A 54979-nucleotide genomic window follows, 5' to 3' on the forward strand; every position below is an offset into this window, starting at 1 on the left:
AGACGACTTGCGCATTAACGTCGCTTGTCAAGATTGACATATGTTTACCTGGCCGGGGCAAGAAATCCGGCCGGAATCGACACTGGGGGCCGTGCGGTGACGCAGCTGCACGTCATGAAGGCCTGCACGTCATGAAGGATGGACATATGACAATTTCGTCGGGAATAAAGCGGCGCACCCTTTTTGCCGCAGGCCTTGGCCTGCTCGCGGCGCCGGCAATTTTTAGAGAGAAGGCCGAAGCGGCCGCAACTGGAGAAAGCAATCATATGGATGTGACGCCTTTGCCTGAGATCAATCAATTCAAGCTCGGTTCCTATAAGTTCACCGTCGTCCGCGACGGCACCAGCATTGTCGAAAAGCCCTATGAAACCTTCGGCACCAATCAGGACCCCGAAACCGTCAAGTCGTTGCTGACTGCAAACTTCCTGCCGGCCGACAAGTTCATGAATGGCTATACGCCGGCTCTCATCGATACCGGTTCGGATGTCATCCTCGTCGATACCGGCTTCGGCGCCAGCGGCCGCGCACGCGGCGCCGGCCAGCTTGTCGAAGGCCTGAAGGCGGCGGGATATTCGGCCGACGACGTCACGCTGGTGGCGCTGACCCACCTGCACGGCGATCATATTGGTGGTCTGATGGAAGACGGTGCGGCTGCCTTCAAGAATGCCCGCTATGTCGTCGGCCAGGCCGAATATGATTTCTGGTCGGACAAGGTACGAGAGGGCACGCCTGCCGAGGGCGGTCACAAGGCCGTGCTCGCCAACGTCGTGCCGCTCGCCGAAAAGACCACTTTTATTAAGGAAGGTGATAGCGTCGCGCCCGGCGTAACGGCGATGCTGGCGCCCGGCCACTCGCCGGGGCATATGGTGTTCCACGTCGAATCCGAGGGCAAGCGCCTAGTGCTCACAGGCGATACGGCCAACCATTATATCCTGTCTCTGTTGCGGCCGGATTGGGAGGTGCGTTTCGACATGGACAAGACTCAGGCCGCCGCCACCCGCCGCAAGGTCTTCGAGATGATTGCGAGCGAGAAGATCGCCTTCCTTGGCTACCACATGCCGTTCCCGGCGGTCGGCTTCGTCGAAAGGCAGGATGGCGGTTATCGCTTCGTGCCGAAGACCTATCAGTTCGACATCTGATCTGGAGCGGTTCAGCCTTTCACGGAAGCGCTGAACTGCTCTAAGTTTTTGTTTTTGCACAATTCAGAACCGAAAAATGCCTAGCGCTTTTCCCGGAATGCTCCTGGCGCATGGCACCCATGACGAGCCCGGCGGGCAGGCCGGGCTTTTTGCTATTTCCTTCCTGTCATAGACGTGTTACCAGCCCTCGCCAACTTCCAAGCACCCCATGCAGACCGCCGGGGCGGACGATTCGTTTCCGGACAGGGTCGCATTTTTATTAAATGAAGGAATTTGGCCATGGCACGCATCATTGAAACGGCAACCGGCGCAGACGCGCTTACCTTCGACGACGTGCTGCTGCAGCCAGGACATTCCGAGGTCATGCCCGGCCAGACGAATATCTCCACCCGCATCGCCCGGGATTTCGAACTCAACATCCCGATCATTTCATCCGCCATGGATACCGTCACCGAGAGCCGCCTGGCGATCGCTATGGCCCAGGCCGGGGGCCTCGGCGTCATTCATCGCAACCTGACGCCGATCGAGCAGGCCGAGCAGGTCCGGCAAGTGAAGAAGTTTGAAAGCGGCATGGTCGTCAATCCGGTGACGATCGGCCCCGATGCGACGCTTGCCGATGCGCTCGGGCTGATGAAATCCTACAGCATTTCCGGCATCCCTGTGGTCGAGAAGTCCGGCCGCCTCGTCGGCATCCTGACCAACCGCGACGTCCGCTTTGCTTCCGATCAGGACCAGAAGATCCATGAACTGATGACCAAGGACAATCTGGTCACCGTCAAGGAGAGCGTCGATCAGCAGGAGGCCAAGCGCCTGCTGCATTCGCATCGCATCGAGAAGCTCTTGGTCGTGGACACCGAAGGCCGCTGCGTCGGCCTCATCACCGTCAAGGATATCGAGAAGTCACAGCTGAACCCGAACGCCTCCAAGGATGCGCAGGGCAGGCTTCGCGCTGCTGCCGCCATCAGCGTCGGCGATGACGGCTTCGAGCGCGCCGAGCGGCTGATCGAGGCCGGCGTCGACCTTCTGGTCGTCGATACCGCCCATGGCCATTCGCAGCGCGTCCTCGATGCCGTCACCCGCGTCAAGAAGCTTTCCAACTCGGTGCGCATCATGGCCGGCAACGTCGCCACCTATGACGGCACCAGGGCGCTGATCGATGCCGGCGCGGATGCCGTCAAGGTCGGTATCGGTCCGGGTTCGATCTGCACGACGCGCATCGTTGCCGGCGTCGGCGTGCCGCAGCTGGCCGCCATCATGTCGGCGGTGCAGGCCGCGAATGATCAGGACGTGCCCGTCATCGCCGATGGCGGCATCAAGTTCTCCGGCGATCTTGCCAAGGCGATCGCCGCCGGCGCTTCCGCCGTCATGATCGGCTCGCTGCTTGCCGGCACCGATGAGAGCCCGGGCGAGGTCTATCTCTACCAGGGCCGTTCCTTCAAGGCCTATCGCGGCATGGGCTCCGTCGGCGCCATGGCCCGCGGCTCGGCCGACCGTTACTTCCAGGCCGAGGTGCGCGACACGCTGAAGCTCGTGCCTGAGGGCATCGAAGGTCAGGTGCCGTACAAGGGGCCGGTCTCGGGCGTCATCCACCAGCTCGCCGGCGGCCTCAAGGCGGCCATGGGTTATGTCGGCGGCAAGGACCTCAAGGATTTCCAGGAGCGGGCCACTTTCGTGCGCATCTCCGGCGCCGGCCTTCGCGAAAGCCACGCCCATGACGTGACGATCACCCGCGAGAGCCCGAACTATCCGGGCGCCGGCCTCTGACCATGAAGGCGGGCAGCGGGATTCCTCTCTGGATCGTTGCGCTGCTCGCAGCCCTTTGCCTTGCCGTGCTCGCCTGGACGACCTTCGGCTTCGTCGTTCCCTTCAAGCACGAAACCGGCCAGGCGGTGCTCGATACCTATTTCGCCGGTTACGACGAGTCTGCGGTCTTCCACATGCAGAAGCTGCTCGATGAGAACGAAACGGCGACCAGGCTGCTGCGCGCCATGTATTTCGGGCCGGAGCTGATCTTTCCCGCATTGCTGACGGCGCTGCTGTTTCTCGCCTTCCTCAAGCTCGGTCCCGACGGCGCATGGTTCGGCCGATCGGCGCATCCACTCGTCGGCAAGGCGGTCTACCTGCTGCCGTTCATCTACGGCATCGCCGATTACGGCGAGAACATCTCGAGCCTTATGGCCTTCGGCAAGGGTGCGTCTGCAAGTCTTGCAACACAGCTGCTGCCGTGGATGACACGGCTGAAATTCGCAAGCCTCGCCATCTGCTTCATCGTCGCCGCCCGGCTCGCCGTCATGCGCTGGCTCTCTTCGCGGGAGCCCTGAAGCGGCTGTCAGCCCCTCCACCGCCAGGCTGGATTTGAAAGTCTTGCCACCATGAAATCGGAAAGGACCTCGACTTTCGCAGGTCGGCTCCGAGCAGAAGGGGTGACGAAATACAATGCGCCGGCAGGCAGCGTCCAGCCGGAAAGGATTGGCTTCAGCCGGCCGTCGATCAGATGGTCATACGCCAGAAATTCCGGCAGTTCGATGATCCCGAGGCCGCGTAGCGCCATCGGTATCAAGGCTTGCGAATTGGTGGCCCTGAGGGCGCCACTTGGCACTATGACCTCCTCTTTGCCTTCACTGTTACGCAAGCGCCAGACGTCTTGGCGCGGCCTGTAGGCGTATCCGAGGCAATGGTGAGCAGCTAGCTCGCGAGGGTGTTTCGGCGCGCCATGTCGATCGATGTAAGCGGATGCAGCGAGAATGAAGCGATCAACCGGCGTGAGCCTGCGCGCGACCAATGATGAATCCGGCAGTACTGCAATACGAAGCGCCGCATCAAAGCCGTCTCCCACGATATCGACGACAGCATCGCTCATATGCAGGTCGATGGAAATGTCCGGATAGAGCTCGAAAAAATCGGGCAGGATCGGGGCCAGCCAGCGTATGCCGAAGTCCATCGGCGCGGCAAGCCTGATGAGGCCCATCGGCCGGGTAGCAAGCTCCCGGGCTGTGTTTTCTGCCGCCTCGGCCTCAGCATAGATCCGTGCGGCGCTGTCGATCAGTCGCAGGCCAAAATCCGTCAACGCGAGCTGCCGCGAAGTGCGGTTGAAAAGCCTTGCGCCCAGCCTCTGCTCAAGCCGGCTCACGGCACGCGAAACGGTCGGCACGGACACCCCAAGCGTTTGAGCAGCGCGCGCGAAAGAACGTTCTTCGGCGACTTTTGCAAACATCGCCAGGCCTTCGAAATCCGGAAATTTAGTCATGTCATTCCTGAAACGATAGCTTTCAATTCTTTCTATTTCGAAACGGTTCCTCCGTCCATATCTCAGCTCCAGTCGAACAAAGGAGACGACAATGACACAAAGACTGGATGCAAAGATTGCGGTCATCACCGGCGCCACCTCAGGCATTGGTCTTGCAACAGCGAAGCGATTCGTGGCCGAGGGCGCGCGGGTTTTCATTACCGGCCGTCGCAAGGATGTTCTCGATGCAGCCATCGCTGAGATCGGCGGTGGGGTTGTCGGCATTCAGGCTGATTCGGCCAATCTTGCCGACCTCGATCAACTCTATGAGCGGGTGAAGGCAGAGGCCGGGCGAATTGACGTGCTCTTCGTCAACGCGGGCGGAGGCTCCATGCTGCCCCTCGGGGAAATTACCGAAGAGCAGTATGACGATACTTTCGATCGGAACGTGAAGGGGGTTCTCTTTACGGTGCAGAAGGCCCTACCACTGCTTGTCCGAGGATCCTCGATCATATTGACGGGATCGACAGCAGGCTCGACCGGCACGCCCGCCTTCAGTGTTTATGCCGCATCGAAAGCTGCTTTGAGCAGCTTTGCGCGCAACTGGATCCTTGATGTGAAGGATCGCGGCATTCGGATCAACACGCTCAGTCCCGGTCCGACGGAGACGACTGGACTGGTCGAATTGGCGGGTAAGGACCCAGCCCAACAGCAGGGCTTGCTTGATTATCTTGCGGCCCAGGTGCCAATGGGCAGGGTCGGGCGTGCCGAGGAAGTTGCCGCAGCCGCACTCTTCCTGGCCTCGGATGATTCCAGCTTCGTCACCGGTGCCGAACTCTTCGTCGATGGCGGCAGCGCGCAGGTCTGATGAAACCGAGCGGCCCGCCATATTCTAAAGGCGGGCCGCCGACGCTGGTATCCTTTTCTCCTTTCGGCTACTGCTCGCAAAGAATGCGAAGCGGAAAGGAAACAGCCACACATGACCGGCTATCAAATCTTCTGGCCACTGCTTGCCCATGTGGCCCTGGTCTATGGTCTTTACGCGCTTCTTGGGCTTCGGCGCGCAAAAATGGTCCGCGCCGGCAGCATCGCGAAATCGGATTATCGCGAAAATCGCGGCGAGCCGGCCGAAAGCCTTGCCGTCAAGAACTGCCTCGCCAACCAGTTCGAACTGCCTGTGCTCTTCCACGTCTGCTGCATTCTTATTTATATCACGGACGCCGACAATATCGTCACCGTCGGGCTTGCCTGGATCTTCGTCGCCCTGCGCTACGCCCACGCCGCCATCCACGTCACCAGCAACGAATTGCGCTATCGCAGCCCGCTTTTTGCGGCAGGCTATGTCGTACTCGCTGCCATGTGGATCTGGCTCGCCGTTTGGATGGCAATGGGCTGAACCTGCGTCGATCGCAGCCAACAGGACTCCGTGCTCTATGTCCTCGACAACGCGAGGACTGTCTCTCTTCTCTGCAGGAGGATGACACAACCTGTCGAGGTCTTTTCGATGCTCCGTCAATCGCCGCGATATGCTGTGAGGGCTTGATTTCACAGGCTTTTGCCGACCGTTAAAATCCGAACGGTTCCATTTACGGCAGGTGAAGGCTTGCATGTCATACCCGCCCGACGCGCTGTCTGGCATATGCCTCCGCCGCGAACAAAAAGAATGGGAACGACATGGGCGCGGAAAGCATGGATCGGATAGGTCTGCGAAGGAAGCCTAAGCAGGAGCGCAGCATCCAGAGGCTGGACCTCATTCTCGCCGCCGCCGCCAAGATCATCGCGGAAAAGGGCGTCAGCGCTATGCGGATGACGGAACTCGCCGCCGCCGCCAAGGTGCCGATCGGTTCGGTTTACCAGTATTTCCCGGAGAAGGCGGCGATCGTCAAAGCCCTGTTCGACCAGCACGCCTCGGCGATCCAGGCGAAGATGGCGGCGATGTTCACCAACGTAAAGTCACTCGACCAGGCGCTCGACGTCGTCTGCGCCACCATCGACTGGTATTACGATTCCTACCACAACGATCCCGTTTATCTCGGCGTCTGGATGGGAACGGAGACCGATCAGGATCTGTTGCAGCTGAATATCGAGCATAGCGGTCGCGTCGCCGGCATCTTCCATGACGCCGTGCGCCGGCTGGCTCCCGACCTTTGTGACGATGAAATGTATGCGCGCACTTACCTTTTCAGCCACCTGATCGGCGCCGTCATCCGGCTTGCCGCCGTGAGCGAGGAGGCCTTGGCACGGCGTATGCTCGATGAGTGGAAGCACGTCATCCGCGCCTCCCTTTTTAGCGCGACCGTGCCGCGGGCCGCCTGAGAACTCTTACCAGCTCGGGACCATATTGGCCGCCTTCAGTCGTGGATAAAGGCGCGCCTGGGCGGATTTGACGTCCGCCTCGAGGCTGTCGTCGACGACAGTAGGCGTGATATTGTCGAGGCAGGCGGTGATATGCGCCGTGATCGCGTTCATCAGCGAGAGCGAAACGCCCGGTCGCTTCATGATGCCGATCTGCACCGGCGGCAGCGCCGGAAAGCCGTCCGCCTGGCTCAACACTTTCATGCCGGTCCGCAGCGCCGATTCCGGCATCACCGAAACCGCCATGCCGGCAAGCACGGCAGCGGCAACGACGGTGCAGGACCAGCTGGTGAACAGGATCTGGTGCTCGCGTCCCACCGCATCGAGCGCCGAGCAGGCGAGCTGGCGCCACTGGCAGTCGCGCCGGCCGACAGCAAGCGGCACCGGCGCGTCGTCGCGGATCGGATGGTTGGCCGAGCCCACCCAGCAGAGCGGCTCGGTTCTCACCACATCGGACATGCGCTCGCGCGGATTGTGGGTGACGAGCGCGATGTCGAGCTCGCCCTTATGCATGCGTTCGGCAAGATCCACCGAGGGCTCGCAGACGATATAGAGTTCGACATTTGGATGCGTCTTGGCGAAACGGCCGATGATTTCGGGCATGTAGCGGTCGGCATAATCGTCCGGCGTGCCGATCCGCAGCGTCCCCTCCAGCCTGTTGTCGTCGAAGGCGGCGATCGCCTCATTGTTGAGGCGGATGATGCGCCGCGCATAGTTGAGCAGCTTTTCGCCCTCGACCGTCAGCCGGTTTCCCCGCCCGTCCTTGATGAACAGCTGCTTGCCGATGCGTTCCTCCAGACGGCGCATCTGCATGGAGACGGCCGATTGGGTCTTGTAGACCCTGTCGGCGGCCTTGGTGAAGCTGCCGGAATCGACGATGGCGATGAAAGTCTGCAATTGGTCGAGATCAAGAGGCGCGGACATGTTTTCACCCATAAAGATAGCTGATGATAATCATTAGAAACATTCGTTGGACTGATCAATAGGTCTTTGGCATCTTCGGGATGCAAATCAAGCAAAGTGAAGGACAGACACCCTGCCTGTCCGAGCCAATTCAGTCTTGCTCCCTCCCGTGCGACCTCGCGGGAGGGGTGGGTTGTTGTGCGCCTAAAAGAAAATCGAAAGAAAGGAGAGTCCCATGCGGATGACAGACAGAACAATAGAACTCGACTGCGGCAAGCTCACCCCGACGTTTTCCCAGCGTCTGGTAGCAGGCCTCGCACCGTTGACCTCCCTCTTTCGCGGGTTCCGCAATCGCATGGAGATCAACGCGCTGCACGATCTGAACGACACGCAGCTGAGGGATATCGGCCTTAGCAGGGCCGACCTGACCTCCGCGTTCCTGGCGTCAACCTTTTTCGAGGACCCGTCGGAACATCTGACGCGCTCGGCACGCAATCGCTGGCGCCTGTCGCTCTTCCGCTCCTACGAAGAGTAGGAGCGGCGAGTTTCCCCGCAGGGTGATAGCCAATAGCCCTGCCGCTTGACCCGGTGATCGGCTTTCCCAAGCCATCTCCGGGTTTTTTTATGCCCCAGCGCATCAGCCCGAAAAACGGACTCGATTTTCGGAAAGCACGGTGCGAGGATTGAAAGTGTTAGAGCGCCCTTTGTGCGTCCGAAAGGACGCTCCAATACGCCGCTCTCGGGGTTATTCGCTGGTCTCAGAGGAAGGCTTCGGCCGATAGGTTTCGAAGATCGCTTCCAGGTTCCTCTGGTAGTTCTTCTGCACTTCCAGTCCGCTGTCGAACATGGCGTTCAGCATCTCGGTGTAGCTGTCGGCATTGACCTTTGCCTCTTCCTTCGGCGCCTCCGGCGTCTTGGTTTTAGTCTGAGCCGCCGGCTGCTGGCCAAGCCCACCCATCATCTCCTGGAAGGCCTTGGCGAAGGGATTGTCGAGGAAGGGGTTCGGCTGAGATGTTGCTTCCGGCTTCGGGACCGAAAACATCAACTGCATCGCCTGGGTGAAGGGATTGTCGAAGATGCTGGGTTCCGGGGTCGTCTTCTGCTTCGGCGCAAAGCCGGTGCTTTCCAGCCATTTCTGGATGGTCTCGTTCATCGCGGTGTTAACGAAGGGGTTGACCGGCGAGGCCATCTGGCCGGTCGTCTGCTTGAAGAGCCCGCCCATCAGCGTATCGGCCAGCACCGGCAGCATCCGCTTGTAGATATCCTGGCCGATGCCGGTCATCTGTGCGGCCTGGGCGGCGACCGCGCGCGAAACCTCCTTCGAGCCGAAGAGTTGGGCAAGGATATTGTTGCCGTCGGAAATACCCTCCGGCGTGAACGCCCGGTTCATATCCTCGAAATATCGCGCGTAATTGCCGGAGGAGACCGCCTGCATCAGCCCGACGAAATCATAGGGATTGCTGGTGCTGCGCTTCAGCCCGGCGGAAAAGGCCGGCATCAGCGCCGCCATTGCCTTCGTCGCCTGTTCCTGCGCGAGGTTGAACTGTCGGGCGATCGCCTCCATCGCCGCGCCGTTCTGCGCCTGCATCATCATGTCGAAGAGTGGCAGCATGGAAGTCCCTTTCCCCGGGTCGTGACGCGTTGTAACGCCACTATAACCGGAAATGGCAATGAGCAAACTGCTTTTTGCCATAAGAACTTAGGGAGGAATTTAGCGAGAGCCTGCGACCGAGGCTCCAGTGGCGGGTCGGTGGAGCACGAGAGCGCCGTGCGTGCTTTCTGACGCACAAAGGACGCTCCAACTCTTTCGATCCTCGCAGCGCGATGCGCTAGGTCGCCGGCCTTCACTTCCGCTGCTCGGAAACAGGCGAAAACAGCGGCTGTCAGCGCGATTCCGGGAAAAAGGGAACCGGGGTCGGACTCAGTACTGATAGTCCTCGAAGACCGGCTCCACGGAGCCGTTCCAGCGGCCGTGATAGAGCGACAGCAGATCCTCGGCGAGCGTCGCCTTCTTGGCGAGCACCTCGTCGAGCGGCGCCAGGAAGATCGTCTCGTCCTGGCCTTCCCGGTTGAGCTTGCCGCGCGCCTTGAGACCGGCCCTTGATATGCCGACCACCTCGCGCGCCATGTCGAAGAGCGGGTGCCCGCGGAATTGCGCCTTCAACCCTTCGGCGGGAACGGCATTCCGCAGGGCGCTGATCTCGGCAAAATTCCAATCCTTCGTCAACTCGTCGGCAGCATCGAGTGCAGCATCGTCGTAGAGCAGGCCGACCCAGAAGGCCGGCAGCGCACAGATGCGCCGCCACGGGCCGCCGTCGGCGCCGCGCATTTCTAGGAAACGCTTCAGCCGCACGTCGGGGAAAAGTGTCGAAAGATGGTTCGTCCAGTCCCCCATCGTCGGCGCCGGATCGGCGACCTCGCCCTTCAATGCGCCGTTCATGAACTGGCGGAAGGTGACATGGGTACAGTCGTGATAGCGGCCGTCGCGGACGATGAAATACATCGGCGCGTCGAGCGCCCATTCGGCATAGTCGCGGAAGCCGAAGTCGTCGCGGAAGGTGAAGTCGAGCAGTCCGGCGCGCCGGTTGTCGACGTCGCGCCAGATATCGCCGCGCCAGGAGAGCAGCCCGTTCGGCTTGCCCTCGGTGAAGGGCGAGGATGCAAACAGAGCGGTCGCCAGCGACTGCAGCTTCATCGAGACGCGCATTTTCTTGCGCATGTCGGCTTCCGAGGAGAAGTCGAGGTTCACCTGGATCGTGCAGGTGCGGTACATCATGTCGAGACCCTGGGTGCCGACCTTCGGCATATAGCGGGTCATGATCTCGTAGCGTGATTTCGGCATCTGCGGCGTTTCCGCATAGGTCCATTTCGGACTGCCACCGATACCGAGGAAGCGGATGCCCATCGGCTCGGCGATTTCGCGCAGCGTCGCCAGATGCTGGTTCGATTCCTTGCAGGTCTCGTGGATCGTCTCCAGCGGTGCGCCGGAGAGTTCGAACTGGCCGCCGGGCTCGATCGAGATCGCGCCCATGCCGTTCTGCTCTGCAAGCCCGATGATGTTGCCGCCGTCGGTGATCGGTTCCCAGCCGCTTTTTTTCTGCAGGCCGATCAAGAGGGCCGAAATGCTGGCATCGCCGGAATAGGGAACCGGGCTGTTGTCGGCGCGGAAGAAGGCGAATTTCTCGTGTTCGGTGCCGATCCGGAAGCGCTCCCGCGGCTTGTTGCCCGCGGCGATATAATCGGTCAGATCCTGGACCGAAGAGAGCGGTGTCTGGTCGGTAGTGTCGCGGGCCATGCGGGATACCTGTATTCAAAAAGGCGCCCAGGGGGCCGGGCAGTTGGAAGGGTGATTAGGACCCAAGCCACCCATGTTGCAAGTGAAATTCTTTCAACGACGCATCAAAAAAATAACAGCGATTTCCATGTCAACCCGTTTTCGACCTTAGTTCCAGTCGCCGATCGCCGCCTGGACCACCGCCAGGGCCGCAACGGCTGCCGTATCGGCCCGCAGGATGCGTGGCCCGAGCGGAATGGCGGTGACGAAATCGAGGCTTCGAAGTCGCGCCCGCTCTTCTTCCGAAAAGCCGCCTTCCGGCCCGACCAGCAGAGCGAGATGTTTTTCACTGATCGCTGAGAGCACCGGTAGCGGGTTTTGCCCGGCATCGCCCTCGTCGCAATAGATGATGCGGCGCTCGCTTGGCCAGCGGTCGAGCAGGTCGAGAAGTCTGACCGGCTCGGCGACATCGGGAATGCCGAGAATGCCGCATTGCTCCGCCGCTTCGACGACATTGGCGCGCAGCTTGTCGACATTGGTGATCTTGCCCTGAACGTGCTGGGTCATGACCGGCTGCAGCAGGCCGGCTCCCATTTCGACCGCCTTCTGCACGAGATAATCCATGCGGCCGACCTTGAGTGGCGCAAAGAGATAATGCAGGTCGCAAGGTTGCGGCTGCGGCCGCGTCTCTTCAATTGCCGCGAGCTGAATGCGTTTGCGCGTGGGGAAGGTAAGGGTTGCCTTCCACTCGCCGTCGCGGCCGTTGAAGAGCAGGATCTCCCCACCGTCCTCCATCCTCAGCACATTGGCGAGATAGTTGAACTGATCGGCATTCGCCTCGAGGGCGGCACCGCTGGAAAGCGGCGCCTCGACGAAAAGCCGTTGCATACGGAAATTGGCGCGCATTCGAAAAACTCGGGGTTTCAGACGAAGAGCGCGAACATAGCCCAATAAATCAATGCCGCAAGCGCTGCCGAAACCGGCACGGTGACGATCCAGGCGGCGACGATCGTCATGAAATGCGAACGGCGCACAAGATAGCGCCGCCGCGTCTCGTGGATATTCGGCTCCTCCGGCTCGTCGATATCAAAGCTCTCGGCCTTGCGCCTGATATAGGCGATGCGGCGCTTCGAATGGCGGGTGTACCATTCGCGGAAGAATCCGACGCCGAAGACGGCGCCGACGGCGATATGCGTGGTGCTAACCGGCAGGCCGAGCCAGGAGGCGACGATGACGGTGAAGGCGGTCGACAGCGCGACACAATAGGCCCGCATCGGATTGAGCTTGGTGATCTCCTCGCCGACCAGGCGGATGAGGCGCGGCCCGAAGAGCAGCAGGCCGACGGAGATGCCGAAGGCGCCGATCAGCATCACCCAGAGCGGCGGATGCCCGATGCCGTCGTCGCCGCCGATGCCGACCGAATGGACGATCGCCGACAGCGGTCCGACCGCGTTCGAAACGTCGTTGGCGCCATGCGCGAAGGACAGCAGCGCCGCAGAGCCGATGAGGGGCAGCCGAAACAGCGTCCGCAGCGAGCTATTGCGGTTTTCGAGCTCCCGCGCTTGGGCGAGAACGAGCGGCCGGGCGGCAAGCCAGCTCACCAGGCCGATGCCGATCCCGATGAGGAGGACGGTCAGCGGCGGGAACCTGCCCGGGGGCGACAGCTGCAGCACCATATAGGCCATGAAGCCGCCGGCCATCACCGCGACCAGCACCGGCACCCAGCGTTGGGCCGCCGCGACCTTGTCATCGCGATAGATAATGAGCGTCTTGACGAGATAAAGCAGCCCGGCTGCAATCAGCCCGCCGATCAACGGCGAGGTGATCCAGCTCGAGGTGATCTCCAGCATCACCTGCCAGTTCACCGGCTCCGGCCCGACCGCTGAGATGCCGGCCCCGATCACCGCGCCGACGATCGCATGGGTGGTGGAAACCGGCGCGTTCATCCAGGTTGCGAGGTTGATCCAGAGGGCCGCCGCCATCAGCGCCGCCATCATGATCCAGCCAAGCAGCGCTGGCGGTACCTGGACGGCGTCGACGATGTTTGAGGAAATCGTCTTGACGACCTCGCCACCGGCGATCGTGGCGCCCAGAACTTCGAAAATCGCAGCGATGACCAATGCCTGGCCCATCGTCATGGCGCGTGCGCCGACGGCAGCACCAACATTGTTGGTCACGTCATTGGCGCCGATGTTCATCGCCATATAGCCGGCAAGGGCTGCCGCCGCCACGACGAGCATCGCTCCCGGCCGGTCGAACACATAGACGCCAGCAAAGAGCATGGCGAGACCGACGAAAATCAGCCCGAGACCAGGCGCCACCAGCCGCCGCAAAACATGCTTCGCTGCATCCTCGGCATGGGTAATCTTGTCGAGGTCCTTGTCGAGCGTGCGTTTCGTGAGGACTGCGGGACGTGGCGGCATTCTTTTTCCTGAGGATGGCTCTGCTTCTACGCTGCTTTCCTAGCAGCGCAAGATGGCAGGATTCATTCCGCCGGAATTTGCTTTGCCGCTGCGGCCGAAAGCCGGTCGGTCATCGTCCGCTTAAAGGCGAGCAAGAGGTGGCGGAGCTCCGGTTCACGCACGCGCCCGGCCGCCTCGTCGAACGAGACCCATTCGATGCGGCGCTCGCCTTTTTCCTTGAAGTTCTTCGCCATGTCGGTGACCTCGAGCGCATAGACCTGCACTTTGCAGATCACCTGCACCCCGTCGCGCAGCACCTTCGAATAGCTGTAGGCGCCGAGCGTTTCCGTTTCGACTACGCCGCGGACGCCGGCTTCCTCGAAGGCTTCCTGCATCGCGACCTCATGGGCGCATTTGCGCGTCATCGGCCAGCCTTTGGGAATGACCCAGCGGCCGGTGTCGCGGCTCGTCATCAACAGCACCTCGGCCTCGCCGCTCTTCTTCTTTACCCGATAGCAGAGCGCACCATATTGCTGTCGCGGCGGACGCCGGAACATCAGTTGCACATCGGAAGCCAGTCGGGTGAGAAGAGTCAATGGTCGGGTCACCTTCGCAGTCGTCGTTAGGAATCACTCATATAGGTATATCACGGAAAGCTTACGCAATCCAAAATGGCAGGACTATTCGAAACGCGATTTGATCGCCGTTCATAGGGGAAATCGAGGTGGGACAGGTCGGAAAATCCGTCACACCCTGTCTCGAATGCGTCACATTGCACAGCTGTACAATATGGCGTGATCTTGCGTTTCGTTCAATGGCGAGATCTAGTGATCCACTATGATTTTGTGAATGTCGTCCTCATGCGTCTTCCACCGCTCAATGCCATCCGCGCCTTCGAGGCCGTCTGTCGTCACGGCAGCATTCTGAAGGCTGCCGAAGAGCTGAATGTGGTGCGCGGCGCCGTGCGCCAGCAGATCGACACGCTGGAGAATCACTTCGGCCGCAAGCTCTTCCTGCGCGACGGCCGCAGACTGGTCCCGACCTTGCAGGCCAGCGCTTTTGCGGCCGCTGCGAGCGCGGCTTTCGACATTCTGCAGCGCGCCGCTTCGGAACTCGAAGGCGCCGTGCCGCGCCGCATCCGGCTCGGCGTACCCTCCGCCTTCGCGGTCTGGTGGCTGATGCCGCGCGCAGCAGACATGCAGGCGAGCCTCGGCGATACCGTCGACATCGTGCCGATGACCACGGTCGAACCGCTGCAGATGCACCCGGAATTGGACGCTGTGATCATGGGCGGCGAATACCGGCCGGCCGCAGGCATTACCGCCCTGCGTTTCATGGCGGACGAGTTCGGCCCGGTCGCGACGCCTTCGCTTGCTGCGACACTATCGAGCGACCCGGCGGCGATGGGCGCGCTGACGATGCTTATCAGCCGCAGCGTTCCGAAGCTCTGGGACGAATGGTTTGCCGAAAGCGGCACGACGCCGGTCGTCTTTTCCCGCACCCGGGAATTCGAGGATCTGCTGCTGGCGCTGGGGGCCGCCCGTTCCGGCCTTGGCATCGCGCTTGCGCCACGCGCTTCGATCGAGGACGATCTCAAGCGCGGGCATCTGGTCGCGCCCTATGGCTTCATCTCCCGGCCATCGGGCTACAGCCTCTGCTGCCGCACGCCGGATGTGAAACGGCCGGCCTTTGCGGCCTTGTCCGGCTGGTTGCTTCGTTGCGGGACACCGGCCTAAAGGGGCAGATTTTCTGCACCCTCGCCAGAATTACTTCCATATTCGCAGCCCTGTTGCTCCGCTAAAACCGGCACCAACACTCACGTAGGAAAGAGTTTATGGAAAAGAGCGCAACCCGCATCGACTGGATCGGCAACAGCTGCCGGCTGCTCAAGGCGACGGCGGCCGAATTCGAGCGGACGCGTCCCTTTGTGGGCCTGTCGATCGGCACCGGCATTCATCTGGAGCCGAAGACGGTGGCGCTGCTGACGACGCTTCGCGCCGGCGGCGCGCGCCTCGTGTGCACCGGCAATCTCAACAGCACCCAGCCTTCGACGGTCGAATTCCTGCGTTCGGAAGGCATCACGGTCTTCGCCACGCAGACGACCGATCCCGCCGCTCACCATCAGAGCCTCGAAGCGGTGATTGCCGAAAAGCCGGATCTGCTGCTCGACAATGGCGGCGATCTTTTTGCCATCGCGGCGGAAAAACCCTACGCCAATCTCCGCGGCGGCACCGAGGAAACCACCTCGGGCCGCACCCGGCTGCTGCCGCTGCGCGAGCGCCTGAACATGCCGATCCTCGTCATCAACGACAGCCCGATCAAGCAGTTCGCCGAAAACAGGCATGCCGTTGGCCAGAGCCTGTTCGAAAGCTACCTGCGCTTCACCAACCGCTCCACCAACGGCAAGCGCGTGACGGTGTTCGGCTACGGCGCCTGCGGCAAGGGCACGGCCGCTTGTTTCCGCAATGCCTTTTCCACCGTCAGCGTCATCGATATCGATCCGGTGACGACGCTCGAAGCTCATCTCGACGGTTTCACCACACCGCTGCGCGACGCGGCGATCCGCTCGGCCGATATCATCGTCACCGTCACGGGTTTTGCCGGCATCGTGACGGCAGCCGACCTGCCGCTCGTCAAGGACGGCGCGATCCTGATGAATGGCGGCCATTTCCCGCATGAGATCGATGTCGAAGCCTTCCGCCGCCATCCCGATGTCATCGGCATCGACCGCTACGAGGCCGACCAGATCGAGACCTTCCATCTCAGCGACGGCCGCTCTTTCCATGTGCTTGGCGGCGGTCACATGGCCAATCTCGCCGGCCCGCGGCCGCTCGGCAATACGGTCGAGTCGATGGATCTCGGCTTCACCCTTCAGGCCCGCTGCCTGGAACGCATCGCCAAGGGTGAGGCCGGCCCGCAATCCTGCATCGTGCCAGTGCCCGCTGATATCGATGCGATGGTGGCGAACGCCTATCTCGATCTAGCGCGCTGATTCCGCCGACGGATTAAGAGCCGACGGATTGAGATCAGTCGATGTCGACGACGAGCTTTCCGTCCGCCTGCCGGTCTTCGATCAGCCGATGCGCCTCATCTGTATCGGCAAGGCTAAAGCGGCGCGGGTCGAGCTTCGGCATCACCTTGCCGGCTTCGACGAGCTTCGTCATCTCCCGCATGATCTCACCATGATGGGCGCGTCCCTCGCCGGTCAGAAGCGGCAGCAGCGTGAAGACGCCGGAATAGGTGGCCGCCTTGAAGGAGAGCGGCGCCAGCGCATGGCTTCCCCAGCCAAGGCAGCTCACGACATGGCCAAACTGGCTGACGGCTCGGAATGCCGCATCGAGCCCCTTGCCGCCGACCGTATCGTAGACCAGATCGAAACCCTTGCCGCCGGTGTGCCTTGCGACATAGGTTTCAACCGTTTCCGCGTCACGATCGATCGGTGTTGCGCCAAGACCGGCGAGATAGTCCGCTTTCGACGCGCCGTCGACCACATAGACCTCGGCTCCGGCAGCCTCGGCGATCTGCGCGACGATATGGCCGACACCGCCGCCGCCAATCACCAGAACCTTCTGGCCGGCCTCGACCCCGGCGCGGTCGACCAGCCCCTCCCAGGCGGTGATCGAGATCAGCGGCAGGGCGGCTGCCTCGCGCATCGACAGGTTCTGCGGCTTCGGCGCCAGCAGCGCGGCGTCGACAGCTGCAAATTCGGCAAGCGATCCCTGAATGCCGCCGACCCCGCCGGTCATGCCGTAGACCGCGTCGCCGCGCCGAAAACCGCTGACGCCAGTTCCGATCTCTTCGACGATGCCGGCCATATCGATACCGACAATGGCGGGAAGCGGATGGCGGGCATGGGCCGCATTGCCGGCCCGGATTTTGAGGTCGAGCGGATTGACGCCGCTTGCCTTGATGCGCACCAGGACCTGGCCTTCGCCAGGCACCGGTTTTGCAATATCGGCGATGCGCAATGGTGAATTCGGCGCTTCAGCCAGCAGTGCTTTCATCGTTGATTGTACAGACATGGAACTCTCCTTCGTTCGCGGAGCGGCGTCTATAGGAACACCGCAATTGGCGTGGAAGAAAGATGCTTCATTGAAACGCGAATGAAAATGAAAGATAACGACTGAAGTCCATGCATTTTTGTTTGGCGGGTGTAAACGATGGAATGGAGTGACCTCAAGCTGTTTCTGGCGATCGCGCGGTTCGGCACGCTGGGGGCAGCAGCCCGCCGCCTCGGACTGACGCAGCCGACGATGGGCAGGCGGCTGCGTGCCCTTGAAACCTCTCTCGGCCAGACGCTTTTTCAGCGCACGACCGATGGCTTCGTCCTGACCGACGAAGGCGCAGCCGTGTTCGCCGGCGCCGAACGCATCGAGGAGGAGGCGTTCGCCATGGAGCGGAGCCTTGCCGGCGGCAGCCGTCAGCTCGATGGTTTTCTCAGGCTGTCCTCATCCGACTGGTTCGGCGCACATGTGCTTTCGCCGGTGCTGGCGGAATTTTCGCAAGTCCATCCGAAGGTGGTGGTCGAATTGTTGACCGACAGCCGGCTTCTCAGCCTGTCGCGACGCGAAGCCGACCTCGTCTTCCGCATCCAGCCCTTCACGGAAGCGGAGGTTATATCGCGCAAGCTCATCCATATCGAATACGGCCTTTACATCAGCCGCGGCGCACCGCACCCCGAAGCCGGCGACGGCGCGGGCACCCGCCTCGTCACCATGGATGAGGTTTTCGGCGATATGCCCGATGTCGGCTGGCTGCGGCGCCTGTTGCCGCGGGCCGACATCGTCACGCGCAGCAACAGCCGCGACGTGCAGGCGGCGCTCTGCGCCAATGGCGCCGGGCTCGCCGTCCTGCCGCGGCCGCTCGGCGATTCTCTTGCAGCCATCGAACTGGTCGATCTCGGTGAACCGCCGCCCGGCCGCGACACCTGGGTCGGCTATCACCGCGACATGAAGCGCCTGGCGCGGCTGCGCGCCCTGCTGGATCTCGTCATCGAGAGGCTGGCGCGCTGAACCGTCGCTGCCATCAGCGCTCCCAATAGGGGACGGGGCCGTAAAGCTCTGCCAGATAGTCGATGAACAGCCGCACCTTGGCCGGCAGAAACTGCCGGCTGGGATAAACGGCCGACAGCGCGACATTGTGCGAGCCCTCATAGGCCGGCAGCACCTGCACCAGCCGGCCGGCCTTGAGCTCTTCACCGATATCCCAGGTGGAGCGCAGCGCGATCCCGAGCCCGGCGATGACCGCCTCGCGGATCACCTCGCTGGAATTGGTGATCAGCATGCCTTCCGGCCTGAGACTCAGCGCCCCGTCCGGCCCGTTCAGCCGCCAGGTGTCGTTATTGTGGGCCGGCAGGCAGCGGTGGTGTTTCAGCTCGTCGATGTGCTTCGGCTCGCCATGCGCTGCAAGGTAGCCCGGTGAAGCGCAGAGCAGCCGGCGCACCGGCGCCAGCCTTCGGGCAACGAGACTCGAATCGGTGAGTTCGGCAATGCGGATCGCCAGATCGAAACCGCCGCCAACGATGTCGCTGAATTCGTCTGTCAGCACCAGGTTGATCGCAAGATCCGGATGCGCCTCCATGAAATCCTTCAGATGCGGCGCTATATGCATGCGCCCGAAGGAGGTCGGGGCCGAGATCTTCAGCGTGCCGTGCATCTGCGCCGAGCGGCCGGAAATATAGAACTCCGCCTCTTCGAGCCCGGCGAGAATGCCGAGAACGCGGTCGTAGAAGCCCTGTCCGGCCTCCGTCAGCGAGATCTGCCGCGTCGTGCGTTGCAGAAGCCGGGTGCCGAGCCGGTCCTCCAGCCGCTTGATCCGTTTGGAGACAACGGCCGGCGAAAAGCCGAGCGCCCGCCCGGCGAGCGACATGCTGCCTGTCGAAACGACCTTGGCAAAGATTTCGAGATCACCCAGATTGGTCATAAGGTTTTGTGACTTTTTCCCTTTTGGCATAAGTGCTTAGCATTTGCGCCACTTTCGGGAAAGTGCTAAGCCGGTTTATCGGCGGCAGGGAGGTTCGCGGCCGGTTTTCGCTGTCATCTTCCCGCTGTCATTCCCCCTCGTCAGGGCCAGGGAGAACGCCATGTCCGACGCCATTTCGTTTCTCGAGCCGCGCGCCGACGTGCTGGCGCGCCGCGCCCAGATCGTTGCCGATCTCACCGATCTTCTACCGCCGGAATGCCTGGTGCATGAGGCGCGCGAGCTGGTGCCGTTCGAAACCGACGCCTTCGTGTCCTACCGCCGCCTGCCGCTCGCCGTCGCCCTGCCACGCACCACGACCGAGGTTTCGGCCGTCATGCGCTATTGCAATCGCTACGGCATTCCCGTCGTGCCGCGCGGCGCCGGCACCTCGCTCTCCGGCGGCGCCATTCCGCAGGAGGATGCCGTCGTACTTGGCCTGTCGAAGATGAACAGCATTCTCGAAATCGATCTGCCGAACCGGGTAGCCGTGGTCCAGGCCGGCGTCACCAATCTCAATATTTCCGAATCCGTCTCCGCGGACGGCTTTTTCTATGCGCCCGATCCGAGTTCGCAGCTTGCCTGCACCATCGGCGGCAATATCGGCATGAATTCCGGCGGCGCCCACTGCCTGAAATACGGCGTCACCACCAATAATCTGCTCGGCGTCAGGATGGTGCTGGTCGACGGCACGGTGATCGAGCTTGGCGGCAAGGCGCTGGATGCGGCAGGCTACGATCTGCTCGGTCTCGTCTGCGGCCACGAAGGCCAGCTTGGCATCGTCACCGAGGCGACGGTGCGGTTGATCGCCAAGCCGGAAGGCGCGCGCCCGGTGCTCTTCGGCTTCGAAAGCTCGGAGGAGGCCGGCGCCTGCGTCGCCGATGTCATTGCCGCCGGCATCATCCCGGTTGCGATCGAATTCATGGACAAGCCGGCGATCGAGATCTGCGAGGCCTTCGCCCATGCCGGATACCCGCTCGATGTCGGCGCGCTGCTGATCGTCGAGGTCGAGGGATCGGAAGCGGAAATGGACGCCGCGCTGAAGGACATCGTCGAGATCGCCCGCCGGCACGCTGTCAAGACCGTGCGCGAATGCCAGTCGGCGACCGAGGCAGCATTGATCTGGAAGGGCCGCAAATCCGCCTTCGGCGCCACCGGCCGCATCGCCGACTATATCTGCATGGACGGCACCGTGCCGCTCAGCCAGCTTTCCTACGTGTTGAAAAGGACCGCCGAGATCGTCGATCATTACGGCTTGCGCGTCGCCAACGTCTTCCATGCCGGCGACGGCAACATGCATCCGCTGATCCTCTTCAATGCCAACGATCCGGAGGATGCCGCCCGTGCCGAGGCCGCCGGCAACGATATCCTTCGGCTCTGCGTCGATGCCGGCGGCTGCCTCACCGGCGAACATGGCGTCGGCATCGAGAAGCGCGACCTGATGCGGCACCAATATTCCGAGGTCGATCTCACCCAGCAGATGGCGGCGCGTGCCGCCTTCGATCCCGGCTGGCTCCTCAATCCGTCGAAGGTCTTCCCGCTCGAAGGGCGCCCCGCCGCATGATCGACCTGATGCCGACGAGCGAGGAAGAGGCAGCAGTGATCGTCCGCGCCCATGCGGAAAGCGGCCGGCCGCTGGCGATCTGCGGCGGCAATAGCCGCTCCGGCTTCGGCAATACCGTTGCCGCCGAGGGCCGGCTGCGCTCGACCGGACTTTCCGGCATCGTCGCCTATAATCCCGGCGAAATGGTCATGACCGTCCGATCCGGCACGCCGCTTGCCGAGGTCGAGGCGGCACTTCAGGAGAGCGGCCAGATGCTCGCCTTCGAGCCGATGGATCATCGCCCGGTGATGGGCACATCCGGCGAGCCGACCATCGGCGGCGTCTTTGCCGCCAATGTCTCCGGTCCGCGTCGGCTGATCGCGGGTGCCGCCCGCGACAGCCTGCTCGGGGTGCGCTTCGTCAACGGCAAGGGTGAAATCATCAAGGCCGGCGGCCGGGTGATGAAGAATGTCACCGGTCTCGATCTCGTCAAGCTGGTCGCCGGCTCGCATGGCACGCTGGCTTTCCTCACCGAAGTCACCTTCCGTGTGCCGCCGCGCCCGAAGACGGAGCGGACGGTGGTGCTATCGGGCCTCAACGACGCCGAGGCGGCAAACGCCATGGCGGCGGCGATGGCGCTGCCGGTGGAAGTCTCGGGTGCTGCCCATCTGCCCTTGACGGTGACGTGGAAATTCCTCGCCGGCAAATTGCCCGAGGGCGAGGCGACCGCTCTGCGCATCGAAGGCCTGCCGGGCTCGGTCGACGTACGCATCGAGAAGCTTGCCGCGGCAATGTCGGGTTTCGCCACGGTCACGCGGCTGGAACAGCCGGAGAGCCAAAAGTTCTGGCAGGAAATCCGCGACGTGCTGCCCTATGCCGACGGCAGCATGCGGCCGATCTGGCGCGTCTCGGTCGCCCCCGGCACCGGCCCTCAGCTGGTCGCAGCGCTCCGCCTCGAGGCAGGCGTCGACGCCTTCTACGACTGGCAGGGCGGCCTCGTCTGGATGCGCATGGAGGCCGGCCCCGAAGCCGAACTGGTCCGTCGCTACATCAAGGCGCTCGGCGGCGGCCACGCGACGCTGATCCGTGCATCCGGTGAGGCGAGGGCGGTCACCGCTGCCTTTCACCCCGAGCCCGAGGCGGTGGCGATGTTGTCTCGGCGGGTCAAGGAGAAATTCGATCCGGCGGGAATCTTCAATCGGGGGAAGATGGGGTGAGGGATAAGATGGGTTTGCGCTTGGGTTACCCCCCTCTGTCCTGCCGGACATCTCCCCCACAAGGGGGGAGATTGGCTGGGGGCTATGACTTCCCCAAACAATTCGGGCACTGCGACTCCGACACGGCAGATAGGAAGCGATGGTCCAACCTCTTGTCGATCTCCCCCCTTGTGGGGGAGATGTCCGGCAGGACAGAGGGGGGTATTCCAAGCAATATGCCAGAGATTCTCCCCAAGCGGAGATCCCGTTAGATGCAAACCAACTTCACCCTGACCCAGCTCCTCGATCCCGATGTCGCCGAATCCGAGCAGATTCTGCGCAAATGCGTTCACTGCGGTTTCTGCACCGCCACCTGTCCCACCTATGTGACGCTTGGCAACGAGCTCGACAGCCCGCGTGGCCGCATCTACCTGATCAAGGACATGCTGGAAAACGGCCGACCCGCCGATGCCGAGGTCGTCACCCATATCGACCGCTGTCTCTCCTGCCTTGCCTGCGTTACCACCTGTCCCTCCGGCGTCGATTACATGCATCTGGTCGATCACGCCCGCGCCCATATCGAAAAGACCTACAAGCGCCCGTTCATGAACCGGCTGACGCGCGCCATCCTTGCCGCTGTGCTGCCCTATCCCGGTCGCTTTCGCCTGGCGCTCAATCTCGCCCGTCTCGGCCGGCCCTTCGCCGGTCTGATGCGGGGTGGCGCGTTGAAACCCTTCGCCGCCATGCTGGCACTTGCGCCGCGCCGCATCCCCGCTGCTTCGGACTTCGCAAAACCCGGCACGCATCGGCCCGAAACGGAACGGCGCGGCCGGGTGGCGATCCTTTCCGGCTGCGCCCAGCCGGTGCTCGATCCCGGCATCAACGCGGCGGCGATCCGGCTGTTGACGCGGCTCGGCGTCGAGGTCGTGGTGCCGGAAGGCGAGGTCTGCTGCGGCTCGCTGGTGCATCACATGGGTCGCGCCGAACAGGCGCTCGAAAGCGCCCGTGCCAATGTCGATATCTGGACGCGCGAGATCGAGGGGCAGGGCCTCGATGCGATCATCATCACTGCTTCGGGCTGCGGCACGACGATCAAGGATTACGGCCACATGCTGCGCCTCGATCCCGCCTATGCTGCAAAGGCGGCCTGTGTCTCGGCGCTCGCCAAGGACGTCACCGAATATCTCGCAACCCTCGACCTGCCGGCACACATGCCGAAGGGCATCACGGTCGCCTATCATTCCGCCTGTTCCATGCAGCACGGCCAGCGGATCACCCTGGCGCCGAAGCAATTGCTGAAAGCGGCGGGCTTTACGGTGCGCGATCCGGCGGAAGGCCATCTTTGCTGCGGCTCCGCCGGCACCTACAACATCATGCAGCCGGAGATCTCGGCGGCGCTGAAGGCGCGCAAGGTCAAGAACATCGAGGCGACCAAGGCCGATATCATTGCCACCGGCAATATCGGCTGCATCACCCAGATCGCTACCGGCACCGGCATTCCAATCCTGCATACGGTCGAACTGCTCGATTGGGCCTACGGCGGAGCTGTGCCGGAAAAATTAACAGGTTTGCCGTTAGGCTGAAGCTTGCGAAGGCCCGTCGGGTCGGTCTCGGGAGTTTAGACGATGTGGCGGGGAATGATTGTGCTTGCGGGACTGCTCGGTGCGGCAGGCACCGCCCATGCAAATAGCCGTTATTTCTGTTCCGCCGACGACAAGGAAGCGCGCTTCACGCTCGAAAGCGGTTTCGAAAGCGCCGCCGGCCACAAGCTCAACCACTTCCGCGGCGCGCTGATCGTCAAGGATCCGGCCCAAGAGGCCGTGTTCGGAAAGCGTGTTTTCGAATCGCAGCACCTGACCAACCATTGGTCGCGTAACGGCGAACTGCTCATGGAAGTCTTCGACGGTGGCGAAGATGACACTGGCGGCGCAACGCTGGATCTGGTGGTTATCGCCGGCGAGCGCGGCAGGCCGGCGGCAAATTTCAGCGGCAGCTATTCCCTGACCATCGAAGGCGGTGAAAAACCCTATGCCGTCGAGGGTAAGGTCAGCTGCGGCACGAAATAGCGCCACAGCCGAAATTCAACAACTCAATTACCAGTGGAACGATACGCCGACGTTGACGGCATTCGTGAAGATGTTGGTCTTCAGATCCACGCCGCTGTCGATCGGAACGTCGACGCGCGAATAGGTGCCCTTGTATTCGACGAAGGTCGACCAGCGCTCGGTCACCTTGAAGTCGACGCCGGCCTGGGCCTGCAACGTCACGCCGCCGAATTCATAAGCCCAGGTCTTGCCCTCGGGACGAATCACTTCGACATGCGGAATGTTCACGCCGATACCGGCGCCGAGATAGGGGGTCCAGCGGCGGGTCGGATCCTGGAAACGGTAGAGACCGTTCACCGTGAGGAGGTTCAGGCCGTCGGTGAATTCGAAATGCGACCAGCCGGCCTTTGCCAGCGTATCGTCGTCGGCATAGACCTTGTCATGGGTATAATCGAGCGAAATACCCCAGTTCGGCTTGTTGAAGTTCTCGAGCCACCAGGTGACGCGACCGCCGTAATAAGGCGGGCTGCCGAAGGACTTGCCTTCCCAGCCGGCGGTGAAGTGCGTGCCGTCGGAAAGATCGACGCCGCTATGCGGCGCGGTCTGGTAGCCGCCGTAGATAGAGAATTGCAGGTCTTCCGCCGAGGCGGAAACTGCTGAACAGATTGTCAAAAACGCGATGCCCGCAAGCAGGGAAGCGGAAGAACGCAGCGCAGATGTCATTGAATAGCCCCGAAATAAATATGTCGACTCTTAGGCACGTGTGCCAGCTTTTGGCCGCAAAGTCTAAGCAAAACGAAAGGCGCATCAGACTGCGCCTTTCGTTTTTTTGCTAAGTGTTGCTCAGCCGCCGAACATCGTACGCAGCACGTCGATGCCCCTGTCCTCGAATGCCACCTTGCCCTGCCTGTTGCCGGGGCCGATGACGATCACCTTGGTGCCGACGGGCGCGCGATCGTAGAGATGCGACACATCCTCGTTCATCATCCGTATGCAGCCGGAAGACATGTTGAGGCCGATCGTCCAGGGCTGATTGGTGCCGTGGATGCGGAAGATCGTGTCGCGGCCGCCTTGGTAGAGATACATGGCGCGGGCGCCGAGCGGGTTGTCCTCTCCGCCTTCCTGGAAAGCAGGAATGATATGTCCCTTGGCGGCTTCGCGGCGGCGCATCTCGGCCGGCGGCGTCCAGCTCGGCCATTCGGCCTTGCGGCCGATCTTGACGACCCCCGACCAGCCGAAGCCGTCGCGGCCGACGCCAATGCCATAGCGTGTGGCGCGATTGTTGCCTTCGACGAGGTAGAGATATTTGTTGTTGGTATCGATGATGACGGTGCCGGCGGCTTCCGTCGTTACCAGGCGCACTTTCTTGCGCTTGAACTGCGGCTTCACGTATTTCGGCATCTGCGCCACGCGCACGATCTGTGCCGGTGCCCGTGCGTTGTCGGGCGCGGAGCCCGCGGGTGCAGCAAAGGCGGATGTAGACATCAAGGACAGGACAAGTCCGGCAGCAGCCAGACCCGGCATTAGTTTGATCATGATCGATTCCCCTCAAGCAAATCCGCTCGAAGCTACATGAACTTCTGCCCGATTCAAGATCGGTGTGGCCGGATAAAGCATTTTTGGAGAAGGAGAGTCGGATGTTCTTGCGGCTCCCACTGCATAATTTATCCTCAAATCGGACTCGACTTAAGGAAAAATTATGCAGCAATTTAAAGGATTACAGCGCCCTTTGCGGCTCTCGAAAAGACGCGTGGCGCTGTAAGTATTGCGCCGCCTTTACATTACGATGACGCGGGTTCCGACATTGACGCGGTCGTAGAGGTCGACGACGTCTTCGTTGCGCAGGCGGATGCAGCCGGAGGAGACGGCGCTGCCGATCGACCAGGGGGCGTTGGTGCCGTGGATGCGGTAAAGCGTCGAGCCGAGATACATGGCGCGGGCGCCAAGCGGGTTTTCCGCCCCGCCGTCCATGCGCGCCGGCAGGTAATGGCCCTTGGCGGCTTCGCGGCTGATCATCTCGGAAGGCGGCGTCCAATCCGGCCATTCGGTCTTGCGGGTGATCTTGTGGGCGCCCGCCCATTCGAAGCCCGGCTTGCCGACGCCGACGCCGTAGCGCCGCGCCTTGCCGCCTTGCATCACCAGATAGAGGAAGCGGTTGTTGGTATCGATGACGATCGTGCCGGGCTTTTCCGTGGTGTCGTAATCGACCATCTGCGGCAGGTATTGCGGTTCGATCGGACGACGGATCGACGGGATGCCGGGATTGATCGCCGAAACGGTCTGAGGTGACACCTGCGGCGCCCGGCGGATGATACGGCGCTGGAAAAGGCCGCGCTGCTGCGGCTGGACGACCGGCCGCTGATAGACGACGGGACGAACCGTGCCGCCGCCCAGCTGGTTGATCCAGGGGGCGGTCAGATCGGGGCTGAGCACGACCGGCGGGCGGGTGGCGTAGCGGTCGTCTGCAATGGCGGCCGCGGAGAAAATGCCGAAGAGGGCTGCGGCAAGAACAAGCTGTTTCATCATCGGACGAACTCTCTACAAATGACCGAAAATGCGCTGGCGGGACATGTCCGCCCGGGCGGAGATGTTCCGCCCGGCAAAGACGCTGCCACCCAATCCGCCAGCGAATGGTAAAGATCGATTCATGAAAAGCCGACCGATCGGATAAACTTTTCGTCAGGGTTACCGTTCGGTTTGGAAAGACGGTTTGCAAATGGTAAAGCCGGAATCATGAGCAGAGAACGAAGCGGATCCCCGCGGAATGAAGGATCATGAGCGCGATAGGCATCATCATCGGCGAGGACGGCAGGAGCCGCTGCCACTGGCACGCCAATCTGCCCGACTATCTCCGCTATCATGACGAGGAATGGGGCCGCCCTGTCACCGATGACATCCGCCTCTTCGAGAAGATCTGCCTCGAAGGCTTCCAGTCGGGCCTTTCCTGGCTCACCATCCTGCGCAAACGCGAGAATTTCCGCGCCGCCTTTTCAGGTTTCGATTTCGACAAGGTCGCCCTTTTCGGCGAAGAGGATGTCGCTCGCTGCCTTGCCGATGCCGGCATCATCCGCCATCGCGGCAAGATCGTCTCGACCATCAACAATGCAGAGCGCGCAATCGAGCTCAGGGACGAATTCGGCTCGCTCGCCCATTATTTCTGGCGCTACGAACCCGGCCATAACGAGCGGCCGGCAGTGGTCGACCGTGATCACATCGTCGCCAATCCGACGACGCCGACATCCGTGGTCATTTCGAAGGATTTGAAGAAACGCGGCTGGACCTTTGTCGGCCCGACCACAGTTTATGCTTTCATGCAGGCGATGGGTCTCGTCAACGATCATCTGGAAGGTTGCTTCTGCCGGCCCGAGGTCGAGGCGATGCGCACCGCTCTGGTTCGCCCATGAAAGATCACTCCGTGAGAACATTGATCGCCGCCGCCGCCCTTTTCCTCCTGACGGTTTCCGCCATGGCGCAGACGCCGCAGCTCGATCCCGGCGAGAAGCTGGAGAAGCTGCAATTTCCGGCCGTCACCATGCAGTTGAAGGGCTGGACGAAATTCGGCAATAGCCATGTCTATACGCTGCCGGTGCGCGCCGGCCAGCATATGAAGATCAGTTTTTCCAGTAAGAGCAAATTTGCCTTCCTGGCGATTTTCGACCTGTCGAAACCGGATGACGAGGCCTTCTTCGGCACCGATGAGGACGGCATGAGCTTCGAGACGACGGTCAAGGAGAACGCCACCTGGCTGCTGCGTCCCTATTATTCCAAGGTCTCGCCGCGCCGTGGCCTCGGCGCTCCCTTCAGCATCCTGATCGAGCCGTTGGCGGCTGCCCCGCAACAGCCGAAACCGCCGACCGAGCCGGAGCACCCGTCGCTGTTTCCGAAGGCGCCCGCCAAGCAATGAGATAAGAGCTGCAAGCGCAGCTGAGAGCAATTCCAGGAAAAGTGCGAAGCGGTTTTCCCAGGCAAAGCGCGAAAGCGGTTTCGCCGGGAATTGCGTAAAAACAAAGAATAGAGCGGTTCTGCGCTCCCGTTAAAAGCAGAACCACTCTAGCCGAGGCGGTCGATCAGGTCGTGCAATTGGCCAAGGTGGTCGATCTTGCGGAAACGTGGCGCTTCCTTCGGTTCGTCGACATGTTCCAGCACCCAGGTCAGTTCGTGCGGCACGAAAACGCCGTAGCTGCCGGCGGCGATGGCCGGCACGATGTCCGACTTCAGCGAATTGCCGACCATCATCGCCCGTTCCGGCCCGTCGCCGACCTTGGCGAAGATGCGGCGATAGGTGACGGCCGTCTTGTCGGAGACGATCTCGACGGCGTCGAAGAAGTCGCCGAGCCCGGATTGGGCAAGCTTGCGTTCCTGATCGAAGAGATCGCCCTTGGTGATCATGACAAGCAGGTATTTGCCGGCAAGCGCCTCCAGCGTGTCGCGCACATGCGGCATGGTCTCGACAGGATGGCTGAGAAGGTCGCGGCCGGTATCGAGAATCTTGGCGATCACGCCGGCCGGAATCTTGCCCTCGGTGATCTCGATCGCCGTCTCGATCATCGACAGCGTGAAACCCTTGATGCCGAAGCCGTAGTGGCGAAGGTTGCGTTTCTCGGCTTCCAGCAGCCGTTCGGAAATCTTCGGTCCTTCGGCGAAATCGGCAAGAAGCCCGGTAAAATACGCTTCCGTCAGTCGGTAATATTGTTCGTTCTGCCAGAGTGTATCATCGGCATCGAAGCCGATCGTGGTCAGTGGTCGCGTCGCCATATGCGCACCTCGAGAGCATGATGCCGAAAAGTGTGAGCGGTTTTCGGACGACATCATGCTCTTGCTAATAAAATTAGAACAGGATTCAGATTTTGGGCCGACCCGGCCTAAAATCATCCTGTTCTGGAAATATGGCCGGCAATCTATCGGATGCCTGTGTCGAGACAAGGGCATTCCGGCTTTACAGCGCCGCGCGTCGGCGTTGAAAAGCGCTGCCGCCGCACTAGATTAAAATCGCCTCACCTTGCAGCCAGCCACGGCTGTGCCTGTCATATGCAGGCCAATAATCAAAAAATGAAGTTCAGCAGTTCGCAAGCCCCTCTTGCGGCAGACACAAAGGAATTTTTCCACCATGCGTTACAATCAACTTGGAAATACGGGACTTTTCGTCTCGGAAATTTGCCTGGGCACGATGACCTTCGGCGAAGCCAAACAGGGCAGTATGTGGGGCGCCATCGCCGACGTCGATCAGAATGCCGCCGACCGGATCGTCGAGCGCTCGCTTGCATCCGGCGTCAATTTCATCGACACGGCCGACGTCTATTCATCCGGCGAGTCCGAAAGGCTGCTCGGCCAGGCGCTGAAGAACCTCGACGTCAAGCGCAAGGACGTCGTCATCGCCACCAAGGTCTACGGCGTCATGGGCGACAAGCCGAACGACCGCGGCGCCTCGCGCGGTCACATCATGGATTCGGTCGAGGCGAGCCTCGATCGCCTGCAGACCGATCATATCGACCTCTATCAGATCCACGCGACCGATACGGTGACGCCGATCGAGGAGACGCTGCGCGCCTTCGACGATCTCGTTTCCCGCGGTCTCGTGCGCTATATCGGCGTCTCCAACTGGCAGGCCTGGCGCATTTCCAAAGCGCTCGGCCTCTCCGAACGCCGCGGCTTTGCCCGTTTTGAAACCGTGCAGGCCTATTACTCCATCGCCGGCCGCGATCTCGAGCGTGACATCGTGCCGATGATGCAGGAGGAAAAGCTCGGCCTGATGGTCTGGTCGCCGCTCGCCGGCGGCCTGCTCTCCGGCAAGTATGGTCCCGGCGCGCCCGGCAACGGCGAAGGCCGCCGCGCCAGTTTCGATTTCCCGCCCGTCGACAAGGACAAGGCCTGGGCCTGCGTCGCCGTCATGCGCGAAGTCGCCGAAAAGCACGGCGTCAGCGTCGCCACCGTGGCACTCGCCTATATCCTCGCCAAGCCCTTCGTCACCACAGTCATCATCGGCGCCAAGCGTGTCGACCAGCTCGACCAGAACCTTGCCGCCGTCAAGCTGAAGCTCGATGAAGACGATATCAAGAAGCTCGACGAGGTGAGCGCGCTTGCGCCGGAATATCCGGGCTGGATGCTGGCGCGACAGGGCGCCGGCCGCCGCCCAGCCGATTTCGAGCCGAAGGACTGATCGCGCCAACATAAGTCTTGGGGAACGCCTGACATTTCCGGCGTTCCCCTTTTCATTGACGATCGATTATTTGCCGTGGGCCTTAAGCCAAGCGTTCATCTCGGCGATCTCGGTTTCTTGCGCCCTGATGACGGCTTCGGCGAGTTTGCGGATATCGGGATCTTTTCCATATTGAAGCTCGATCCTGGCCATATCGATCGCGCCCTGATGGTGCGGGATCATGCCGCGGACGAAATCCGCATCGGCATCGCCGCTGTAGTCGATCATCATATCCTTGTGCATCTTGGCGTTGGCCTCGCTGAAGGCATGGCTTGCCGCATCGTGGTTGCCCATCGGCTTGCTCATATCCATCGGTTTGTCTTCGGCAAGGACGGGAGCGGCCAGGATGGCGAGCGTTGCTGTGAGGGCGATGATTTTCAGAGACATGAGAGTTCCTTCCTCTGTCTGACAATAGGTTTGCCGGGCGGCTGGGCCACCCGATTGGCATGGATAGCCGTGGTGTCAGGACAGTCGGGGAGGCGGCGGCTGCGGTGTCGGTTTGTCGTCATCGAGGGCGCGGGAAAGCGCCGGGGCGGGATAGCCGAAGATGGACTTTCCGCTGGCCATGACCGTCACCGCCGGTGGCAGCAGCAGGCAGGCGGCGCAAAGCGGCATATGCGCGGAATTACCGGTAGCGCACGGGTCTTTTAAGGGATCGGCCCTACCTGCCGCCTCATGCCTATCCATGCCAGCCATCTCATGGTGCATGCCGTTTTCGACGACGACCGGCGCATTCATCGACGCACAGGTCGGACAGCCGGCCCATACGGACATGGCGCTGTAGACCAGCCAGCCGAGCAACATCGTGATGAGAGCGAGCGTGCGCATGGTGTTTTATAGGCGAATGCCTGATGCAAACCAAGCCGACCGGCGATCACATCCTGGTCACCAGGCGGCAATGACCTTGTGCTCGATCCTATAATCCCTGCTCTCTTCGCCGAGCGGCGCGACCGGCCATGTCCAGGCGGCTTTTGCCGGCGGCGGCAAGACGCCATGCAGCAGGTCGGCCTCTTCATGCGTCCTGCCGTTGCGGTCGATGACGGCATAGGCGATGTCGGTTACCAGGCAGCTGCGGCAGGAAAGCCCCGAAAGCCCAGTCAGATGCGCTGCGATTAGCCTTTCCACCGTGTCTTCAGGCATTCGCCCTGGCTCGGCTTCATGGCGCCGTTTCACGCCGCGGCCGATCTGCGACAAGAGGTTGGCGGAAACCACCAGATCGAGATAGGGCACAGCGCGCAGGAAGCCGAGCGGTTCGGGTTCGCGGCCGGCGGCAAGGTCATCATAGCCGGAGAGATCGCGCTCGATCAGTCGGACATTGCGATAGAATTTGGCGGACAGCCACAGGCGCACCGAGGCGAGATGAACGAGATCGACCAGAACGACGGTGTCGAAATCTCGCGCCAGCACCTCGATCGGCACGTCGCGCAACAGGCCGGAACCGAGCACGACCGCGGTCCGCTTCTGCCTGAGATCGGCCGTCGCCGCCAGGATCGCCTTCCGGCTTATCTCCTCATGTTCGGCCCAATCCGCCGCACAGCGGCCCGCCCGCGACCAGAGATTGACGGAATAGCGGATGAACTTTCGATGCGGCTTGCCGGTCAGCGGCAAGGTCGCGGCATAGAGAAGCGCCTCAGTGATCATGAACATATCCGCATTTCTGATGGAGCTCCTTCGTTCAATCGATTCTCGCCTAAAGCAATTCCAGCAAAAGTGCGCAGCGGTTTTGCGTCCGGAATTGCAAAGAAACAAAGAGATAGAGCATTTCCGTGACTCGGAGAAAAACGGAAATGCTCTAGACATCAAGACCCTTCGCCCTTGCCGCTCCCCGCCCAATCCGCTAGGAAACCGCCACTGTCACAGTCAGTGGAATCCCCGGAAATGAACGACAAGCAGAAGAAACCGCAAAAGCTCAAGGCCCGCCTGCCGCGCGGCTTCGTCGACCGGACGGCCGGCGATATCCGCGCCGTCAACGAGATGACGGCAAAGATCCGGGAAGTCTATGAGCATTATGGTTTCGATCCGCTCGAAACGCCGCTGTTCGAATATACCGATGCGCTCGGCAAGTTCCTGCCTGACAGCGACCGGCCGAACGAGGGCGTGTTCTCGCTGCAGGACGATGACGAGCAGTGGATGTCGCTGCGTTACGACCTGACGGCGCCGCTCGCCCGTCATGTCGCCGAGAATTTCAACGAAATCCAGCTGCCCTATCGCACCTATCGCGCCGGTTACGTCTTCCGCAACGAGAAGCCAGGCCCCGGCCGCTTCCGCCAGTTCATGCAGTTCGATGCCGATACCGTCGGCGCGCCTGGTGTTCAGGCCGATGCCGAAATGTGCATGATGATGGCCGACACGCTGGAAGCCCTCGGCATCAAGCGCGGCGATTACCTCATCCGCGTCAATAACCGCAAGGTTCTGGATGGCGTGCTCGAAGCGATCGGTCTCGGCGGCGACGACAAGGCCGGCCAGCGGCTCAACGTGCTGCGCGCCATCGACAAGCTCGACAAATTCGGCCCGGAAGGCGTGGCCCTGCTGCTCGGTCCCGGCCGCAAGGACGAATCCGGCGACTTCACCAAGGGTGCTGGTCTCGACAAGGAGCAGATCGACAAGGTGCTGTTCTTCGTCGGCATCACGGACTATGCCGAAAGCGCTGCCCGTCTCGCCGAGCTGGTTGCGGGAACCGCCAGGGGTGGCGAAGGCGTCGACGAGCTGAATTTCATCGCTGCGCTGGTTACCAGCGCCGGTTATGGCGCTGACCGCATCAAGATCGATCCCTCGGTTGTCCGTGGTCTCGAATATTATACCGGCCCGGTCTATGAGGCCGAACTGACCTTCGACGTCACCAATGAAAAGGGCGAAAAAGTCGTCTTCGGTTCGGTCGGCGGCGGCGGTCGTTATGATGGCCTCGTCTCCCGCTTCATGGGCCAGCCGGTTCCGGCGACCGGCTTTTCGATCGGCGTCTCCAGGCTGATGACAGCCCTGAAGAACCTCGGCAAGCTCGGCGCCAGTGAGGTCATCGAGCCGGTGCTGGTGACCGTCATGGACGGCGATGTCGAGGCGATGGGCCGCTATCAGAAGATGACGCAGGAACTGCGCGCCGCCGGCATCCGCGCCGAGATGTTCCAGGGCAACTGGAAGAAATTCGGCAACCAGCTGAAATATGCCGATCGCCGCGGCTGCCCCGTCGCCATCATCCAGGGCGGCGACGAGCGCGCGACAAGCGTCGTGCAGATCAAGGATCTGATCGAAGGCAAGCGGCTCTCCGGCGAGATCGAGGACAATGCCAGCTGGCGCGAGGCGCGCGTGGCGCAGGAGACGGTCCCGGAAGCCGACCTCGTCGCCAAGGTGAAGGAAATCCTTGCCGCGCAGGCCGAGGATCGGAAGCGAGCGGCGAATGTCTGAGGCATTTCCGGCACGCCCGTCGCTTATTATTCGGAGCGCAGCATGCCCCTGATCAACCTCCCCGAATTCGCCAACGACCTCATTGCCGAATTCATCGAGCGCAACGCCGAGCGCATCGACACGCCTGTCATTCAGCCGGCCGAACCTTTCCTGGATATCGCCGGCGAGGATCTGCGCCGCCGCATCTTCATGACGGAGAGCGAAACCGGCGCCAGCCTCTGCCTGCGTCCTGAATTCACCATCCCTGTCTGTCTGCGCCACATCGAGACGGCGACCGGCACGCCGAAGCGTTACGCCTATCTCGGCGAGGTTTTCCGCCAGCGCCGCGACGGCGCCAATGAATTCTATCAGGCCGGCATCGAGGATCTCGGCGATATCGACCTGTCAAACGCCGACGCCCGCGCCATCGGCGATGCTACCGGCATTCTCGCCCGCCTGCTGCCGGGCCGCCGCTTAGCCGTGACATTGGGCGACCAAGCGGTGTTCGAGGCTGTCGTCCAGGCGCTCGGCCTGCCGCTCGGCTGGCAGAAGCGCCTGATCCACGCCTTCGGCAATATGACGCAGCTGGAAGCACTGCTTGCCAGCCTCGTCAGCCCGCAATTCGTCACCGGGCTGGACGACGATATCGCCAGGCTTGTCGCATCAGGCGACGAGCAGGCGCTGGTCGCCCATCTCGAGCGGGAGATGCAGAAGACCGGCTATTCGACGAATGCCGGCCGCTCGGCCCTGGAGATCGCCCGACGGCTCAAGGAAAAGCTCATCCTGTCCGAAACGCGCCTCGACGATGCGGCCTTCCTTGTTTTGGAAGAGTTCCTGTCGCTCGAAGTGCCGCTTATCAATGCTTCCGCAGCCCTTTCCGGTTTTGCCGATGCTGCCGGCCTGAAACTCGGCAATGCGCTCTCCCGCTTCAACGGCCGGGTCGCAGCACTTTCCAATGCCGGCGTCGATCTTTCCTGCCTCGACTACCGCGCCGCCTTCGGACGGCCGCTCGATTATTACACCGGCCTCGTCTTCGAGGTGACGGTCGAAGGTTCGACCGCGGTTCTCGCCGGCGGCGGCCGTTTCGACCGGCTCCTGACCTTCCTCGGTGCGACGGACCGCATCCCGGCCGTCGGCTTCTCTTTCTGGCTCGACCGCATCGAAACCGAAAGGGCAGCCGCATGACCATCACCATCGCGCTTCCCTCCAAGGGCCGGATGAAGGAAGATGCTTCGGCGATCTTCGAACGCGCCGGCATGACGATCTCGGCTGTTGGTAACGACCGCTCCTATCGCGGCCGCGTCGAAGGCTGGGATGATGTGGAGATCGCCTTCCTCTCGGCGTCCGAAATCTCCCGTGAAATCGGCAACGGCACTGTCGATTTCGGCGTCACCGGCGAGGATCTGATGCGGGAAGGTTTTGCCGAGGTCGACAAGCGTGTCGAATTCTGCGCCCGGCTCGGCTTCGGCCACGCCGATGTCGTCGTTGCCGTGCCGGAGATCTGGCTCGATGTCGACACCATGGCCGATCTCGTCGATGTCGCCGCGGATTTCCGCGCCCGTCACTCCAGGCGCCTTGCCATCGCCACCAAATACTGGCGGCTGACCCAGCAGTTCTTTTCGAGCCAGCACGGCATCCAGCTTTATCGCATCGTCGAAAGCCTGGGCGCCACCGAGGGCGCTCCCGCGTCCGGCTCGGCCGATATCATCGTCGATATCACCTCCACCGGCTCGACGTTGCGCGCCAACCACCTGAAGGTGCTCCAGGACGGCGTCATTCTGCATTCGCAGGCCTGCCTCGTGCGCGCCCGCAAGGAAAGCCATGCCGGCGAACCCGCTGTGCAGGCCATCATCGAGGCAGTGCGCGCCGCCCTCTGATATCCCGGCCGCCAAGGCATAAGAAAACCCGCCGTCGGATGACGGCGGGTTTTTCTGCTTCTGGGAGGATGTCTGCTGGTGTCAGGCAGCTGCGTAAGCGCCGCGGCGGGCATCGAGCGAGTAGGCGCCGGCACCGACGGTGGCGAGCAGTATGTATGCGCCGGCCAGCGTGATATTCTTCATGACCATGATCTGGTTGAGAATGTTCACGAGTTCTGTGCCACTCGCGTAGGGCAGGTGGAAGGCAATGCCCGTGAAGACACAGAAGGCGGCGAGCAGCCAGCCGGCAATGCGGACCTGGAAGCCTGTGAGAACCGCAAGGCCGGCCAGCAGTTCGAAAAGGCCTGCGACATAGGCCAGCAGGGATGCTGCCGGCAGGCCGGCACCGGCGATCATGCCCGCAGTACCGGCAGGATCGGTGAGCTTCATGAAGCCGGAAAGGATGAACATGAAGGAAAGAAGAATACGGGCAATCAGGATGATGACGTTGTTCGACATGGACGTTGTCTCCGTTTCAAGGACTTTGGAGATCTTGGTGCCCCGGCACCGGTTCGACCTCGGATGCCTCTATCTCGCTCTTTTCTTGCGTTGTGGAAAGATAAACGAAAGGGGACACTTCGTTCACTAATATGGAACGATCTCCAAAGCGCGTCGCGTTCGTTCATACGACGTGCTTGGAGTCGTTGTCTCAAAACCGCTGCGCACTTTTGGGCGACATGCATTGGCTGCCCCCGCTTGCCTTTGCCGAGCCCGGTCTTTTATGGTCGGCACCCAACATGGAGAATCCGATGGCAGATCTTTCCGCATTTCCGATCACGACGCGCTGGCCGGCGAAAAATCCCGACATCATCCAGCTCTATTCCCTGCAGACGCCGAATGGGGTGAAGGTCTCGGTCGCTCTCGAAGAGCTCGGCCTCGCCTATGAGCCGCATTATGTTTCCTTCGCCGCCAACGAACAGAAGTCGCCGGAATTCGAATCTCTCAACCCGAACGGCCGCATTCCGGCAATCATCGATCCGAACGGGCCGGACGGGAAGCCGATCGGCCTTTTCGAATCCGGCGCCATCCTGCTTTATCTCGCGGAAAAAACCGGCAAGCTCATCCCTGCCGATGCCGCCGGCCGCTACGAAACCATCCAATGGGTGTTTTTCCAGATGGCGGGCATCGGCCCGATGTTCGGCCAGTTCGGCCATTTCCACAAATTTGCCGCCGACAAGGTTGCGAACAATTCCTACCCGGTGGAGCGTTATCGCGATGAATCCAAACGGCTGCTCGGCGTGCTCGATGACCGGCTGAAAGGTCGTCAATGGATCATGGGCGATCAGTACACGATCGCCGACATCACCACCTTCACCTGGGTCCGCGGCGCCGATATTTTCTATGGCGGCCGCGAGGTTCTCGAATACGCGAAATTCCCCGCCGTCTCGGATTGGCTGGAGCGCTGCATCGCCCGTCCGGCAAGTGCCAGGGGCCTCAATATACCGGTCAAACCGGAGTAGCGAACGGATCGCCGGAAGCACGAAGGCCGCCCTCGAGGCGGCCTTTTATCTTGATTTCCGGCCTATCGCCGGCTTGATATCTGCTTTGCGCCTTCCAGCTTGAAGCGCGGAAAGATGAAGACGCCGACCATGCTGCCGCTGTATTTCTGCTCGAGCCCGTTCGACTCGCCCATGCAGAACAGCGGCTGGCGAAAGCCGTTCGGCATGATGATCGTCGTCGAAAAACAGAAGGAGGAGCAGAGCGTCGCCGCCTGCTCGAACAGCTCCAATATGTGGCTGCGGTCCTTGGCATCATAGCAGCGGATCAGGCTGAGCAGTCCGCATTCCTGTGCGGCGAGGCCGTGCAGCATCGCGCTCCACTCGCCGAGACGGAGCATGCCGCTCGAAAGGTCGCCAGTCCAGGCTTCGGAAACGGAAAACTGCGCCAACATCTCGTGATTTTGATTGGCGTCATCAAACGAGCCGGGCGTCAAAGGTACGGCTGCATTGGCTCTGGCGATCTTAAACAAGGCGTTCCCCCGTTCGGATGCGGCTCCCGCCGCACGCTCGGCAAACACAAAGAAACAGGATCACGCAGCAGCGGGCATGATGCCCGCGCTTCATCCGGCGATTATTGCCGCGGCCATCTGGCCTCCGTAACCGGAGCCCCTCGATGCCGGACGTTCACGTATCGCCTTCCGCGCTCCGGCCTCGTCTATTGGCGAAAATTTATCGCCGGGCGCGCTTTAATTGCAGCGCGGATTTATAGGGGCTTTTGGACAAACGGCAACGGCTTTTTAAGGGGTATTCGGATCGGCATCCTTTCCCGAGATGTCCGCATTTGCGCACGATTTCGCGAGAAACAGCATCGGAAGATCACCCCTGAGGGCTTTGCAAACGTTTTCACTCCGCGCCAGGCCGGAAATGTTGCGGCAGTATTGCGATCTCTCGCATGTCGGCAGGCTGAGAAATACGCAGGCAGCGCAAGCTTGGCGCAAGCTTCGCGCCCGGGCCTGCAAGAGGGTGCTGGGTAAACGTTTCGTCGGCTATGCCAATCAGTGTGCTGCACGTCGAATCGCTTTGGCCAAAAGAAAAGGGCGACCCGAGAGCCGCCCTTCCTGTTCCGGATGCCGGAATGGTAGTCAGTGATGGCTTTCGCCGATCACATCATGTCCATACCGCCCATGCCGCCCATGCCGCCCGGCATGCCGCCGCCAGCCGATTCTTTCTTCGGCAGTTCGGCAATCATGGCTTCGGTGGTGATCAGCAGCGATGCGACAGAAGCAGCGTTCTGCAGCGCCGTGCGAACGACCTTGAGCGGGTCGACGATACCCATGGCGATCATGTCGCCATATTCGGACGTCTGGGCGTTGTAGCCGTAGTTGTCTTCGTTCTTGTCGAGGACCTTGCCGACAACGATCGAGGCTTCGTCGCCTGCGTTTTCAGCGATCTGACGAACGAGCGACTGCAGGGCGCGGCGAACGATGTTGATGCCGGCTTCCTGGTCGTCGTTTGCACCCTTGACGGTGATCTTCGTGGAGGAGCGGAGCAGAGCGATACCGCCGCCGGGGACGATGCCTTCCTGAACGGCAGCGCGGGTCGCGTTGAGCGCGTCATCGATGCGGTCCTTCTTTTCCTTCACTTCGACTTCCGTCGAGCCGCCGACGCGGATGACGGCAACGCCGCCAGCGAGCTTGGCAAGACGTTCCTGCAGCTTCTCGCGGTCGTAGTCGGAGGTGGTTTCTTCGATCTGGGCCTTGATCTGGGCAACACGGCCTTCGATGTCGGTCTTGGCGCCCGAACCGTCGACGATCGTGGTGTTTTCCTTGGAGATCGAAACCTTCTTGGCACGGCCGAGCATGTCGAGCGTGACGGATTCGAGCTTGATGCCGAGGTCTTCGGAGATGACGGTGCCGCCGGTCAGGATGGCGATGTCTTCGAGCATGGCCTTGCGGCGGTCGCCGAAGCCAGGAGCCTTGACGGCAGCGATCTTCAGGCCGCCGCGCAGCTTGTTGACGACGAGCGTTGCGAGGGCTTCGCCTTCGACGTCTTCAGCGACGATGAGGAGCGGCTTGCCGGTCTGAACGACGGCTTCGAGAACCGGCAGCATCGACTGCAGGTTCGAGAGCTTCTTCTCGTGAAGGAGAATGAAGACGTCTTCGAGGTCGGCGATCATCTTTTCCGGGTTGGTCACGAAGTAGGGGCTGAGGTAGCCGCGGTCGAACTGCATGCCTTCGACAACTTCGAGTTCGGTTTCGGCGGTCTTGGCTTCTTCAACCGTGATGACGCCTTCGTTGCCGACCTTCTGCATGGCTTCAGCAATGTCGAGACCGACCTGCTTGTCGCCATTGGCCGAAATCGTGCCGACCTGTGCAACTTCTTCCGAAGTCGAGATCTTCTTGGCCTTGGCCTGGAGATCCTTCACGACGTCGGCAACAGCGAGGTCGATGCCGCGCTTCAGGTCCATCGGGTTCATGCCGGCTGCAACGGCCTTGTTGCCTTCGCGAACGATCGCCTGGGCAAGAACGGTAGCCGTCGTGGTGCCGTCGCCGGCGATGTCGTTGGTCTTCGAAGCAACTTCGCGGACCATCTGGGCGCCCATGTTTTCGAACTTGTCTTCGAGTTCGATTTCCTTGGCGACGGAAACGCCGTCCTTGGTGATGCGCGGCGCGCCGAAGGACTTGTCGATGATGACGTTACGGCCCTTCGGGCCGAGCGTGACCTTCACTGCATCGGCGAGAATGTCGACGCCGCGCAGCATCTTTTCGCGCGCGGTGCGGCCAAACTTGATTTCTTTAGATGCCATATTCTTAACTCCTGAATTCGAGTTGTTCGGGCAAAAGGCCCGTCAGCCATTTCGGGAAAGCAGGTCGGCCGATCAGCCGATGATGCCCATAATGTCGGCTTCCTTCATGATCAGAAGGTCTTCGCCGTCAATCTTGACTTCGGTGCCGGACCACTTGCCGAACAGGATGCGGTCGCCAGCCTTGACGTCGAGTGCGACGACCTTGCCGGACTCATCGCGCGCGCCGGAGCCGACGGCGACGATTTCGCCTTCCTGCGGCTTTTCCTTGGCGGTATCGGGAATGATGATGCCGCCCTTGGTCTTGGCTTCGGACTCAACGCGGCGAACAACGACGCGGTCGTGAAGGGGGCGGAAGTTGGTGCTTGCCATTGTCTAATCCCTCGATCGAATGACATTCGCGGGCCGGATTGGCCCACATGGATAGATGTTAGCACTCCCTTGCGGTGAGTGCTAGCGACGAGCATTTAGGGATGGCTCCCGGAGGAGTCAATGAGAGCAATCACGAATTTTTGTGCCGGAATTGTGAAGATGCCGGAGAATAGTCGGAGATTGCGGCCGAAACCTCGGCGCAGCTGAACTTTGCCGAACTCGTCCGCGCTCGGCGATCTGCCGCTTCGCGATAATCGTCAAACCCCTTTGCCCTTCCGCTCCTCCGGATCCTCGTTCAAGCTCTATGCATTGGCCCGGCGGCGAAGAAAATTCCTTGCCATCGTCTTGCGCCTTTGCAATGTCACCGGTGACTGAAGCAAATCGGGAAATCGGAATGGCCAAGCGGATAGAAAACTTCTCGGAGGTATCAGGTCGCTATGATGTGGTGCTCTGCGATGTCTGGGGCGTCGTTCACAACGGCGTCGATCCGTTCCCAAAGGCGGCCGCAGCCCTTGAAGCGGCACGCGAAAGCGGCCTCGCCGTTGTCCTTATCACCAATTCGCCGCGCCTTTCCTGGCAGGTGGTCGAGCAGCTGCGCCAGATCGGCGTTCCCGACAGCGCCTATGACAGGATCGTCACCTCTGGCGACGTCACGCGCGGGCTGATCGCCGAAGGGCCGAAGACCGTCTTTCTGCTTGGCCCCGAGCGCGACAAGGCGCTGCTCGAAGGCATTGGCGTCGAGCGCCGGCCGGCGGGCGAAGCGCAATCGCTGGTCTGCACCGGCTTTTTCGACGACGAGACGGAGAAGCCGGAGGATTACATCGATATGCTTCTCGATTTCAAAGCCCGCGACGTGCCGATGATCTGCGCCAATCCCGACCTCATCGTCGAACGCGGCCATCGCATCATCCCCTGCGCCGGCGCCATGGCCGCCTATTACCAGCAGCTTGGCGGCAGCACCCGCATCGCCGGCAAACCGCACCGGCCGATCTACGAGGCGACGCTTGCGGCTGCCCGCGAGCTTCGCGGCGATTTCCCGGTCGAGCGCGTGCTGGCGATCGGCGACGGCATGCCCACCGATGTGCGCGGCGCCTTGAATTACGGCCTCGACCTCCTCTACATCAGCGGCGGTATCCACGCTAAGGAATATACTCTCAACGGCGAGACCGACGAGGCAATCCTCAACGCCTATCTCGAACGGGAAAACGCCGCGCCGAAGTGGTGGATGCCCCGCCTTGCATGAAGAGAAGCCAGCCGATGACCGTCTTCCACCGCAATGAAACCCGGGAACCCTTGCCCGCCCATCTGAAGGGCGGCGTCATTGCCATCGGCAATTTCGACGGCGTGCACCGCGGCCATCAGTCGGTGCTGAACCGGGCGCTCGAAATCTCCAAGGCCCGCGGTATCCCCGCTTTGGTGCTGACCTTCGAGCCGCATCCGCGCACGGTCTTCCGGCCGCAGGCGCCGGTCTTCCGCCTGACGCCGGCGCCGCTGAAGGCCCGCATCATGGAAACGCTGGGTTTCAGCGCCGTCATCGAATATCCCTTCGACTACGAGTTCTCGCAGCGCTCGGCCGATGATTTCATCCATTCGATCCTGAAGGATTGGCTTGGCGCCTCCGAAGTCGTCACCGGCTTCGATTTCCATTTCGGCCGCGGCCGCGAGGGCGGTCCGGCCTTCCTGATGAATGCCGGCCATACCTACGGTTTCGGCGTCACCCTGATCGATGCCTTCCGTGACGAAAACGCCGATGTCGTCTCTTCGAGCCATATCCGCGCGCTCCTGAAGGAGGGCAATGTCAGTGAAGTCGCCGGCATGCTCGGTTACCGCTATACGGTGGAAGCCGAGGTGATCGATGGCGAAAAGCTCGGCCGGCAACTGGGTTTCCCGACGGCCAACATGCGCCTGCCGGCGGAGGTCGATCTTGCCGCCGGCATCTACGCCGTCCGCTTCCGCCGCCAGGACGGCACGCTCCACGATGCCGTCGCAAGCTATGGCCGCCGCCCGACGGTGACCGAAAACGGCGCGCCGCTGCTCGAAACCTATCTTTTCGATTTCAGCGGCGATCTCTACGGCCAGCTCTGCTCCGTCTCCTTCTTTGGTTATCTCCGCCCCGAGCTGAAATTCGACGGCCTCGATGCGCTGGTTGCCCAGATCAAACGTGATGAGGAAGAGGCGAGGGCGCTGCTTGCCGGCGTTACGCCGCTCAGTGCGCTTGATGGGAAACTGTGCTTTTCCTGAGATCGCCTTGACCTATTTCCGGCTCAGCGGAAACTGACTGGGATCGTTCGTCCATGGATCGAAGATCGCCGCGCCGGAGAAGCGCGTATCCCTGACGTTTCGCGTCACCAGATAGAGATTGTGCTGGATTGCGGTTGCAGCGAGCATCGTATCGACAACCGACGGCGCATGTCCGGTCTTGAGTTTCACCCGCCCCGAAATGACGCCCCAGTGTCTGACGGCTGCGTCGCTCAGCGAAAGAACGCGTTGCGAAAACCTTTCCTCCAGCGCATCGCGGGAGGCGGCATAACGATAGAGGTTTTGATCGTCTTCCGGCAGGTTTTCGATGCCCTTGTCATATTCCGCCAGTGTGAGGATGCTGATGAACATCTTCTTCTCGTCTTGAGCCGCAGCCCAGGATTTGACAGAGGGTGCACCATTCGGATTGATCAGTGCGGCAATGACGTTGGTATCGAGCAGCCAGCCGATCACAGCTCGGTATCCCGTCCGTAATCTGCCTCCCGCTCAAGGTCGAGCGCTTTGAGATCGAGGCTTTCCATGAAGGCGACGAAGGGCTTCTTCGGTTCGGCTTTGGTCAGTTTGTCGAGTTCTTCGGCGCTGATGACGACGACGCTGTCCCGGCCGCGAACGGTAACGCGCTGTGGTCCTTCGCTGTGTGCGCGGCGGACCACCTCGCTGAAGCGCGCTTTCGCGTCTTCGAGCTTCCAGCTTTGCTTCGTGACTTTTTTCATGCCTCTGGCTCTCGATCTAATCTGGTCAGATAGTCAGATATATACCGCAAGCTGCATAGAGTTTCCAGCCTTAGGCTTTCCAGAAGGATGCGGCCACCGGCGATTCCAGCCGTTGAAGCCGATTGCCAACCGCGAATTCTTCTCTTCCTTTTCCCGGCAAAAACGCCTATGAACCGGCGCGATGACCAAATATCGGCTGGCAATGATGATGCGAATTATCGGCCCGGCCTTCCGCGCGCGCTAAGCGGCCGGAAGGTCCGGGTTTTTGGCGCTTGGATACGAGCGCTTCCGTCACCAGCTATTTCACGCCCGTTGCGCCCTTTCCGGGCCGCCAGAAACGATTGCCAGACATGACCGACACAGCCGAAAAGATCGACTATTCGAAGACCCTCTATTTGCCAGAGACCGATTTCCCGATGCGCGCCGGCCTGCCGCAGAAGGAGCCGGAACTCGTCAAGCGCTGGCAGGAGATGGGTCTCTACAAGAAACTGCGCGCTTCCGCCGCCGGCCGCGAGAAATTCGTCCTTCACGACGGTCCGCCCTATGCCAACGGCAACATCCATATCGGCCACGCGCTGAACAAGATCCTCAAGGACGTCATCAACCGTTCGTTCCAGATGCGCGGCTACGACGCCAATTACGTGCCCGGCTGGGATTGCCACGGCCTGCCGATCGAATGGAAGATCGAAGAAAAGTACCGCGAGAAGGGCAAGAACAAGGACGAGGTCCCGGTCAACGAATTCCGTCGGGAATGCCGTGAGTTCGCCGCCGGCTGGATCAAGGTCCAGGCGGAGGAGTTCAAGCGTCTCGGTATCGAGGGCGACTTCGACAATCCCTATACGACGATGAATTTTCACGCGGAATCGCGCATCGCCGGCGAACTCCTGAAGATCGCCGCTAGCGGTCAGCTCTATCGCGGCTCCAAGCCGATCATGTGGTCGGTCGTCGAGCGCACCGCGCTGGCCGAGGCCGAGGTCGAATACCAGGATTATGAGAGCGACACGATCTGGGTGAAATTCCCGGTTGTCGAAGGTCCGGTCGCGCTCAAGGATGCGTTCGTGGTCATCTGGACGACCACGCCCTGGACGATCCCCGGCAACCGCGCGGTCTCCTTTTCGCCGCGCATCTCCTACGGCCTCTATGAAGTGACGGCCGCCGAGAACGATTTTGGTCCGCGTCCCGGCGAAAAGCTGATCTTTGCCGATAAGCTGGCCGAGGAATCCTTCGCCAAGGCCAAGCTGCAATACAAGCGCTTGAGTGATGTCTCTGCGGCCGACTTCGCAGCGATGACCTGTGCGCATCCCTTCAAGGGTCTCGATGGCGGCTATGAATTCCGCGTGCCGCTGCTCGATGGCGATCACGTCACCGATGACGCCGGTACCGGCTTCGTGCACACTGCACCCAGCCACGGTCGCGAAGACTTCGATGCCTGGATGTCGGCTGTCCGCACGCTTGAGGCCCGTGGCATCGACACTAAAATCCCGTTCCCCGTCGATGACGGCGGTTTCTATACCGCCGACGCCCCCGGCCTCGAAGGCGCCCGTGTCATCGATGACAACGGCAAGAAGGGCGATGCCAACGACCGTGTCATCAGGGAGTTGATCGCTCGCGGCGCGCTCTTTGCCCGCGGCCGGCTGAAGCACCAGTATCCGCATTCCTGGCGCTCGAAGAAGCCGGTCATCTTCCGCAACACGCCGCAATGGTTCGTCTATATGGACAAGACCCTTGCCGACGGCACGACGCTGCGTTCGCGCGCGCTCAGTGCAATCGACGACACGCGCTTCGTGCCCGCCGCCGGCCAGAACCGCCTGCGCGCCATGATCGAAGGTCGCCCGGACTGGGTGCTTTCGCGCCAGCGCGCCTGGGGCGTGCCGATCGCCGTCTTTGCCGACGACGAGGGCGAAGTCCTGGTCGATGAAGCCGTCAACGCCCGCATCCTCGAAGCCTTCGAACACGAGGGCGCCGACGCCTGGTTTGCCGAAGGCGCCAAGGAACGTTTCCTTGGCAACGATCATGACCATTCCAAGTGGACGCAGGTCATGGACATCCTCGACGTCTGGTTCGACTCTGGCTCGACGCACACCTTCACGCTCGAAGACCGCCCGGACCTGAAGTGGCCGGCTGATCTTTATCTCGAGGGTTCCGACCAGCATCGCGGCTGGTTCCATTCGTCGCTGCTGGAATCGGCGGCCACCCGCGGCCGTGCGCCTTACGACGCCGTCCTCACCCATGGCTTCACCATGGACGAGAAGGGCGAGAAGATGTCGAAGTCGAAGGGCAACGTCACCGCACCGCAGGAGGTGATGAAGGATGCCGGCGCCGATATCCTGCGCCTCTGGGTGATGACCTCGGATTATGCCGACGACCTGCGCGTCGGCAAGACGATCATCCAGACCAATGTCGACGCCTATCGCAAGCTGCGCAACACCATCCGCTGGATGCTCGGCACGCTCGCCCACGACAAGGGCGAGGAGATCGCGCTTGCCGACCTGCCGGAGCTGGAGCAGCTGATGCTGCACCGGCTTGCCGAGCTCGACGAACTGGTGCGCGAGAACTACGATGCCTTCGACTTCAAGAAGATCGCCCGCGCACTGATCGATTTCGCCAATGTCGAGCTTTCGGCCTTCTATTTCGATGTCCGCAAGGATGCGCTCTATTGCGATGCGCCGTCGAGTCTCCGCCGGCGCGCCAGCCTGCACGTCATCCGTCAGATCTTCGATTGCATGGTGACGTGGCTCGCCCCGATGCTGCCCTTCACCACCGAGGAGGCCTGGCTGTCGCGCAACCCCTCCGCCGTTTCCGTGCATCTGGAGCAGTTTGCTCCGGTCGCAAAGGAATGGCGCAACGATGCCCTGGCCGAGAAGTGGAAGAAGATCCGCGCCGTGCGTTCGGTTGTGACAGGTGCTCTGGAGATCGAGCGCAAGGACAAGCGCATCGGTTCCTCGCTGGAAGCGGCTCCCGTTGTTCATATCGCCGATCCGGAGCTGCTGAAGGCGCTGGAAGGCCAGGACTTCACCGAAGTCTGCATCACCTCGGCAATCGAGATCAAGGCCGGCGAAGGCCCAGGGGATGCCTTCCGCCTGGCTGAGGTGCCTGAGGTCAGCGTCGTGCCGAAGCTTGCAGAGGGTGAAAAATGCGCTCGCTCTTGGCGCATCACCAGGGATGTCGGTTCCGATCCGGAATATCCCGATGTTTCGGCCCGCGACGCCGCCGCCCTTCGCGAACTCGCTGCCCTCACGTGAAGAATATTGCCGGGTGAATTGCGCTTTCGCGGTTCATCCGGTAAAAGCTGCCTGAAAATGGCCGGATTTTTGCGTCAGGGGGACGGTTGTCCGGTTGGGCGAGGATTGCACCGGCAGGGCTGGAAGGGTTTTCATGTTAGCAACGCATTGGTTCCGTATGGGCGCCTGCCTGTCTGTCGTAGTGGCGGGATGCTCCCTGGTGTCCAGTTGCGCCAGCAGCCCGACCTACGGCACGGACAAGACCGCCATGGAACAGTTGACCGACGATCTCGGCCAGTCCGTGTCGTTGACCGGCCCGGACCCGAAGAACAAGGGCGTCAAGTACACGCCGCGGCCGACGCTGGTGCTGCCGGCGCAGGCGCAGAAAGAGACCCTCGTCCCGCCGCAGCAGACGGTCGCCAACAAGGACAATCCGCAATGGCTTGAATCGCCCGAGGAGACCCGCGCCCGTCTCGTGTCGGAAGCCGACGAGAATTCGGACAATCCGAATTACCGGTCGCCGCTCGCAAGCTCTGCGATCGAAGGCGGCCGGCGAACGACGGAAGCCCAGACCAAGGCCTACCGTGAAGCCCGTGCCCTGCAGAAGGGCTCCTATGTCGATCAGCGCCGCTATATATCAGATCCGCCGCCCGGCTACCGCACCGTCGACGATCCGGCAAAGCTCGACGATGTCGGCGAGCCCGAACTCAAGAAGCAGAAGAAGCGCAAGAAGGATGCAGCGGTCGCCAACACCGGCAAGCAGTGGTGGAACTTCCTGCAATAGCTTGTTCGGCGCGTCGGCAAGGATGACGCCGCCGCGCACCGGCGCTGGGATTACGGCGCCTCTCTCCTTTGCGAAAAGAACCTTCGCAGCAGATCGGCCGATTGAACCTCGTTGAAGCCGGAATAGACCTCCGGGGCGTGGTGGCAGGTCGGTTGCCCATAGAATCGCACGCCATTGTCGACGCCGCCGCCCTTCGGGTCCTCGGCGCCGTAGTAGAGTCTGCGGATGCGCGCAAACGAGATGGCTGCCGCGCACATGGTGCAAGGCTCGAGCGTCACGTAGAGATCGGCACCGGCAAGACGTTCCTGTCCGAGCGCTTCGCAAGCGAGCCGGATCGCGGCGATTTCGGCGTGCGCGGTGACGTCTTTGAGCTCGCGCGTGCGGTTTCCCGAGCGTGAAACGGCAATATCGTCGATAACGACGACGGCGCCGATCGGCACCTCTCCGCGTTCTCCGGCGGCACGCGCTTCTTCGAGCGCCATCTCCATGAAACGATTTGTCTTCACGATCGCAAGAATTTCCACTTAACCGCAGATGCGTGACCTGATAGACAGGCCCAAAAGGCAGGCAAACAACAAATGACACCCAAAGACAAGCCAAAACGCCCGGGCGCAAAGCCCCTTTCACGGGATATCAGGTCGAAAGCCGGCCCGAAGGCGGACGGCGACAAGCCGGCAAAGCCTGCGGTTGCACGCGCAATCGCCGCCGAAACCGATGGTGACGCCAAGGCCGAACGCATTTCCAAGGTGATGGCGCGTGCCGGCGTCGCCTCCCGCCGTGACATCGAACGCATGATCATGGAAGGCCGTGTGACGCTGAACGGCAGGGTTCTCGAAACCCCCGTCGTCAACGTCACGCTCGCCGATCGGATCGAAGTCGACGGCGTGCCGATCCGTGGCATCGAGCGCACCAGGCTGTGGCTCTATCATAAGCCCACCGGCCTGGTGACCACCAATGCCGATCCGGAAGGCCGCTCGACCGTCTTCGACAACCTGCCGGAAGAATTGCCGCGCGTCATGTCGATCGGCCGCCTCGATATCAACACCGAAGGCCTGCTGCTCTTGACCAATGACGGCGGTCTCGCCCGCGCGCTCGAGCTGCCGGCGACCGGCTGGCTGCGGCGCTACCGCGTCCGCGCCCATGGCGAGATCGATCAGGACGCGCTCGACAAGCTGAAGGACGGCATCGCCGTCGACGGCGTGCTCTACGGCTCGATCGAGGCGACGCTCGACCGCACGCAAGGCTCGAACGTCTGGATCACCATGGGTCTTCGCGAAGGCAAGAACCGCGAAATCAAGAACGTGCTCGGTGCGCTCGGCCTCGACGTCAATCGCCTGATCCGCATTTCCTATGGCCCGTTCCAGCTCGGCGACCTGCCGGAAGGCCATGTCGTCGAAGTGCGCGGCCGCACACTCCGCGACCAGCTCGGCCCGCGCCTCATCGAGGAAGCCAAGGCGAATTTCGACGCGCCGATCTACAATACGACGGCGGTCGCTGCCGAGGAAGAGGCAGAGCCGGCAGCACCGGAAAAGCGCGAGCGTCCGCGTCGCGACGAGGACAAGCGCGAACGGGCGCTGAGCCGTCTCGATACCAAGCGCGACGACCGCCACGGTGGGGCGCGCAAAGAGGACGATCGCCGCGACGGCGGCCGCAGGGACGACGAGAAGCCGAAGCGTCCCCAGCCGCTCGGCCAGCGCCGCAGCGCCAATGTCTGGATGGCGCCGGGCGCCCGGCCGCTCGGCGAAAAGGCAGCGGCGAAAGCCGCCAAGAATGCGCAGACTGCGCGCCGGCGCGGCGAGCCGGCGCCGGCAAAGAATGATCGCATCGAGGATCGCCCGCGCACGCTGGTGAACCGCGTGCGCGAAGAGGATGGCGAGTGGATCCGCTCGAGCGAGCAGCCCCGCGGCAAGGATGAGGGCGAAGGCTTCGGTCGTAAGCGTTCCTTCGGGGATCGCCCCGCCCGCGAAGACCGCGGTTCTGGCGACCGCCCGGCGCGCAGCGACCGGCCGTTCGGTGATCGTCCCCCGCGTGGGGATCGGCCCTTCGGCGACAAGCCGCGCGGTGATCGCAAGCCGCGTGCGGATGGCGACGAGCGTCCTCGGGCCGCGAGAGGCCCTGCCGGTGAGGGCCGTTCCGAGCGTCCGCGCGGCGACCGCCCCTTCGGCGAACGTCCTTCTCGTGGAGACCGCCCCTTCGGCGACAAGCCGCGCGGTGATCGCAAGCCGCGTGCGGATGGCGACGAGCGTCCTCGTGCCGCCAGAACCTCCGCAGGTGAGGGCCGCTCGGAGCGTCCGCGCGGCGACCGCCCCTTCGGTGATCGTCCTTCTCGTGGAGACCGGCCCTTCGGCGACAAGCCGCGTGGGGATCGCAGACCGCGCGAGGACGGTGATGAACGTCCGCGGGCAGCCAGAAGTTTTGCTGGCGAGGGCCGTTCCGAGCGTCCGCGCGGTGAAAGATCGTTCGGTGACAAGCCTCCGGGTGACAGGCCTTCTGGAGACAGGCCGCGCGGCAAGGGCTTTGCGGCCAAGCCCAGCGGGGCGAAGCCTGGTGGGGCCAAGAGTTTTTCCGGTAAGCCGAAAGGCGCCAAGCCGGGCGGGGACAGACCAGGCGGCGACAGGCCTGCAGGCGGGCCGTCCAGAGGTGGTGCTAAAGGAAAAGGAATGACGCGCGGTGCGGATCGTCGGCGGTGAGTTTCGCGGACGGCCTCTCGCCGTGCCAAAATCCAACGAGATCCGGCCGACTGCCGACCGGACGCGCGAGAGCCTGTTCAATATATTGAGCCATGCCTATCCGGAATGCGTCGATGGCACCCGGATTCTCGACCTCTTTGCCGGTACCGGCGCCGTCGGCCTCGAAGCGGTTTCACGCGGCTGTCGTCATGCGCTCTTCGTCGAAAACAGTGTCGAGGGCAGGGCGCTGCTCTGGGAGAACATCGATGCGCTCGGCCTGCATGGCCGCACGCGGATCCTGCGCCGGGATGCGACCGATCTCGGCAGCGCCGGCAATCTCGACCCCTTCGACGTGCTCTTTGCCGACCCACCCTATGGCAAGGGTCTCGGTGAGAAGGCGATGGCGGCGGCGGCCGAGGGCGGCTGGCTGCGGCCAGGCGCAATCGCGGTGCTCGAAGAACGGGCCGATATTGTCGTTTCCGTCCATTCTTCCTATGTCTTCCTCGAAAGCCGCATCTTTGGCGATACGAGGGTGCATTTCTTCCGATATCAGCCGCAATAAGCGGGGGCGGGCGTGCAGCAGGCAGAGATCATCAGCCCGAAATTGCCTGCGATCAGCGATGTGCCAACGGTCGCCGTCGCTTTTGGCGGCGGCGGTGCGCGCGGACTTGCCCATATCCATGTCATCGAGACGCTCGATGAACTCGGGATCCGCCCGGTGGCGGTATCAGGCTCGTCGATCGGCGCGATCATGGCGGCCGGCATGGCGGCCGGCATGTCCGGCGTCGAAATCCGCGAACATGCGCTGACGACCGTCGGCAACAAGACGGCCGTCGTCGCCCGCATCTGGGGCCTGAGGCCGGCGACGGTGCGCGATGCGGTGGCCAAGGGTATCCGCATCGGCCAGTTCAATCTGGAGCGGATCCTCAAGGCCTTCCTGCCGTCCGAGCTGCCGGCCCGCTTCGAGGATCTGCTGGTCCCGATGAAGGTTATCACCACCGATTATTACGGGCAGTGCGAAGTCATCATCGAGCAGGGCGAACTGTTTCCCGCACTTGCGGCCTCTTCCGCCATCCCCGCCGTCTTCATGCCGGTGCGCCTGCGCGACCGCGTGATGATCGACGGCGGCATCAGCAATCCCGTGCCCTATGAGTGCCTGATGGATCTTGCCGACATCGTCGTCGGCATCGATGTCGTCGGCGCGCCGGAAGGCGACGGCACCCATATTCCGAACCGCATGGAGAGCATCTTCGGTTCCGGCCAGTTGATGATGCAGACGGCGATCTCCTTGAAGCTGAAGCTTCGCCCGCCGCATATCTTCCTGCGCCCGACGGTCGGCCGCACCGGTGTCATGGATTTCCTCAAGGCCCGCGAAGTCCTCGCCATGTCCGTCGGCGTCAAGGACGACCTGAAATTCGCCCTTGACCGGGAAATCGAGGCTCGGCTGAAGCGCTAGCTGCCTGTTTCCCTCATTGGGCGTGGCCCTCGTGGCCGCCGCCCGCACCGTTCGATGTCTCATTCATCATCATCACCGTGCCCTCGAAGCTTGAGAAGACCGCAAGCGCGGAAGAATCGAGGTCGGCCTCGGCATCCTTCAGTTTCGCAGCCATCCCGGCGGCATCATCTGCGGAGAGCCCGATCCTCTCCAGCGTCCCGGTATCCTTCAGGCTGTCGCCGCTGCAGAGATGGATGCTCCAGCCATGATGCGTCTTCTTCATCTGATGACTCCCTCAAGCGAGAACACGTTTCAGCAACGGTACGAACCGCACGACGATCTGGTCGAAGGCGATCATGACGACAATCGCGAGCCCGCTCATCGGGAAGGTGACGGCGAAGATCCCGACAATCACCCAGAGGCCATAATAGATCGAAGGCTTCGGCGGCATGGGTGGCACGCCGAGGCGGCCGATCGGGCGCCGTTTCCACCACATCACGACAGCGGTCACGCAGCTGAGCACAATTGCGAGGCATGTTGCGAGCATCAGCAACTGGTTGAAACGCCCCCATTCCTGTCCCTGGTGGACATTGATGCCCCACTCGATCGCTTTGCCGAGGAACGGATATTGATCGAAGCCGATATCGATCAGCGGTTTGCCGGAATACTGGTCAATATGGAGCGTGCGTTCGTCAGTAAGATCGTCGGGAAAGAGCGAGGCGGTATAGACGCCCGTCTCGTCGGAGGGGATCGCCACGTCGAAGCCCGGCGCCATGCCCAGCCGTTTGGCGATCTCCACGGCTTTGTCGAGGCCGATTGGCCTGGCTGATTGCGCTGCGGCGATATCGGAAAGCGGAACGGGCGCCTTCTCGACGATCCAGCCGCTGTTCGGAAGGATATCCTCGGTGACTTTTCGCGACTTCGGCACGTCGTCCCAGAGCTGCACCGGATAGCCGAGGCCATGTTCGGTCAGCCAGGCATTGGCGTTCGCCCCCCAATAGCCCGACCATGGCATGCCTGACATCGCAAGGAAGAAGATCAGGACACCGGCGAAGGCACCGGTCACCGCATGCAGGTCGCGCCAGAAAACGCGGCGACCGGGCGTTCCCCGCACGCTGACAACGCCGCCCGTCTGGCGTCGCGGCCACCAGAGATAGATGCCGGTGACGACGAGCACCATGGCAAAGCCGCCGACAATTTCGATCAGCCGGTTCGTTATGGTGCCGAAATAGGCGAGGCTGTGGATGCGCTTGACGACATAATTGAACTCGTCGGTCGATCCGACCACATCGAGCACCTTGCCGTCATAGGGGTTGACGAAGACCAGCATCGAGCCGGCATCGCTGGAGAGGGTGACGATGGCTGATCGCTCGGGCAGGACCGGGTCTTTGTAGGATGTCGCCGTTGAGCCCGGCACGGCGGAGGCGGCGATCTCTGCGATCCGCTCCGCCGACAGCGCTTCGCCAGCCGGCTGGACACTATAACGGCAGCCGAAGAAGGTGCTGTTGATCTCATCCTTGAAGAGATAGAGCGATCCGGTAACGGCCAGATTGAGCAGGAAGGGTATGACGAGAAGCCCGGCAAAGAAATGCCAGCGCCAGATGGCACGGTAGAGCGAAACGCCGTTTGCGGCATTCGCCGCCGGTTCGGCAGCAGTAATGGTCGACATGAGAATGGATCCGTATCCATGACCGACGGCACGCATGCAGGTCGGCCGGCGTTGAAAGGCGCATCACGGCGCCTGCCGCAACGCGAAGTTCAGGCAGGGATCGGATCGGAAGGCGGAGCCCGAGGACCGGTATTGGGCGGGAAAAGCTGGCGATGGAAGGCCTCGGTCCGGATCGGCAGTTCAACCGCGGCCGCAAAGGGTATGGGAGCGCCGGCGATGTCCGTCGGCGCCGGCAGGAGGATGGAGACGCTGATCCGGCAGGCTTCGCAACCGTGCGAATGCGCCTTGTCGTGTTGGTCCTGACCGGATGTGTCCGTCGTGGTGACGCAAATCGTCGGCAGCGTCCCGTCTGGAAGCACAAATTGGGCGAGTTCAGCCGGATCAAATTCGCCGGCCGCTGCGACGGGAACCTGATGGGCGAAGCCGACGAACACCAGTGCGACCGCGCACAGGATGCGCAGCGCCCATTGCTCGATCTGTGTCGTCCGTCTGATCAAGATTCCCTCTTGGATCGCTCCGATCGGACGTTTGATAAACGCCACTCCCCTCATATTCAATGCGTCAATTTCGCAAGCCGCTCAGGGGTGATCAGGCGTCCGCCGTTGCATCCACGGTTCCGGCCAGCGGATCGTCCTCGAAAGGATCGGCGGCGCGCTTCGGCTTGACCAGCGGTTCGGGGCGGACGGGATGGGAAAACAGCATATCGCGCCCAGCCTGCAACCCTTCGGACACCTGCAGCACCAGGCGTGCCTCGTCGCGCTTGCGGATATCCTCGCCGATTTCGTAGGCGTTGACCTCGGAAACGCCGAGCGCCTCCAGCGTTCGCCGTCCGAAGAGCAGGCCCGATTCCAGCGTTTCGCGCAGCTCGTAGTCGACGCCCTTGTTGCGCAGTTCGATCGAATGGATGCGGTCGTAGGAACGCACATAGAGCCTTGTGTGCGGATAGTCGGCCTGCACCAGCTCCACCACCTTGTCGGTGATTTCCTTCTTCTGCGTGCAGACGAGCACGATCTTCGCCCGGTCGATGCCGGCCGAGCGCAGCACGTCCTTGCGGGCGCCGTCGCCGAAATAGATGCGGAAGCCGAAGGAGGAGGCTTGGCGGATGCGGTCGGCGGAAAAATCGATGACGGTGACGCTGCGCCCGCCGGCAAGCAGGATCTGGGCGGCGATCTGGCCGAAACGCGAAAAGCCGACCATCAGCACGTCAGCGCCGGCTCCCTCGAAATCCTCGTCCAGCTCCTCCTGCTCGTCGCCGTTGAGCAGCCGCTTCGAAAGCGCCGACCCGATCGGCGTCAGCGCCATGGACAGCGTGACGATTGCGACCAGCAGCGAGGCCGTGCTCGTCGACATCAGCCCGGCCGCCCCCGCCGTGGTGAACAGCACGAAGCCGAATTCGCCGCCCTGCGGCAGCAGAAAGGCGATGCGGATCGCATCGTTGTGCGGAGAGCCGGAGATCCGGCAGATCCCGTAGATGACGATCGCCTTGACGGCCATGACGATCGGCACGGCGACGATGACGAAGAGCGCATTGTCGGCGAGAACGTCGAGCTCCAGCGACAGGCCGACGGCGATGAAGAAGATAGCGAGCAGCACGCCGCGGAAAGGCTCGATATCCGCCTCCAGCTCGTGCCGGTAGGAGGATTCGGCAAGCATCACGCCGGATAGGAAGGCGCCCATCGCCATCGAAAGCCCGGCCAGCTGCATCAGGCTCGCCGATCCCATGACGACGAACAGGGCAGCCGCGATCATTGCTTCGCGTGCGCCGGTCCGGGCGATGATCTGGAAGAGCGGTGTCAGCAGGTAGCGCCCCATGACGATCATCGCCGCAACGGCGCCGACGGCAACGGCAAAATCCAACAGCGGCGCGCTGCTGCCCTTGTCGCCGCCGTCGAGGATAGTGATCAGCGCCAGCAGCGGCACGATCGCCAGGTCCTGGAACAGCAGCATCGAAAAGGAGCGCTGCCCGTATCGCGTATTGACGTCGCCGTCGCCCTCGAGGATCTGCATGGCGAAGGCGGTCGACGACAGCGCCAGGCCAAATCCGGCAACGATGCTGCCGCGCCAGTCGAGAACCTCAGAAAACC

The 54979-nt window shown here is 62.0% G+C and carries 54 protein-coding genes and 1 pseudogene (1 of these 55 running past the window's edge); 28 read left to right on the plus strand and 27 right to left on the minus strand.

Annotation, left to right across the window (positions count from 1 at the left end):
- Positions 1-146: 146 nt before the first annotated feature.
- The 3 genes from RLCC275e_RS02250 to RLCC275e_RS02260 all read left to right on the plus strand — a co-directional run bounded on the left by RLCC275e_RS02250 (position 147) and on the right by RLCC275e_RS02260 (position 3460).
- On the plus strand, positions 147-1139 hold the full coding sequence (locus RLCC275e_RS02250; protein ID WP_033181807.1) for an MBL fold metallo-hydrolase: 993 nt from the start codon (positions 147-149) through the stop codon (positions 1137-1139).
- A 279-nt stretch (positions 1140-1418) separates the two neighbouring features.
- Positions 1419-2903 (plus strand): IMP dehydrogenase, encoded by a 1485-nt coding sequence (gene guaB, locus RLCC275e_RS02255; RefSeq protein WP_033181673.1) that lies wholly within the window; start codon positions 1419-1421, stop codon positions 2901-2903.
- Positions 2904-2905: 2 nt separating this feature from the next.
- A complete protein-coding gene (locus RLCC275e_RS02260) occupies positions 2906-3460 on the plus strand; it encodes a hypothetical protein (protein WP_033181674.1) in 555 nt (184 codons plus the stop codon).
- An 8-nt stretch (positions 3461-3468) separates the two neighbouring features.
- On the opposite strand, the gene RLCC275e_RS02265 is transcribed toward RLCC275e_RS02260, so the two are convergent.
- Entirely contained in the window at positions 3469-4386 is a 918-nt protein-coding gene (locus RLCC275e_RS02265) for a LysR family transcriptional regulator (protein ID WP_033181675.1), read from the minus strand.
- 91 nt (positions 4387-4477) lie between these two features.
- Here RLCC275e_RS02265 and RLCC275e_RS02270 point away from each other — a divergent pair, with 91 nt between their 5' ends.
- From RLCC275e_RS02270 to RLCC275e_RS02280, 3 genes are all read left to right on the plus strand, one after another.
- Positions 4478-5233 (plus strand): SDR family oxidoreductase, encoded by a 756-nt coding sequence (locus tag RLCC275e_RS02270; RefSeq protein ID WP_033181676.1) that lies wholly within the window; start codon positions 4478-4480, stop codon positions 5231-5233.
- A 111-nt stretch (positions 5234-5344) separates the two neighbouring features.
- Positions 5345-5761 carry an MAPEG family protein gene (locus RLCC275e_RS02275; RefSeq protein WP_033181677.1) on the plus strand — a complete coding sequence of 139 codons (417 nt, stop codon included), beginning with the start codon at positions 5345-5347 and terminating at the stop codon, positions 5759-5761.
- Between the two features lie 278 nt (positions 5762-6039).
- A complete protein-coding gene (locus tag RLCC275e_RS02280) occupies positions 6040-6681 on the plus strand; it encodes a TetR/AcrR family transcriptional regulator (RefSeq protein WP_003556756.1) in 642 nt (213 codons plus the stop codon).
- 6 nt (positions 6682-6687) lie between these two features.
- Here RLCC275e_RS02280 and RLCC275e_RS02285 read toward each other — a convergent pair whose 3' ends face one another.
- Positions 6688-7644 carry a LysR substrate-binding domain-containing protein gene (locus tag RLCC275e_RS02285; protein WP_032986695.1) on the minus strand — a complete coding sequence of 319 codons (957 nt, stop codon included), beginning with the start codon at positions 7642-7644 and terminating at the stop codon, positions 6688-6690.
- Positions 7645-7858: 214 nt separating this feature from the next.
- Here RLCC275e_RS02285 and RLCC275e_RS02290 point away from each other — a divergent pair, with 214 nt between their 5' ends.
- A complete protein-coding gene (locus tag RLCC275e_RS02290) occupies positions 7859-8158 on the plus strand; it encodes a DUF1127 domain-containing protein (protein ID WP_033181678.1) in 300 nt (99 codons plus the stop codon).
- A 210-nt stretch (positions 8159-8368) separates the two neighbouring features.
- Here the strand turns inward: RLCC275e_RS02290 and RLCC275e_RS02295 are convergent, their stop codons facing one another.
- The 5 genes from RLCC275e_RS02295 to RLCC275e_RS02315 all read right to left on the minus strand — a co-directional run bounded on the left by RLCC275e_RS02295 (position 8369) and on the right by RLCC275e_RS02315 (position 13895).
- Entirely contained in the window at positions 8369-9235 is an 867-nt protein-coding gene (locus RLCC275e_RS02295) for a DUF937 domain-containing protein (protein WP_033181679.1), read from the minus strand.
- Positions 9236-9544: 309 nt separating this feature from the next.
- Positions 9545-10918: a glutamate--cysteine ligase gene (locus tag RLCC275e_RS02300; protein WP_033181680.1), complete on the minus strand. Its 1374-nt coding sequence runs from the start codon at positions 10916-10918 to the stop codon at positions 9545-9547.
- A gap of 147 nt (positions 10919-11065) precedes the next feature.
- A complete protein-coding gene (locus RLCC275e_RS02305) occupies positions 11066-11803 on the minus strand; it encodes a 16S rRNA (uracil(1498)-N(3))-methyltransferase (RefSeq protein ID WP_033181681.1) in 738 nt (245 codons plus the stop codon).
- Positions 11804-11820: 17 nt separating this feature from the next.
- Entirely contained in the window at positions 11821-13320 is a 1500-nt protein-coding gene (locus RLCC275e_RS02310) for an inorganic phosphate transporter (RefSeq protein ID WP_033181682.1), read from the minus strand.
- 62 nt (positions 13321-13382) lie between these two features.
- Positions 13383-13895, minus strand: coding sequence for an NUDIX hydrolase (locus RLCC275e_RS02315; protein ID WP_003556770.1), 513 nt, complete (start codon positions 13893-13895; stop codon positions 13383-13385).
- A 231-nt stretch (positions 13896-14126) separates the two neighbouring features.
- Between RLCC275e_RS02315 and RLCC275e_RS02320 the strand changes: the two genes are divergently transcribed.
- Entirely contained in the window at positions 14127-15035 is a 909-nt protein-coding gene (locus tag RLCC275e_RS02320; protein WP_033181683.1) for a LysR substrate-binding domain-containing protein, read from the plus strand.
- Positions 15036-15133: 98 nt separating this feature from the next.
- Positions 15134-16291, plus strand: coding sequence for an adenosylhomocysteinase (locus RLCC275e_RS02325; RefSeq protein ID WP_033181684.1), 1158 nt, complete (start codon positions 15134-15136; stop codon positions 16289-16291).
- A 34-nt stretch (positions 16292-16325) separates the two neighbouring features.
- Here RLCC275e_RS02325 and RLCC275e_RS02330 read toward each other — a convergent pair whose 3' ends face one another.
- Entirely contained in the window at positions 16326-17321 is a 996-nt protein-coding gene (locus RLCC275e_RS02330; RefSeq protein ID WP_033181685.1) for a zinc-dependent alcohol dehydrogenase family protein, read from the minus strand.
- Between the two features lie 138 nt (positions 17322-17459).
- On the opposite strand from RLCC275e_RS02330, the gene RLCC275e_RS02335 reads away from it, so the two are divergent.
- Positions 17460-18311, plus strand: a complete 852-nt coding sequence (locus RLCC275e_RS02335; protein WP_033181686.1) for a LysR family transcriptional regulator — start codon at positions 17460-17462, stop codon at positions 18309-18311.
- Between the two features lie 13 nt (positions 18312-18324).
- Here RLCC275e_RS02335 and RLCC275e_RS02340 read toward each other — a convergent pair whose 3' ends face one another.
- Positions 18325-19221: a LysR family transcriptional regulator gene (locus RLCC275e_RS02340; protein WP_033181687.1), complete on the minus strand. Its 897-nt coding sequence runs from the start codon at positions 19219-19221 to the stop codon at positions 18325-18327.
- 160 nt (positions 19222-19381) lie between these two features.
- Between RLCC275e_RS02340 and RLCC275e_RS02345 the strand changes: the two genes are divergently transcribed.
- From RLCC275e_RS02345 to RLCC275e_RS02360, 4 genes are all read left to right on the plus strand, one after another.
- Entirely contained in the window at positions 19382-20821 is a 1440-nt protein-coding gene (locus tag RLCC275e_RS02345; RefSeq protein ID WP_033181688.1) for an FAD-linked oxidase C-terminal domain-containing protein, read from the plus strand.
- Positions 20818-22017, plus strand: coding sequence for a glycolate oxidase subunit GlcE (gene glcE / locus RLCC275e_RS02350; RefSeq protein WP_033181689.1), 1200 nt, complete (start codon positions 20818-20820; stop codon positions 22015-22017). Before RLCC275e_RS02345 ends, glcE begins: the two co-directional genes overlap by 4 nt.
- A 251-nt stretch (positions 22018-22268) precedes the next feature.
- Entirely contained in the window at positions 22269-23579 is a 1311-nt protein-coding gene (gene glcF, locus RLCC275e_RS02355) for a glycolate oxidase subunit GlcF (protein ID WP_033181690.1), read from the plus strand.
- 42 nt (positions 23580-23621) lie between these two features.
- Positions 23622-24062, plus strand: a complete 441-nt coding sequence (locus RLCC275e_RS02360) for a hypothetical protein (protein ID WP_033181691.1) — start codon at positions 23622-23624, stop codon at positions 24060-24062.
- A gap of 27 nt (positions 24063-24089) precedes the next feature.
- Here the strand turns inward: RLCC275e_RS02360 and RLCC275e_RS02365 are convergent, their stop codons facing one another.
- The 3 genes from RLCC275e_RS02365 to RLCC275e_RS02375 form a co-directional block, all read right to left on the minus strand.
- Complete coding sequence (locus tag RLCC275e_RS02365; RefSeq protein WP_012756190.1) at positions 24090-24764, minus strand: outer membrane protein; 675 nt, start codon at positions 24762-24764, stop codon at positions 24090-24092.
- Positions 24765-24884: 120 nt separating this feature from the next.
- Positions 24885-25577, minus strand: coding sequence for a L,D-transpeptidase (locus RLCC275e_RS02370; RefSeq protein ID WP_017993050.1), 693 nt, complete (start codon positions 25575-25577; stop codon positions 24885-24887).
- A gap of 240 nt (positions 25578-25817) precedes the next feature.
- The gene (locus RLCC275e_RS02375; protein ID WP_033181692.1) at positions 25818-26567 is read right to left on the minus strand and encodes a L,D-transpeptidase; all 750 of its coding nucleotides are present in this window, start codon (positions 26565-26567) and stop codon (positions 25818-25820) included.
- A 248-nt stretch (positions 26568-26815) separates the two neighbouring features.
- Between RLCC275e_RS02375 and RLCC275e_RS02380 the strand changes: the two genes are divergently transcribed.
- Both RLCC275e_RS02380 and RLCC275e_RS02385 read left to right on the plus strand, forming a co-directional pair.
- Positions 26816-27445 carry a DNA-3-methyladenine glycosylase I gene (locus tag RLCC275e_RS02380; RefSeq protein WP_033181693.1) on the plus strand — a complete coding sequence of 210 codons (630 nt, stop codon included), beginning with the start codon at positions 26816-26818 and terminating at the stop codon, positions 27443-27445.
- Positions 27442-27945: a hypothetical protein gene (locus RLCC275e_RS02385; protein ID WP_033181694.1), complete on the plus strand. Its 504-nt coding sequence runs from the start codon at positions 27442-27444 to the stop codon at positions 27943-27945. The genes RLCC275e_RS02380 and RLCC275e_RS02385 overlap by 4 nt, the downstream gene beginning before the upstream one ends.
- A 146-nt stretch (positions 27946-28091) precedes the next feature.
- Here the strand turns inward: RLCC275e_RS02385 and RLCC275e_RS02390 are convergent, their stop codons facing one another.
- Positions 28092-28796, minus strand: coding sequence for an HAD family hydrolase (locus tag RLCC275e_RS02390; RefSeq protein WP_033181695.1), 705 nt, complete (start codon positions 28794-28796; stop codon positions 28092-28094).
- Positions 28797-29148: 352 nt separating this feature from the next.
- Between RLCC275e_RS02390 and RLCC275e_RS02395 the strand changes: the two genes are divergently transcribed.
- Positions 29149-30198, plus strand: coding sequence for an aldo/keto reductase (locus RLCC275e_RS02395; RefSeq protein WP_033181696.1), 1050 nt, complete (start codon positions 29149-29151; stop codon positions 30196-30198).
- Positions 30199-30264: 66 nt separating this feature from the next.
- Here RLCC275e_RS02395 and copM read toward each other — a convergent pair whose 3' ends face one another.
- The 3 genes from copM to RLCC275e_RS02410 all read right to left on the minus strand — a co-directional run bounded on the left by copM (position 30265) and on the right by RLCC275e_RS02410 (position 31884).
- A complete protein-coding gene (copM, locus tag RLCC275e_RS02400; protein ID WP_033181697.1) occupies positions 30265-30624 on the minus strand; it encodes a CopM family metallochaperone in 360 nt (119 codons plus the stop codon).
- A gap of 75 nt (positions 30625-30699) precedes the next feature.
- Positions 30700-31065: a hypothetical protein gene (locus RLCC275e_RS02405; protein WP_033181698.1), complete on the minus strand. Its 366-nt coding sequence runs from the start codon at positions 31063-31065 to the stop codon at positions 30700-30702.
- Between the two features lie 57 nt (positions 31066-31122).
- Positions 31123-31884: a hypothetical protein gene (locus RLCC275e_RS02410; RefSeq protein WP_033181699.1), complete on the minus strand. Its 762-nt coding sequence runs from the start codon at positions 31882-31884 to the stop codon at positions 31123-31125.
- A 231-nt stretch (positions 31885-32115) separates the two neighbouring features.
- Here RLCC275e_RS02410 and hisS point away from each other — a divergent pair, with 231 nt between their 5' ends.
- The 3 genes from hisS to hisG are packed head-to-tail and all read left to right on the plus strand — an operon-like array spanning position 32116 to position 35492.
- Positions 32116-33636, plus strand: coding sequence for a histidine--tRNA ligase (hisS, locus tag RLCC275e_RS02415; RefSeq protein WP_033181700.1), 1521 nt, complete (start codon positions 32116-32118; stop codon positions 33634-33636).
- Between the two features lie 42 nt (positions 33637-33678).
- Positions 33679-34800 carry an ATP phosphoribosyltransferase regulatory subunit gene (locus RLCC275e_RS02420; protein WP_033181701.1) on the plus strand — a complete coding sequence of 374 codons (1122 nt, stop codon included), beginning with the start codon at positions 33679-33681 and terminating at the stop codon, positions 34798-34800.
- Positions 34797-35492: an ATP phosphoribosyltransferase gene (gene hisG, locus RLCC275e_RS02425; protein ID WP_003556816.1), complete on the plus strand. Its 696-nt coding sequence runs from the start codon at positions 34797-34799 to the stop codon at positions 35490-35492. Before RLCC275e_RS02420 ends, hisG begins: the two co-directional genes overlap by 4 nt.
- Before the next feature lie 81 nt (positions 35493-35573).
- Here the strand turns inward: hisG and RLCC275e_RS02430 are convergent, their stop codons facing one another.
- A complete protein-coding gene (locus tag RLCC275e_RS02430; RefSeq protein WP_033181702.1) occupies positions 35574-35990 on the minus strand; it encodes a DoxX family protein in 417 nt (138 codons plus the stop codon).
- A 290-nt stretch (positions 35991-36280) separates the two neighbouring features.
- Between RLCC275e_RS02430 and RLCC275e_RS02435 the strand changes: the two genes are divergently transcribed.
- Positions 36281-36991 carry a glutathione binding-like protein gene (locus RLCC275e_RS02435; protein ID WP_033181703.1) on the plus strand — a complete coding sequence of 237 codons (711 nt, stop codon included), beginning with the start codon at positions 36281-36283 and terminating at the stop codon, positions 36989-36991.
- A gap of 62 nt (positions 36992-37053) precedes the next feature.
- On the opposite strand, the gene RLCC275e_RS02440 is transcribed toward RLCC275e_RS02435, so the two are convergent.
- The 3 genes from RLCC275e_RS02440 to groES all read right to left on the minus strand — a co-directional run bounded on the left by RLCC275e_RS02440 (position 37054) and on the right by groES (position 40145).
- On the minus strand, positions 37054-37500 hold the full coding sequence (locus RLCC275e_RS02440) for a hypothetical protein (RefSeq protein ID WP_033181704.1): 447 nt from the start codon (positions 37498-37500) through the stop codon (positions 37054-37056).
- A 632-nt stretch (positions 37501-38132) separates the two neighbouring features.
- The gene (groL, locus tag RLCC275e_RS02445) at positions 38133-39776 is read right to left on the minus strand and encodes a chaperonin GroEL (protein ID WP_012756206.1); all 1644 of its coding nucleotides are present in this window, start codon (positions 39774-39776) and stop codon (positions 38133-38135) included.
- A gap of 72 nt (positions 39777-39848) precedes the next feature.
- Entirely contained in the window at positions 39849-40145 is a 297-nt protein-coding gene (gene groES / locus RLCC275e_RS02450; RefSeq protein ID WP_003545797.1) for a co-chaperone GroES, read from the minus strand.
- 394 nt (positions 40146-40539) lie between these two features.
- On the opposite strand from groES, the gene RLCC275e_RS02455 reads away from it, so the two are divergent.
- Complete coding sequence (locus tag RLCC275e_RS02455; RefSeq protein ID WP_033181705.1) at positions 40540-41388, plus strand: TIGR01459 family HAD-type hydrolase; 849 nt, start codon at positions 40540-40542, stop codon at positions 41386-41388.
- 14 nt (positions 41389-41402) lie between these two features.
- Positions 41403-42386, plus strand: a complete 984-nt coding sequence (locus RLCC275e_RS02460) for a bifunctional riboflavin kinase/FAD synthetase (RefSeq protein ID WP_033181808.1) — start codon at positions 41403-41405, stop codon at positions 42384-42386.
- Positions 42387-42398: 12 nt separating this feature from the next.
- Here the strand turns inward: RLCC275e_RS02460 and RLCC275e_RS02465 are convergent, their stop codons facing one another.
- Both RLCC275e_RS02465 and RLCC275e_RS02470 read right to left on the minus strand, forming a co-directional pair.
- Positions 42399-42857, minus strand: a complete 459-nt coding sequence (locus RLCC275e_RS02465) for a type II toxin-antitoxin system VapC family toxin (RefSeq protein ID WP_033181706.1) — start codon at positions 42855-42857, stop codon at positions 42399-42401.
- Positions 42854-43117 carry a type II toxin-antitoxin system Phd/YefM family antitoxin gene (locus RLCC275e_RS02470; protein WP_033181707.1) on the minus strand — a complete coding sequence of 88 codons (264 nt, stop codon included), beginning with the start codon at positions 43115-43117 and terminating at the stop codon, positions 42854-42856. Before RLCC275e_RS02470 ends, RLCC275e_RS02465 begins: the two co-directional genes overlap by 4 nt.
- A gap of 350 nt (positions 43118-43467) precedes the next feature.
- Between RLCC275e_RS02470 and ileS the strand changes: the two genes are divergently transcribed.
- Complete coding sequence (gene ileS / locus RLCC275e_RS02475; protein ID WP_033181809.1) at positions 43468-46359, plus strand: isoleucine--tRNA ligase; 2892 nt, start codon at positions 43468-43470, stop codon at positions 46357-46359.
- 133 nt (positions 46360-46492) lie between these two features.
- Complete coding sequence (locus RLCC275e_RS02480) at positions 46493-47122, plus strand: hypothetical protein (protein WP_033181708.1); 630 nt, start codon at positions 46493-46495, stop codon at positions 47120-47122.
- A 50-nt stretch (positions 47123-47172) separates the two neighbouring features.
- Here RLCC275e_RS02480 and RLCC275e_RS02485 read toward each other — a convergent pair whose 3' ends face one another.
- Complete coding sequence (locus tag RLCC275e_RS02485) at positions 47173-47610, minus strand: nucleoside deaminase (RefSeq protein WP_033181810.1); 438 nt, start codon at positions 47608-47610, stop codon at positions 47173-47175.
- 90 nt (positions 47611-47700) lie between these two features.
- Here RLCC275e_RS02485 and RLCC275e_RS02490 point away from each other — a divergent pair, with 90 nt between their 5' ends.
- Genes RLCC275e_RS02490 through RLCC275e_RS02500 form a run of 3 tightly spaced genes read left to right on the plus strand, consistent with a single transcriptional unit; the run spans position 47701 to position 51247 of the window.
- Positions 47701-49812 carry a pseudouridine synthase gene (locus RLCC275e_RS02490; RefSeq protein ID WP_033181709.1) on the plus strand — a complete coding sequence of 704 codons (2112 nt, stop codon included), beginning with the start codon at positions 47701-47703 and terminating at the stop codon, positions 49810-49812.
- Positions 49793-50353, plus strand: a complete 561-nt coding sequence (gene rsmD / locus RLCC275e_RS02495) for a 16S rRNA (guanine(966)-N(2))-methyltransferase RsmD (protein ID WP_003556839.1) — start codon at positions 49793-49795, stop codon at positions 50351-50353. The genes RLCC275e_RS02490 and rsmD overlap by 20 nt, the downstream gene beginning before the upstream one ends.
- 12 nt (positions 50354-50365) lie before the next feature.
- Entirely contained in the window at positions 50366-51247 is an 882-nt protein-coding gene (locus tag RLCC275e_RS02500) for a patatin-like phospholipase family protein (protein WP_033181710.1), read from the plus strand.
- Between the two features lie 13 nt (positions 51248-51260).
- Here the strand turns inward: RLCC275e_RS02500 and RLCC275e_RS02505 are convergent.
- The 4 genes and pseudogenes from RLCC275e_RS02505 to RLCC275e_RS02520 form a co-directional block, all read right to left on the minus strand.
- Positions 51261-51521 (minus strand): annotated as a pseudogene (locus RLCC275e_RS02505) (copper uptake system-associated protein); the annotation flags it as partial.
- Entirely contained in the window at positions 51522-52895 is a 1374-nt protein-coding gene (locus tag RLCC275e_RS02510; protein WP_033181712.1) for a PepSY-associated TM helix domain-containing protein, read from the minus strand.
- Between the two features lie 89 nt (positions 52896-52984).
- Entirely contained in the window at positions 52985-53392 is a 408-nt protein-coding gene (locus RLCC275e_RS02515; RefSeq protein ID WP_033181811.1) for a hypothetical protein, read from the minus strand.
- A 91-nt stretch (positions 53393-53483) separates the two neighbouring features.
- Positions 53484-54979, minus strand: the 3' portion of a protein-coding gene (locus tag RLCC275e_RS02520) for a monovalent cation:proton antiporter-2 (CPA2) family protein (protein WP_033181713.1). The gene runs 319 nt beyond the window's last position; the window shows 1496 of its 1815 coding nt (coding positions 320-1815); the start codon falls outside the window, past its right edge; it ends in the stop codon at positions 53484-53486.

Source organism: Rhizobium brockwellii, assembly GCF_000769405.2.
GTDB lineage: Bacteria > Pseudomonadota > Alphaproteobacteria > Rhizobiales > Rhizobiaceae > Rhizobium > Rhizobium brockwellii.

What these genes read in the sequence shown, in the direction of transcription:
- RLCC275e_RS02370 (WP_017993050.1), bottom strand. Translation starts at nt 25,577, where the DNA reads ATGATCAAACTAATGCCGGGTCTGGCTGCTGCCGGACTTGTCCTGTCC.
- hisG (WP_003556816.1), top strand. Translation starts at nt 34,797, where the DNA reads ATGACCATCACCATCGCGCTTCCCTCCAAGGGCCGGATGAAGGAAGAT.
- RLCC275e_RS02480 (WP_033181708.1), top strand. Translation starts at nt 46,493, where the DNA reads ATGTTAGCAACGCATTGGTTCCGTATGGGCGCCTGCCTGTCTGTCGTA.
- hisS (WP_033181700.1), top strand. Translation starts at nt 32,116, where the DNA reads ATGAACGACAAGCAGAAGAAACCGCAAAAGCTCAAGGCCCGCCTGCCG.
- RLCC275e_RS02280 (WP_003556756.1), top strand. Translation starts at nt 6,040, where the DNA reads ATGGGCGCGGAAAGCATGGATCGGATAGGTCTGCGAAGGAAGCCTAAG.
- RLCC275e_RS02265 (WP_033181675.1), bottom strand. Translation starts at nt 4,386, where the DNA reads ATGACTAAATTTCCGGATTTCGAAGGCCTGGCGATGTTTGCAAAAGTC.
- RLCC275e_RS02325 (WP_033181684.1), top strand. Translation starts at nt 15,134, where the DNA reads ATGGAAAAGAGCGCAACCCGCATCGACTGGATCGGCAACAGCTGCCGG.
- RLCC275e_RS02275 (WP_033181677.1), top strand. Translation starts at nt 5,345, where the DNA reads ATGACCGGCTATCAAATCTTCTGGCCACTGCTTGCCCATGTGGCCCTG.
- groES (WP_003545797.1), bottom strand. Translation starts at nt 40,145, where the DNA reads ATGGCAAGCACCAACTTCCGCCCCCTTCACGACCGCGTCGTTGTTCGC.
- RLCC275e_RS02490 (WP_033181709.1), top strand. Translation starts at nt 47,701, where the DNA reads ATGACACCCAAAGACAAGCCAAAACGCCCGGGCGCAAAGCCCCTTTCA.
- guaB (WP_033181673.1), top strand. Translation starts at nt 1,419, where the DNA reads ATGGCACGCATCATTGAAACGGCAACCGGCGCAGACGCGCTTACCTTC.
- glcF (WP_033181690.1), top strand. Translation starts at nt 22,269, where the DNA reads ATGCAAACCAACTTCACCCTGACCCAGCTCCTCGATCCCGATGTCGCC.
- RLCC275e_RS02380 (WP_033181693.1), top strand. Translation starts at nt 26,816, where the DNA reads ATGAGCGCGATAGGCATCATCATCGGCGAGGACGGCAGGAGCCGCTGC.
- RLCC275e_RS02335 (WP_033181686.1), top strand. Translation starts at nt 17,460, where the DNA reads ATGGAATGGAGTGACCTCAAGCTGTTTCTGGCGATCGCGCGGTTCGGC.
- RLCC275e_RS02300 (WP_033181680.1), bottom strand. Translation starts at nt 10,918, where the DNA reads ATGGCCCGCGACACTACCGACCAGACACCGCTCTCTTCGGTCCAGGAT.
- RLCC275e_RS02455 (WP_033181705.1), top strand. Translation starts at nt 40,540, where the DNA reads ATGGCCAAGCGGATAGAAAACTTCTCGGAGGTATCAGGTCGCTATGAT.
- RLCC275e_RS02330 (WP_033181685.1), bottom strand. Translation starts at nt 17,321, where the DNA reads ATGTCTGTACAATCAACGATGAAAGCACTGCTGGCTGAAGCGCCGAAT.
- ileS (WP_033181809.1), top strand. Translation starts at nt 43,468, where the DNA reads ATGACCGACACAGCCGAAAAGATCGACTATTCGAAGACCCTCTATTTG.
- RLCC275e_RS02395 (WP_033181696.1), top strand. Translation starts at nt 29,149, where the DNA reads ATGCGTTACAATCAACTTGGAAATACGGGACTTTTCGTCTCGGAAATT.
- RLCC275e_RS02285 (WP_032986695.1), bottom strand. Translation starts at nt 7,644, where the DNA reads ATGTCCGCGCCTCTTGATCTCGACCAATTGCAGACTTTCATCGCCATC.
- glcE (WP_033181689.1), top strand. Translation starts at nt 20,818, where the DNA reads ATGATCGACCTGATGCCGACGAGCGAGGAAGAGGCAGCAGTGATCGTC.
- RLCC275e_RS02250 (WP_033181807.1), top strand. Translation starts at nt 147, where the DNA reads ATGACAATTTCGTCGGGAATAAAGCGGCGCACCCTTTTTGCCGCAGGC.
- RLCC275e_RS02360 (WP_033181691.1), top strand. Translation starts at nt 23,622, where the DNA reads ATGTGGCGGGGAATGATTGTGCTTGCGGGACTGCTCGGTGCGGCAGGC.
- copM (WP_033181697.1), bottom strand. Translation starts at nt 30,624, where the DNA reads ATGTCTCTGAAAATCATCGCCCTCACAGCAACGCTCGCCATCCTGGCC.
- RLCC275e_RS02270 (WP_033181676.1), top strand. Translation starts at nt 4,478, where the DNA reads ATGACACAAAGACTGGATGCAAAGATTGCGGTCATCACCGGCGCCACC.
- RLCC275e_RS02305 (WP_033181681.1), bottom strand. Translation starts at nt 11,803, where the DNA reads ATGCGCGCCAATTTCCGTATGCAACGGCTTTTCGTCGAGGCGCCGCTT.
- RLCC275e_RS02485 (WP_033181810.1), bottom strand. Translation starts at nt 47,610, where the DNA reads ATGGAGATGGCGCTCGAAGAAGCGCGTGCCGCCGGAGAACGCGGAGAG.
- RLCC275e_RS02365 (WP_012756190.1), bottom strand. Translation starts at nt 24,764, where the DNA reads ATGACATCTGCGCTGCGTTCTTCCGCTTCCCTGCTTGCGGGCATCGCG.
- RLCC275e_RS02460 (WP_033181808.1), top strand. Translation starts at nt 41,403, where the DNA reads ATGACCGTCTTCCACCGCAATGAAACCCGGGAACCCTTGCCCGCCCAT.
- RLCC275e_RS02430 (WP_033181702.1), bottom strand. Translation starts at nt 35,990, where the DNA reads ATGTCGAACAACGTCATCATCCTGATTGCCCGTATTCTTCTTTCCTTC.
- RLCC275e_RS02405 (WP_033181698.1), bottom strand. Translation starts at nt 31,065, where the DNA reads ATGCGCACGCTCGCTCTCATCACGATGTTGCTCGGCTGGCTGGTCTAC.
- RLCC275e_RS02385 (WP_033181694.1), top strand. Translation starts at nt 27,442, where the DNA reads ATGAAAGATCACTCCGTGAGAACATTGATCGCCGCCGCCGCCCTTTTC.
- RLCC275e_RS02295 (WP_033181679.1), bottom strand. Translation starts at nt 9,235, where the DNA reads ATGCTGCCACTCTTCGACATGATGATGCAGGCGCAGAACGGCGCGGCG.
- groL (WP_012756206.1), bottom strand. Translation starts at nt 39,776, where the DNA reads ATGGCATCTAAAGAAATCAAGTTTGGCCGCACCGCGCGCGAAAAGATG.
- RLCC275e_RS02420 (WP_033181701.1), top strand. Translation starts at nt 33,679, where the DNA reads ATGCCCCTGATCAACCTCCCCGAATTCGCCAACGACCTCATTGCCGAA.
- RLCC275e_RS02260 (WP_033181674.1), top strand. Translation starts at nt 2,906, where the DNA reads ATGAAGGCGGGCAGCGGGATTCCTCTCTGGATCGTTGCGCTGCTCGCA.
- RLCC275e_RS02390 (WP_033181695.1), bottom strand. Translation starts at nt 28,796, where the DNA reads ATGGCGACGCGACCACTGACCACGATCGGCTTCGATGCCGATGATACA.
- RLCC275e_RS02410 (WP_033181699.1), bottom strand. Translation starts at nt 31,884, where the DNA reads ATGTTCATGATCACTGAGGCGCTTCTCTATGCCGCGACCTTGCCGCTG.
- RLCC275e_RS02290 (WP_033181678.1), top strand. Translation starts at nt 7,859, where the DNA reads ATGCGGATGACAGACAGAACAATAGAACTCGACTGCGGCAAGCTCACC.
- RLCC275e_RS02375 (WP_033181692.1), bottom strand. Translation starts at nt 26,567, where the DNA reads ATGATGAAACAGCTTGTTCTTGCCGCAGCCCTCTTCGGCATTTTCTCC.
- RLCC275e_RS02340 (WP_033181687.1), bottom strand. Translation starts at nt 19,221, where the DNA reads ATGACCAATCTGGGTGATCTCGAAATCTTTGCCAAGGTCGTTTCGACA.
- RLCC275e_RS02310 (WP_033181682.1), bottom strand. Translation starts at nt 13,320, where the DNA reads ATGCCGCCACGTCCCGCAGTCCTCACGAAACGCACGCTCGACAAGGAC.
- RLCC275e_RS02345 (WP_033181688.1), top strand. Translation starts at nt 19,382, where the DNA reads ATGTCCGACGCCATTTCGTTTCTCGAGCCGCGCGCCGACGTGCTGGCG.
- RLCC275e_RS02510 (WP_033181712.1), bottom strand. Translation starts at nt 52,895, where the DNA reads ATGTCGACCATTACTGCTGCCGAACCGGCGGCGAATGCCGCAAACGGC.
- RLCC275e_RS02470 (WP_033181707.1), bottom strand. Translation starts at nt 43,117, where the DNA reads ATGAAAAAAGTCACGAAGCAAAGCTGGAAGCTCGAAGACGCGAAAGCG.
- RLCC275e_RS02435 (WP_033181703.1), top strand. Translation starts at nt 36,281, where the DNA reads ATGGCAGATCTTTCCGCATTTCCGATCACGACGCGCTGGCCGGCGAAA.